The sequence below is a fragment of the Paraburkholderia sp. CNPSo 3274 genome, assembly GCF_024206475.1.
Classification (GTDB): domain Bacteria; phylum Pseudomonadota; class Gammaproteobacteria; order Burkholderiales; family Burkholderiaceae; genus Paraburkholderia.
In genome coordinates this window covers 169,595-226,398 of the sequence record NZ_JAMBPR010000012.1, presented here as the reverse complement: position 1 = coordinate 226,398, position 56,804 = coordinate 169,595, and the positions used below count along the sequence as shown (strand labels likewise).

Sequence of the window (56,804 nt, the reverse complement as noted above, 5' to 3'; positions counted from 1 at the left end):
GAGAATGTGCGTCTCGTGCTCGACCGCAGCGACGGCGAACCGTATGCGTACCGCGCGGCGCTCACCTATGCGCTCGACGGCGCGACGCTCGCGATGACGCTGGAGGTGGAGAATACGGGCCGCGAGGCACTGCCGTTCGGCCTTGGCGTGCATCCGTTTCTTGCGCGTGACACGAGCACCGAGCTTTCGGCGCCCGCGAGCGGCCTGTGGCTCTCGGGCCAGGACTGGCTGCCGGTGCGCCACGTGCCCGCGCCGCCCGCCTGGCAGTTCGGCGTGGCATATCCGCTGCCTGCGCAACTCGTCAATCATGCGTTCAGCGGCTGGAGCGGGCGCGCCGCCGTGGTGTGGGAGCGCCGCAGGCTCTCGCTCTCGATTTGCGCGAACACCGACTACTACGTGCTCTACACGCCTCCCGGCGCAGACTTCTTCTGCTTCGAACCCGTCGATCATCCGATCAACGCGGTGAACCTGCGCGGCGGCGGCGACGCGAACGGCATGACCGTGCTCGCGCACGGCGAGCGGCTCGTGCGGCGCTTTTCCTTCACCGTGGAGCGCATGGACATGCGCGCGTCAGCCAGCCCGCACCGCGCCGGCGCGCGCGGCGAGACGGGTGCGAGAGGTGGCAAGGGCGCGCGCGCACGGACGTAAGGTGGTCGTGAGTTGGGCGTAGCGCGCGTCGGCCACGCGCGCTCAGTTCTTCCGACGATTCATCTCGCGGGAGCGCCGGGCGTAGGGCGTTCCAGGCGCCGCGGCGCGGCCTCATCGTCCGGGGCGGGTAAAATACGCGCCGTTTTCCCTTATTGGCTCGCCGCGAGCAACCACCATGACTTCCTTCATCCAGACCCTCGGCGCCGCCTGGCAGCGCACCGGCTCGCTGTTGTGCGTGGGCCTCGACCCTGAGCCCACGAAGTTTCCCGCCGCGCTGGCCGGCCGCAGTGATGCGATCTTCGAGTTTTGCCGGGAGATCGTCGACGCCACCGCGGCGTACGCATGCTCGTTCAAGCCTCAGATCGCCTACTTCGCCGCGCACCGCGCCGAAGACCAGCTCGAAGCGCTGATCGCGCACATCCACGAGAAGCACCCGGGCCTGCCCGTGATCCTCGACGCCAAGCGCGGCGACATCGGCAGCACCGCCGAGCAGTACGCACGCGAAGCCTTCGAGCGCTTCAAAGCTGACGCGGTAACGGTCAATCCTTATATGGGCTTCGATTCGATCGAGCCGTGGCTGGCGCACGAGGGCAAGGGCGTGATCGTGCTGTGTCGCACGTCGAACCCCGGCGGCTCGGACCTGCAGTTCCTCGAAACCGGCGGCAAGCCGCTATATCAGGTGGTGGCGGACCTTGCTGCGAACAAATGGAACGCAAGCGGCGAACTCGGCCTCGTGGTGGGCGCGACGTTCCCGAAGGAAATCGAGACCGTGCGCGATATCGTGGGCGACATGCCGCTGCTGATTCCCGGCATCGGCGCGCAGGGCGGCGACGTCGAGGCAACCGTGAAGGCGGGCCGCACGGCGAACGGCACGGGCATGCTCATCAACTCGTCGCGCGCGATCATCTACGCGAGCAAGGGTGAGGACTACGCGCAGGCCGCTGCAACGGCCGCGCGAGAAACGCGCGACCGGATCAACGCGTATCGTTGAGATGGGTATCCTCCATGGCAGGTAGACGTTCCTGAATCGTCGCGCCACTACCCTCGCGGCCGTTGCCTGCGGGCGTCACGTTGACGACGCCTGCTGGCGGCGACGCGCTAGCCGCGCTCTACGCGCGCGCGGCTAGCCCCGATGCGAGCGCCGCGAAAGCGCGCGCAGTGCTTCGAGTTCCGCCGCCACGGCGGCCGCCAGATCGCTGACTTCGCCAGTCCATTGGCCCGCTTCGCGCATCGTCGCGCGCAGTTCGAGGCAGGCTTCATTGATCATCGAAGGACCCAGCACCGTCAGTCCGCCGGACACGCGATGCGCCCAGTCGCTCATTCGCGCGAAGTCGCGCTGCGAGGCGATCTGCGTGTATTCGACGATATCGTGTTCCGCCTGCGCGATGAAAATATCGGCGAGCGCGGGCGGCAACGGCGGGAAGCGGGGCAGCCCGGCTTGTGGATCTGATTCGGAATCCTCTGTGTATGCCCGGTATGATGCGGTTGCAGGTTCGCTCGGCGCGGCGCTGATCTGCGCCGACACGACGGCCAGCACACGGGCGAGTTCCGCGAGCGGGACCGGTTTGGTGAGATAGTCGGTAAAGCCCAACGCTCGCCCTTGAGCGATCTGCTCAGGCAGCGCGTCCGAACTCACCGCGTAAATCGGCAGATGAGGACGCTTTGCGCGCGCGGCGTCCAGCAGCGCGTAGCCGTTCATGCCTGGCATGTTCAGATCCGTGAGAATGAGGTCCACTGGCTGCTCGTCGAGTCGCGCTACCGCCTCCTCGCCGTCCTTCGCCTCGATAACGGTTGCGCCGAGCATGCGCAACTGGTCACGTAGCAGTGCGCGATTGAGCCGGTTGTCTTCGGCGATTAGCGCAGTTAGCGACGCGAAATTCTCATCCGTCGCGCTCTGGTCTGCTACGGGTTGCTGTGCATGCGCCGCCGCCGGGGGGCTGCGAACCAGCTTCTGCGTCGCGGCGCGTATGCCCGCGAGACTGTACAGGCTCACCACGACTGCGCCGTCGTCGAGTTCGAGCGGGACGAGTGGTCCGTCCTGGCGTAGCCATACGATTTTCGCGTTATCAGGCCAGAGCGAAACGATGTCGTCGCCAGCGAATTCGTCGGTCACGAGCAGGTAGTCGAACGTGCCGTCATTCGGCGGCTCGTCGAGGCTCAGGAAGGTCGGCGTGCTGCTGCCGCTGTCGAACAGGTTGGCCAGCCACTCGCAGTTCTCCGGCGCGCGGCACAGGATGGCGGGCTGCGCATCGGGCAGTGTCCATTCATCTCCCGCCGTGGCCTCGCCTTCGGGGCGCAGCGGCAGCGTGACGGCCGCGCGTGTCCCCACGCCAAGCGCGCTGTCGAGTTCGACGCGGCCGTGCATCAACTGGGCGAGCCGGGCGCAGATCGAAAGCCCGAGCCCGGTCCCGCGCGCTTGCGTGAACCGATGGGCGTCGCCTTGCGTGAAGGGCTGGAACAGGTGTGGCTTGAGGTCTTCGGGAATGCCGTCGCCGGAGTCGCACACGCTGATCTCCAGCGCTCCCTCGCTCCAGCGCGCGCGCAGGACGATCTTCCCGGAGCGGGTGAACTTGAAGGCATTGCTGAGCAGGTTGTTGGCGATCTGCGCGACGCGCACGGCGTCGAAGTGAACCTGCGCCGGAATGGCTCGATCCATCACGAGATAGAACGGCAGGCGCTGGCGCACGGCGAGCGGCGCATGGGCGAGTGCGATGCGGACAAGGAGTGCCGCAATCGAGCCAGGTTCTTCGATCAGTTTCATCTGACCCACGTCGATTTTCGAAAAATCGAGCACGTCGCTCACGATCTGCAGCAGTTCGGCTGAGGCGTTTTGCATGGCCTGCACGCGCGCGCCTTGTTCCGGCGCGAGCGGCCCGCGCGCGACGAGTTCGATATTGCCGACGAGCGAAGCGAGCGGCGTGCGGATCTCGTGGCTCATCGCCGCGAAGAAGCTCACCTTGGCGCGCGCGGCTTCGTCGCTCATACGCTTGGCTTCGCGCAGCAAGCGCTCCACTTCGTAACGCTCCGACATGTCGGCTATCGCGCAGAACAGGACGTCTTCGCGGTTCATCGTGGCCGGCGCATAGGTGATGGCGAGATGGAGCTCTTCTTTGCCGGGCCGCTCCAGCGAATACGGCAACTCATACACCGTAGTCTCGTCCTCGTGTTTCGCGGGTGCGGGCCACGGCCGGTGCTTCTCGAAGTCGACACACAGTGCGTTCGGCAAACGCGTGGCATGCTCGTCTATCCCGAGAACATTGCGCACGATCTGGTTCGCAACGACGATCTCGAAGTTGCTGCTCCTGACGATGCACAGGCCCACCGGTGTGGCGTGCACGAGCAGATGATTGAGCAACTCGCTTTCGAGCGCGCGCGTGGCTTCGTCGTAAGTACGCGTCAGCACCTGGCGATTCCAGTAGCGCGACAGCATGGTGAGCATGGCAATGAGGGCGGCCGTCAGGATCAGGACGATGATGACGGGCGTGCGCGCGATCGCGAAGAGATCGCCCCACGACAACGCCACCATATAGTGCCCAAAGCCATGCACGAGCGGCGCCTCGCGCAGCGCGAAGCCGAAGCGGGGGAGTAGGTGGAAGGTGCCGGGGGCAAGGTTCGCGAGGAGTCGGTCGATATACTGCGCGCCAGCAGGGGGCAACGCGCCGGCAAGCATGATGCCGTCAGCGCCGAACAGCGTGGGGGTGATCGACGGCACGCTGGCGTTCGGGGCGAGGAGGAGCGAGTCGAGATCGACGCTGGTGATCGTGAACGCATAGAGCGTACCGTTCCTGAGCACCGGCAACGCGCCGAGCACGAGATCTGGCGGGAAGCCCAGCGCTTCGGGTGGGCGGAACCAGGCGACCTTGATGCCTTTGGCTGCCGCGACCGGATCCGTGCCGCGGGCCGTGATGTGCAGGAGCGCGGCATCGGCCAGCGTGCGCGCGGCTTCGGCCGGCCGCAAGTGCGACCCCTTGGGGACGACACCGCGGCTATAGGCCGCGCTGCCGTCGGCGCGTAGCAACATGATGGGAACATCGGACGAGACGATGTTGATTATCCCCACGATGTGCTCGCACACCACCCTCAGATCGGGCGAACCGTCCATGCCTTCGAAGGTCGTCGCGCAGCGTGATGTTGGCTCGGCGTTCAACTGTGCCGTGGATGTCGAGGTGGTCTCGAGCACGAGGACGGCGCCCGCACTGCCGAGCAGGGTGTACAGCCGGTCGAGCCGCGCGTTGGCCTTCGCACTGAGCGTGTTTGCCTCCAGCGCCTGCGCGCGCAGCGAGCTGAACCCGATGCCGCCGAGCGCAGCGGCGGCCATGCACAGCGCTGCAAAGACCAGCAGGCCGGTCAGCATTGCGAAGACGTATCGTTCACGCCTGAGGTTGCGTTGGAGCGCCTCGAGCGCGGCGAACGGCGAAGTTGGTGGGGCGGAATTGCGGCGGCCGAAGCTGGGCATCATGCGAATCCACGTTCCTGGGTAAAGCGCACCCAGCCGGCATGCGGATCGGCGCATGGCTTGCCCATTGCCGCTCTGTCTCGCGTCGGTATTTCTGGGGCGTCGCGGGCCAAGCTGATCCACACGTTTCGCGTCTTATCCGTCATGGGCGCAATCGAGTTGCCGGAAGTTAGGAATCTTGAGGGGATGCCTGAACGATGCAACACGAGCCCATGCATTGCCGCAAAGCGTGCCAGTTCATTATAGGTCAATGCCTGACCGCTCCTGGCTGACGTGGTTTCCGTTCCGGCGTGTGCGAAACGGGCACTACTAATCGGGCGCCGGGAGGTGGGCAAGACGCTCCGAAGCGAATCACGATTCTTTGCCTCGTTGACGCTTAAATATCTTCTGGCAATGCTCTCTAGTTGTAAGAGCGATCTATGCTCGGCTAACAATCGGAGTTGTCCGATACTTTCCGCGTCCGTCCTTCCCTAATATCGGAGGCACGATGCTGAGGTGGCACTTCGTCTTTCACCTCGCGCGCCAAGCGTGCGAGCGTTTCGAATCACTCCTTTGCCGGCTCCGTGTCGAGCGTGCCGTATTCGGACCGCTATCCGCTTCTATCTCGCGGCCCAACAACGTAGTCGCTCACAGAACGAGCTTTGACGCGTATTTCCGAACAAATCGAATTCATTCGATTTGATGGTTGGGTTGCGAGGAGATACCGGTTCACAGGTAGCTGGCGGCCGAACGTATTGCCTGTGCAAAACAAGCATGAACGAAAACCAGACTTGAAGCCAGGCGAATAGATCCAGCGCGGCGCAATTCCAGGCGATTTGCAAACTCTGCAAAACCAGTTTTAATGTTTAAATGTAGTTAAGGATAACTAATGAATAAGGCATATCGTTCTGTATGGAATGAAGCGACGGGAACATGGGTTGCGGCTTCGGAACTTGCCAAAGGCAAGAAGAAGGGAGGCGCTGCGAAGGCGGTCGTGATTGTGGCAGCGGCGCTGGGCGCGGCCAGCCACGCACACGCGTATAGCGCCGGCGGGACTGGCAACACAGCTGCGAATGACAGCGGCTTTGACGCAAACATTGCGATTGGCACGAGCGCTTACGCGGCTAATACTTCAAATCAGTATTTGATTACAAAGGATGGTCGCACTCTCCAGGAGATCAACCTTGCGATAGGCGCCAGTGCCAGTGCGACAGGCTCAGGAACAATGGCAATCGGCCAATACACGCTTGCCAGTGGCCAGAATGCGGGCGTGGTTGGCTTCGGTGCCACCGCTACGGGCGCGTTTGGAACCGTGGTGGGTTCGCTCGGAACGGCAGCCGGCAATGCCAGCAGCGCTCTGGGCTACCAGACAGTAGCAAGTGGCGCTTACTCTGCCGCAATGGGCAGTTACAACGCGGCGTTGGGCTATGCGTCGGTGGCGATGGGCCTGAGGGCGACTTCGGCCGGCGACAACTCGGTCGCCATCGGCGGCGACTCGACGTCAGCCGGTACTGGCTCGGTAGCGCTAGGCACGAACGCTATCGCGACCAATGCAAACGACGTGGCGCTGGGGACGCGTACGACCACAGAAGCAGTGGTGAACACGCCGGGCGCGACGATCGGCGGCCAGAGCTACACCTTCGCAGGCACGAACGCGCAGAGCACGGTCTCGGTGGGCTCGGCGGGCAAGGAGCGCACGGTCACCAACGTTGCGGCAGGCCAACTGACGGCTTCGTCGACCGACGCGGTGAATGGCTCGGAACTGTTCGCGACCAACCAGCAGGTCACGCGTAACACAACCGACATCAGCAACCTGCAGGGCAACGTTACGACCATCAATGGCCAGATCACGAACATCACCGGCCAGCTTGCCGATGCCGTGATGTACGACTCGTCGGCACATGACTCGGTGACGCTGGGTGGTGTGGATTCGACCACGCCGGTGGCACTGCATAACGTGGCGGCGGGTGAAGTCTCGGCTACGAGCTTCGACGCGGTGAACGGCTCGCAGCTGTACAACCTGGCCGGATCGACGGCGGCTTCGTTCGGCGGCGGCTCGACGGTGAACGGCGACGGATCGATCTCGGCTCCGACGTACTTGATCGGTGGCGACACGTTCAACAACGTGGGCGGCGCGCTGACGAACCTCGATGGCCGCGTGACGCAGAACACGACGGACATCACGAACCTGACGAACAACATCAACCACGGCACGATCGGTCTGGTGCAGCAAGCCACGCCGACGAGCACGGTGACGGTGGCGAAGGACACAGGTGGCACTGTCGTGGACTTCACGGGCACGGCCGGTACGCGTGTCCTGACGGGGGTGTCGAACGGCGCAGTGAACGCATCGAGCGTGGATGCGGTGAACGGTTCGCAGCTGTACGCAGTGAACCAGAGCGTCACGAACATCACCGGCCAGCTCGCTGATGCCGTGATGTACGACTCGTCGGCGCACGACTCGATCACGTTGGGCGGCTCGGGTTCGACCACGGCAGTCTCGATCCACAACCTGGCTGACGGTGTGGCGGATTCGGATGCGGTGAACGTCGGCCAGATGAACGCGGCGATCGCGAACGTTGCCAACATTGCCGAAAACGCGACCGACCCGATGTTCTCGGCACAAGGCGATCGCAACACCGAAGCGGCCACCGCAAGCGGCACGCATGCCACGGCAGGCGGCGCGAATTCGGTGGCAAGCGGTGAGGCGTCGTCGGCGTATGGTGCGGGCTCGCAAGCAACCGCGAAGAATTCGACGGCGCTTGGCGCGGGTGCCTCGGCAACCGCGGGGAACTCGGTCGCGCTGGGTGCAGGTTCGGTGGCCGATCGTGCAAACACGGTGTCGGTGGGCTCGGCGGGCAGCGAACGCCAGATCACCAACGTCGCGGCGGGCACGGCGGGGACGGACGCGGTCAACGTCGACCAGTTGAACGACGCGGTCGGCAACGCGACGGGCAGCGCCGTGCAGCAGGCTACGCAGCAGTCCAATGCGTACACGAACCAGCAGATCGGCGTCGTCCGCAAGCAGATGAACGCGCTGGGCGCAACGGTGATGGCGGCTTCGTCGCTCATCCCGAACGCACGCGCGGAAGGCAACTTCCAGATGGCCGTCGCGGCCGGTACCTACGGCGGCGAAAGCGCCCTGGCTCTCGGCGCGAACTGGTACGTGAGCGATCGCCTGCTGCTGAACGCGCACGTTGCCCGCTCGACGGGTAGCGGTGGCAGCACCGGCGCTTCGGTTGGCGCGACGTTCGGGTTCTGATCACCCAGACGCAACTCGTGGCCCGCTATGGGAAACCGTGGCGGGCAGGGAGAACGCCGCGCGCCTAATCTTTCTTCGCGACTGCACTCGCAACGGACGCCGGTTTGCCGAACAACTCGATGATCGATCGATGCAGCGGGTATTTCTCGGCGAGCGCGTTCGCATCGGCGATCTCGAACTCGCTGAACTCGAACCCCGGCGCGACTGTGCAGCCCACGAGCGCATAGGTCGAAGGATCGCAGCAGCGCGCCGCGAACCAGTGTCCGGCCGGCACCACCGCCTGGAACACGGTGCCCGGATGGTCGAGCGCGTGGCCCAGCTTGCGCGTTGAGAGCACGCCAAGTTCGTCGATCGAATGAATCTCGATGGGCGAGCCCGCGTAGAAGTGCCAGAGCTCGTCGGAGCGGATGCGGTGCCATGCCGAATAGGCGCCTTCCGCCAGCAGGAAGTAGATGGCCGTCGAGGCTGCGCGCGTGCCCTCTGCCGCGGCCGCGCCGTCGCGCCGCACGAACTTGTCGGCTCGATAGGTTTCGCTGTAGTAGCCGCCTTCGGGGTGCGGTTCAAGCCCGAAACGGCGGATCAATTCTTCGACTGCGGTATTCGCGGCTGCCATGGCGTGCACCTCCTGGGTGGGCCCAGCCGGCGCCCCCAGCGAGGCGCGGGCCGGTTTTAGCGTTCCTGTTCGTCGATGAACGCGAGCAGTCCGCGCAAGGCGTGCGCGGCGGCCTGCACGCGGATCTGTTCGCGGTCGCCCTTGAAGACCAGCGTCTCGACGCTCGTATGCAGCCGGTTGCTCCAGCCGAACGACACCATGCCGACCGGCTTTTCTGGCGTGCCGCCGCCCGGGCCTGCTACGCCGGTGATGGCCAGCGAAACTTGTGCCCGGCTGTTGCTGAGCGCGCCTTCGGCCATCGCGCGCGCGACTGGCTCGCTCACCGCGCCGTGTTTTTCGATGAGTTCGGGCGGCACGCCGATCATCTCGGTTTTCGCCAGGTTCGAGTAGGTGACGAACCCGCGTTCGAACCAGACGCTGCTGCCGGAAATGTCGGTGACTGCGGTGGCGACCATGCCGCCCGTGCAGGACTCGGCGGTCGCGAGCATGAGCCGCCCGTCGCGCAGCTTGTTGCCGACGCGGATGGCGAGTTGGTGGACGACGGAATCGGTAGACATTGCAGCAATCCGTTGGGTTGGTGGCGGCGTGGCGGCGAGGTGGCTTACACCGACATGCGCCAGAGCGCGATGACAAGCAGCGTAAAGAATGCGGCGACGATGTCGTCGAGCATGATGCCGAGGCCGCCCTTGAAGCGCCGGTCGAAATAGCGGATGGGCGGCGGCTTCACCATGTCGAAAAACCGGAAGACGACGAAGGCCCACAGCCGCCCCTCGAAATCGACGGGCGTGATCATGAGCAGCACGAGCCAGAACGCAACGATCTCGTCCCAAACGATGGCCGAGGGATCATCCGTGTGCAGCTTCTGCGCCGTGAACCCCGTGATCCAGATGCCCGCAAAGAAGCCAAAGAAGATCAGCAGTCCCCATTCGGTCACCGTGAGATAGCGGTTGAGCACCTCGAAGGCCGCCCAGGCGAACAGCGTCCCGGCCGTGCCGGGCGCGAGGCGCGAGAGCCCCGAGCCGAAGCCCAGCGAAATGATGTGCAGAGGATGGGTGAGCATGAACGGCGCGTCGGCGCGGCGCGTGCCACCGGTCTGACCGCCGGTGCCGGGTGCGGCGGTGTTCCGTGCGGAGCCTGCCGGAGGAGCCGGCTGCCCGGCGGGCGAGGGCGTGGGGTCAGTCTGCATGGAAGTGATCGAAGCCTTGCAACGTCAGATTGAGCGGCGTGCCACCAGCGTCGCGCCAGGCGATCTCGGGGGCTGCTTGAGGCGAAGTGCGGGAAGTCATTGTACCGATGCGCGTGACGCGCACACCGGCCTGTTGCGCCGCAGCCTCGACCGCGTCGCGCCGTGCGGGAGCCGCCGTGAAACACAGTTCGTAATCGTCGCCCCCCGCAAGCGCGCATTGCAGCTGCACATCGCGCGGCAGGCGCGCAAGCGCAGGCGAGAGCGGCAGCGCGTCTACGTCGATCGTCGCGGTGAGGTTCGAACGTTCGAGAATGTGGCGCAGGTCGCCGGCCAGACCGTCCGATACGTCGAGCGCCGCGCGCGCCACGCCGCGCAGCGCGAGGCCCAGCGCCACACGCGGTTCAGGGTATTCGAGCGCCCGGCGCAAATGCGCGGCGTCCTGCTCGCTTACCTGCCATTCGCCGCGCATCATGCCGAGGCCCGCGCGCGCGTCGCCGGGCGTGCCGGAGACCCAGATGTCGTCGCCTGCCTGGGCAGCGTCGCGCCGAAGTGCGGCATCCTGACGCACTGAGCCGAACACTGTCAGACACAGGTTCAGCGGCCCTGCCGTGGTATCGCCGCCGATCAATTCGCAGTCGAAGCGGTCGGCCAGCTCGAAGAGGCCCGCGCTGAACGCGCCTAGCCAGTCCTCGTCCGCCTTGGGGAGCGCGAACGCAAGCGTGAAGCCGAGCGGCTGCGCACCCATCGCGGCGAGGTCGGAGAGATTCACGGCGAGCGCCTTGTGGCCGAGCGCGTGCGGATCGATGTCGGGGAAAAAGTGGCGGCCTTCGACCAGCATGTCGGTCGAGATGGCCAGCATTTCGCCCGCGGCGGGCGCGATGAGCGCGCAGTCGTCGCCAATGCCCAGCGCGGCGCGTTGCGTGTTCGTGCGCGCTCGCCGCGCAAAATATCGGTCGATCAGGGAGAACTCGGAAAGCATGACGAAAGGCTTATGACAGTTGGGGAATGGCCGTCGCCGCATAGGGTGCCCTGGCGTGGCTTTCCCCCCATCGCGGTCGCGGCACTTGCGCCCGAACTGAAAGGAATGCTGTCAGGGATTGGCGCTACAATCGGTCAACTTAGCGTTCGAGTTGTTATTCTAATCCGCACTAACGTCCTGCCTCCCATGTCGAATTCCGCTACGAACAAGCTTCGCGAAGCCGCCCTCGATTATCACGAGTTCCCCACGCCCGGGAAGATCGCGATCGCGCCGACCAAGCAGATGATCAATCAGCGTGATCTCTCGCTCGCGTACTCGCCGGGCGTCGCGTTCGCGTGCGAGGCGATTGTCGAAAATCCGCTCAACGCCGCGCGCTTCACGGCGCGCAGCAACCTCGTGGGCGTCGTGTCGAACGGCACGGCCGTGCTCGGCCTCGGCAACATCGGGCCGCTCGCCTCGAAGCCGGTGATGGAAGGCAAGGCGGTGCTCTTCAAGAAGTTCGCGGGCATCGACGTGTTCGACATCGAACTCAACGAGATGGACCCGCACAAGCTCGTCGACGTAATCGCCGCGCTCGAACCGACCTTCGGCGGCATCAATCTCGAAGACATCAAGGCGCCCGAGTGCTTTATCGTCGAGCGCGAAGCGCGCAAGCGCATGAAGATTCCGGTCTTCCATGACGACCAGCACGGCACGGCCATCGTGGTGGCGGCCGCCTTCACGAACGGCCTGAAGGTCGTGGGCAAGGACATCAAGGATGTGAAGCTGGTTGCCTCGGGCGCCGGCGCGGCCGCGCTGGCGTGCCTCGACCTGCTCGTCGACCTCGGCCTACCGCTCGAAAACATTGTCGTGACTGACCTGGCGGGCGTGGTCTACAAGGGCCGCATCGAGCTGATGGACCCGGACAAGGAGCGTTTCGCGCGCGAGACCCACGCGCGCACGCTCGCCGAAGTGATCGAAGGTGCGGACATTTTCCTCGGCCTCTCCGCGGGCGGCGTGCTCAAGCAGGACATGGTCAAGCAGATGGCGGCCAAGCCGCTCATTCTCGCGCTCGCCAATCCGACGCCGGAAATCCTGCCGGAGCTCGCGCTCGAAGTGCGTCCGGACGCCGTGCTCGCCACGGGCCGCACGGATTACCCGAACCAGGTGAACAACGTCCTGTGCTTCCCGTTCATCTTCCGCGGTGCGCTCGACGCGGGAGCGACCACCATCACGCGCGAAATGGAAATCGCCGCAGTGAACGCGATTGCGGAACTGGCGCGCCAGGAACAAAGCGATGTAGTGGCCACGGCTTACGGCATCCAGGATCTGCAGTTCGGGCCTGATTATCTGATTCCGAAGCCCTTCGACCCGCGCCTGATCGTCAAGATCGCGCCGGCTGTGGCCAAGGCGGCAATGGACTCGGGCGTCGCGACCCGTCCGATCGAGGACATGGACGCCTACGAGCAGCACCTCCAGCAGTTCGTCTACCACAGTGGCACGACCATGAAGCCGATTTTCCAGCTCGCGCGCGCCGTGGAGCCGGAGAAGAAGCGCATCGTGTTCGCCGAGGGCGAAGAGGAACGCATCCTGCGCGCGGTGCAGATCGTGGTCGACGAAAAGCTCGCCAAGCCCATCCTGATCGGCCGCCCCTCGGTGATCGAGCAGCGCATCGCGCGCTACGGCCTGCGCCTGCACGCCGGCCAGGACTATACGGTCGTCAACACGGATCATGACGAGCGCTACCGCGAGTTCTGGCAGAGCTATGCGAAGCTCATGGCGCGCAAGGGCATCACGCAGCAAATGGCGAAGCTCGAAATGCGCCGCCGCACCACGCTGATCGGTTCGATGCTCGTGGAAAGGGGCGAAGCCGACGGCATGATCTGCGGCACGGTCAGCACGACGCACCGCCACCTGCACTTCATCGATCAGGTGATCGGCAAGAAGGCGGGCTGCAATGTCTACGCGGCGATGAACGCGCTCGTGCTGCCGAACCGGCAGATTTTTATCGTCGACACGCACGTCAACGTCGACCCGACGCCGGAGCAGCTCGCGGAAATCACCATCATGGCGGCCGAGGAAGTGCGCCGCTTCGGCATTGAGCCGAAGGTCGCGCTGTGCTCGCACTCGAACTTCGGTTCGAGCAACGCGCCTAGCGCGCAGAAGATGCGCGACCTGCTCGAGATTCTCCAGGAGCGCGCGCCGGACCTGCACGTGGACGGCGAAATGCACGGCGACGTGGCGATCGACGCGAACCTGCGCAAGGAGATCCTGCCCGAGTCGACGCTCGAAGGCGAAGCGAATCTGCTCATCATGCCGAATATCGACGCGGCGAACATTTCCTACAACCTGCTCAAGACGGCAGCCGGCAACAACATCGCCATCGGGCCGATCCTGCTGGGCGCGGCCAAGCCGGTGCACGTGCTGACGGCTTCCGCCACGGTGCGCCGCATCGTCAACATGACGGCGCTGCTCGTCGCAGACGTGAACGCGGCACGTTAAGCTCACTCGCGAGCGTTGCCGGCGATGCGGTTCCGAAAATCGGCGTGCTCCTGCGAGTGCGCCGATTTTTTTTGAGCACGAGACCCAACCCGATGGCGCAAAATCGCGCAAAACGAGATTGTAAAATTTACCGAATTGACCCTTGTGGGGGGGCAGGCTCTAGTCGTCCTCGCCTGACTAACGTTGCTTCCAGGCATCATTAGCGATACCCTTACACCTTTCATGGTCGTCGAACGCGTAACCAGGGAAGCGGGAACCAGGTGATGGCGCCTCGTCTAACTCATTGTTTCGGCGGCAGTTTGTCTGGCTTGCGGCGCGCCGCGGCGGTGGCGCTGATCGCAACCGTAGCGCTCGCGGCAGGTGGCGCTCAGGCGCGCACGAGTCAGCCGGAAGATGAGGGTAATTCGGTCGGCAGCATTTCGGTCAACGAACTTCCGCGTGAGGCGGTCGGCACGTTGAGCCTGATTGCAGCGGGCGGCCCGTTCCCTTACGAGAAGGACGGCGTCGTATTCGGGAATTTTGAGCGGATATTGCCACCGCAACGGCGGGGCTACTATCACGAGTACACGGTCCCGACGCCGAGCGCGCACAACCGCGGTGCCAAGCGCATCGTTTGCGGCGGCCCACGCAAGCGGACCGACAACTGTTACTACTCCGACGACCACTACGCCAGTTTCAGGCGAATTATTGATTGACACCGGGATGAGCGGCATGAGCGATAACGTTTACGCGCACGACCCCCGGGTCGCGAGCGATCTGTTCGCGTCCGGGGAGGGCAACCTGTTCCAGCGCGTCATGCAGTTGAAGCAAGACAGCGAGGCGCGCCAGGATGAGGCGGGGCTTTCATCGAACGAGGGGGCCATGAGCCTGTTTTCGACCGTGCAGCCGAATATTGTCCAGTCGATCCGGGCGTTTCGCATTCAGGATCTCTCGGACGAAGCCCAGCGGCTGCAGGAGCATTTCCTCTATGCGTTCTGCGCGAATGCGCAAACCAAGCAGGAAGTGCTCGAGACGATTGCCACGTCGTTTCTGTTTCCGAAGCATTTCGGCAAGAACTACGATGGCTTGTACGACTGCCTGACCGATCTGGTACAGAAGGCCGGCGAGCAACCGGGTTTCGTAGTCGTGCTGGAAGGGCTGCCGATTGCCCAGAAGTTCGACAAGGACGGGCGGGAGACTCTGCTCGACGTATTTCGCGAGGCTTCGGAGTACTGGGCCGAGCGCAAGGTGCCGTTCCGCGTTTTTTATTCGTTCGCCTGACCTTCGACTAAGGTTCCGTCGCGCGCACGCGACAGAAAACCGCAAGCCCGCCTTCCGGCGGGCTTTGTCATTTTTACCCGCTGCGCTTACCAGCCACCCCAGCGCGCGGCGAGCGCCGCGAGCACGGCGATACCCGCCGTTTCGGTGCGCAGCACGCGCGGCCCGAGCCCCACGGCGATGAAGCCATGGTCGAGCGCCGCCTCTTCTTCCGGCGACGAGAATCCCCCCTCAGGCCCTACCAGTACCGTCACTTCGCCCGAAGGCGGGTCGACCGGCAAGGTCGAGAACGAGACGTTGGCGCGCGGCGAGAGCAGCAGGCGCAGTTCGCCCTCGCCGGGGCGCTTGGGCAGGGAGCCGAGCCACGTGGCGATTTCGCGCGTGGGCGCGACTTCGGGCATGCGGTTGCGCCCGCATTGTTCGCACGAGGCCTGCACGATGCGCTGCCAGTGCGCCTGGCGGCGCACGGCGCGCTCGCCCGAAAGCCGCACGACGCTGCGCGAGGCAGTGAGCGGCACGAAATTCGTCGCTCCCAGTTCGACGGCCTTTTCGATCAGCCAGTCCATCTTGTCGTTGCCGGCAATGCCTTGGGCGAGCGTGACACGGTAAGGCGGCTCGGTTTCGAAGTCGCGGTAAGGGCCAATGCGCACCTGCGTGTCGCGGCGCTCCATTCCGAGAATCTCGGCGCTGTATTCGCCGCCAAGACCGTTGAACAGCACGATGGTGTCGCCGGGCTGCAGGCGCAGCACCTGAACATGGCGCGTGACTTCGTCGGGAAGGGTGACAACCTCGTCGGATTGCAAGGCGCTGCCGACGAAAAAGCGGGGCATAGAACTATTTCTCATTGATTCAGGACAAGTGTCGAGCAAGCGCCCAGCGGTAACCATCGAGGTCTTCGACCTGCGCGAAACGGTCCCCCCAGAATTGGTCCTGTGGCTCGCTCAGCGATTTCGCGCCGGCTTCGAGCGCCCGCGCATAAACCGCGTCGACATCGTCGACATACAGATAAAAAGATTGCGGCGCGACGGTTTGTGCGCTTTTGGGCGTGCGCGCCGTCGAACCGAATGCACCCTCTGGCGCAAACATGACGATCAGCTGATCGTGGTAAGTCATTTCCACGTGCATGATCGCGCCGTCGTCCTCCACGCTATCGCGTACCGCAAAACCGAGCGCTGCCCGATAAAAGTCCATCGACGCGCGCGCGTCGAGCACGGTCAGATACGGGGTCAGCCACGGCACGCCGGCAGGGCGGGGTGCGGTCATCGAGTCTCTCCAGATTCGCGGTTCGGATGAAGCGCCGTGCCGCTCTGGGCGAGGGCGCGCATGATCAAGGTGCGTGGGACCCGCCATTGTCCACAGGCAGGACCACTAAAGCTGCAGGAATTCACCTAGTTTATCGCGGGCTGTGCAAGAACCTTTTAAGAGCGTCGCGTGCAGCCGCGGGTCGTAGTAGCGCAAGCCTTTGAGTTGCCGCGCGGTTGCACGCGCCTGCAACGTGGCCTCGTCGACGCAGGCGGGGTCGAGCGCGTCGCTCGCGATCGCCATGAGCCAGAGTGAGCCGTAGAGCGGCACGTAGGCGGCAAGCGGTCGCACGACGGCGAAGGCCTCGCGCAGTCCGCGGAGCAGCGCGCCTACGCGCTGCGCATGATGGAACGGCGAGCCCAGATGGAGCGAGACGAGCGCGTCGCCGTTCATCACACGCTTGAGCGCGGCGTAGAACGCCGGCGTGTAAAGCCCAGCGGCGGGCGAATCCGGTGGAGTCAGATCGAATACGACGATGTCGAAGCGTTCCTGTGCGGAGGCGACAAACGCGGCCGCGTCGCCGATCACGAGTTCCACGCGCGGATCCTCGAAGGCGTCGCCGCGCACCTCGGGCAGATAGTCGCCCGTCAGGCGCACCACGTCCGGGTCCAGTTCGGCCACGACGATGCGCTCGATGTCCGGGTGGCGCAGCAACTGACGCGCCGCGCCGCCGTCGCCGCCGCCCAGCACGAGCGCCGCGCGCGGCGCGGGATGTGTGAGCGCGGCCGGGTGCGTCATGCACTCGTGATAGATGAACTCGTCGCCGGCGGAGGTCATCGGACGGCCATCCAGCGTGAACAGGCAGCCCAGCTGCGGCGTGTCCCAGACCTCGATGCGCTGCCACGGCGTATCGGCCGCGGCGAGGCGGCGCGCGCCAGGAAAGCCGTAGAGCGCATCTGCCGCAGGATGGAAGAGGAGGGAGTCGGTCACAGAGGTCGAGAGGCGCTGCCGGTGCGCCGGAGTGCGCGAAAATCGCCCAGAAATAGGGCCAACAGAGACATTATAGGGGGTGTGAACCGCACCTCGAACGCGGCAAAGGCCAACGAGAGGACAACGGCGGGGTGACGGCGCGCACGGCGCATACCCCTCGCCCAATGGCCAGGGATAATCCCCACGATCTGCTAGAATATTCCGCTTTGCAGCCCTCTCCGTTTGCTCCGGCCGTTTCGCGTCTCCTGGCGCCGCATGTGCGCCTGAGCGGGCGATTTGCCGAGCTTCCGGACTCCCGCGCTGCTGTGTGTGCCGCAGTTTGCCCTCGCAATTTGCGCTGTTCGCGACCTGCGCCGCCCACGCCGCTTTTTGCACACTTCCGGACTCGACATGACGACCTCGTCCCCCGCCTCCCCCGCTACCACCCAGTTGATGGCCAACGCTATTCGTGCGCTGTCCATGGACGCCGTCCAGCAAGCGAACTCCGGTCACCCCGGCATGCCCATGGGCATGGCCGAGATCGCCGTTGCGCTGTGGTCGCGCCATCTGCGCCATAACCCGACGAACCCGCTCTGGAGCGACCGCGATCGCTTCGTGCTGTCGAACGGCCACGGTTCGATGCTGCTGTACTCGCTGCTGCACCTGACGGGCTACGACCTGCCGATCGCGGAACTGAAGAACTTCCGTCAACTGCACTCGAAGACGCCGGGTCACCCCGAGTTCGGCATCACGCCGGGTGTCGAGACGACCACGGGCCCGCTCGGCCAGGGTCTGGCGAACTCGGTCGGCATGGCGCTGGCCGAAGCGCTGCTCGCCGCGGAGTTCAACAAGGCCGACGCGAAGATCGTCGATCACCACACGTATGTGTTCCTCGGCGACGGCTGCCTGATGGAAGGCATCTCGCACGAAGCCTGCTCGCTCGCCGGCACGCTCAAGCTGAACAAGCTCATCGCGCTGTACGACGACAACGGCATCTCGATCGACGGCGACGTGGTCAACTGGTTCCACGACAACACGCCGGAACGCTTCGAAGCCTATGGCTGGAACGTGATCCCGCACGTGGACGGCCATGACGTGGACGCCGTCGACGCGGCCATCCAGAAGGCCAAAGCCTCGGACAAGCCCACGCTGATCTGCTGCAAGACCATCATCGGCAAGGGCGCGCCCACCAAGCAAGGCGGCCACGACGTGCATGGCGCGGCGCTCGGCGCGGAAGAAATCGCCAAGTGGCGCGAAGCCGCGGGCTGGAAGTGGGAGCCGTTCACGCTGCCGCAAGAAGTCTACGCAGACTGGGACGCGAAGGCTGCTGGAGCGAAGTTCGAAGCCGCATGGAACGAGCAGTTCGCCGCGTACAAGTCGAAGTACCCGACCGAAGCCGCCGAGTTCGAGCGCCGCATGGCCCACAAGCTGCCCGCCGACTGGGCGCAGAAGGCCACCGCGATCGTCGCCGGCGCGGATTCGCGCAAGGAAACGGTCGCCACGCGCAAGGCTTCGCAGCAGGCCATCGAAGGCCTCGCCGCGGCACTCCCCGAACTGCTGGGCGGTTCGGCCGACCTGACCGGCTCGAACCTCACCAACTGGAAGGCTTCGAAGCCCGTGCGCGCCGCCAAGGCAGGCGAGACCGGCATCCAGTGGGGCAACCACATCAACTACGGCGTGCGCGAGTTCGGCATGAGCGCGGCGCTCAACGGCCTTAACCTGCACGGCGGCTACAAGGCGTTCGGCGGCACGTTCCTCACGTTCTCGGACTACAGCCGCAACGCGCTGCGCGTGGCCGCGCTGATGAAATGCCCGTCGATCTTCGTGTTCACGCACGACTCGATCGGCCTGGGCGAAGACGGCCCGACGCACCAGTCGATCGAACAGGTCGCAAGCCTGCGCCTGATCCCGAACATGACGCTCTGGCGTCCGGCCGACACCGTGGAAACCGCGGTGGCCTGGACCGAGTCGATTTCGCATCACGGTCCGTCGAGCCTCATTTTCAGCCGCCAGAACCTGCAGTTCAACGAGCGCACGGATGCCCAGATCGCGAACATCGCCAAGGGCGGTTACGTCCTCAAGGACTGGAACGACGACATCCCGAGCCGCAAGATCATCCTGATCGCCACGGGCTCTGAAGTCGAACTGGCGATGAAGGCCGTCGAAGCGCTGCAGCGCGAAGGCATCGGCGCCCGCGTGGTGTCCATGCCGTCGACCAACGTGTTCGACAGGCAGGACGCCGAATACCGCGAGCGCGTGCTGCCCAAGGGCGTGCGCCGCGTCGCGATCGAAGCCGGTGTGACCGACTTCTGGCGCAAGTACGTGGGCCTCGAAGGCGCCGTGGTCGGCATCGACACGTTCGGCGAATCGGCCCCGGCTGGCGTGCTGTTCAAGCACTTCGGCTTCACGGTCGATCATGTCGTCGCGACGGCCAGGGCCGCGCTCGACAACTAAGCATGCGTAACGGGCCGCCTGATCGGCAAGATCTGGCGGGCCCGCTGCCTTGAGCGCCCCGCCAGGCCGCCCCAGCCGGGCGTCGGCGCCAGCGCAGCACTGGTTTCAGAATTTTTCAGCCCTTAGGAGATAAACCATGACGATTCGCGTCGCTATCAATGGCTACGGCCGCATCGGCCGTAACACGCTTCGCGCGTTCTACGAGAACGGCAAGAAGCACGACATCCAGATCGTTGCGATCAACGACCTGGGTGACGCGAAGACCAACGCGCATCTGACGCAATACGACACGGCACACGGCAAGTTCCCCGGTGAAGTGACGGTGGACGGCGACTACCTCGTCGTGAACGGCGACAAGATCCGCGTGCTGGCCAACCGCAATCCGGCCGAGCTGCCGTGGGGCGAGCTGGGCGTCGACGTCGTGATGGAGTGCACGGGCTTCTTCACGACCAAGGAAAAGGCAAGTGCGCACCTGAAGGGCGGCGCGAAGAAGGTCATCATCTCGGCGCCGGGCGGTAAGGACGTCGACGCGACCATCGTCTACGGCGTGAACCACAACGTGCTGAAGGCCGAACACACGGTCATCTCGAACGCATCGTGCACGACCAACTGCCTGGCACCGCTCGTCAAGCCGCTGAACGACAAGATCGGCCTCGAAACCGGCCTGATGACGACGATCCACGCGTACACGAACGACCAGGTTCTGACCGACGTGTACCACGAAGACCTGCGCCGCGCGCGCTCGGCCACGCACAGCCAGATCCCGACGAAGACGGGTGCGGCTTCCGCTGTGGGCCTCGTGCTGCCGGAACTGAACGGCAAGCTGGACGGCTACGCTATCCGCGTCCCGACCATCAACGTGTCGATCGTCGACCTGTCGTTCATCGCCAAGCGCGACACGACGGTCGAAGAAGTCAACGCCATCATGAAGGAAGCTTCGGAAGGCGCGCTCAAGGGCATCCTGGGCTACAACGACGCACCGCTGGTGTCGATCGACTTCAACCACAACCCGGCATCGTCGACCTTCGACGCCACGCTCACGAAGGTCTCGGGCCGTCTCGTGAAGGTGTCGAGCTGGTACGACAACGAGTGGGGCTTCTCGAACCGCATGCTGGACACGGCTGTGGCTTTCGCGAACGCGAAGTAAGCACGCTCTACGCTGCTTGAAAAAACCGCCCATCGGGCGGTTTTTTTTCGTCCTTATTTTTCGATGGCGCTTGGGGAGGCGGCGGCGAACGCGGGCGGCGTAGGGAAGTACACGCCCGCGCGCTGTGCCGCATTGGCGATGTGCGCCTCGATCGCCTCGCCGGCCGCCGCCGAGTCACGCGCCTTCAGCGCCACCACGATCAGGCCGTGCTCGCGATGCGTGGAGAGCACGCGCTCGCGCCGGTAGAACGGCATGCGCTGGCTCTCTTTCATGATGTCGGCGCTGCTGCGCAGGATCGATTCGATCGCCGCATTGCCCGCGAGATTCACGATACGCATGTGGAATTCGAAGTCGAGCTGCGCGGCCTCGTCGAGTTCGTCGCAGGCGAGGGCGCTGTGCAGCGCCTCGGTGTTCGCTTCGAGCCACGCGACGTCGGCGTCTCCGATGGCGAGCGCCGCCATGCGCGCGGCGAAGCCTTCGAGCGCGTAGCGCATCTGGTAGGTGTCGGGCAGCGACGACTGATCGGCGAAACGCCACGGGTGAGCGTTCGTGGCCTGCGCGCTCGTCACGTACACGCCCTTGCCGGCGCGGATCGACAGCATGCCGAGCGCTTCGAGCGTCGAGAGCGCTTCGCGCAGCGATGCGCGGCTGATCGCCAGTTCCTCGGAAAGCTGCCGCTGCGCGGGCAGCAGGCTGCCGACCGGATACAAGCCGCCCTCGATCCGTTCGCGGATCGTGGCGATGGCAGCGTCGGTGACGGTGTGCGGAACGTTTTTCATCGGATGGCGCGGGCAGCATTCGCGTGGTCTGACCGGTATTGTAGTCCCGCCCGGCGCACACGCATGGTGCATCGCGTCAACGCCCGCGCGCCGCGGGATAAGGCTTGGCGCTCCGGCCCGCAAACTGGTCAGACCACGCAAGGGTAAACACCGCGCTTCCCAACCTTGACTCCGGTATATCGGCTTTCTACTATCCGCCATAACAGTGCTGGTCAGACCAGTCAGAACAGTTGCTTGCTCCCCCTGCCTAGTAGGAGACAGTCGTGACGAAGTTCTTCAATTCGCTGTTTGGCCGCGTAGTGATCGCCCTCGTGCTGGGCATCGTGGTAGGCGCGGTGTTTCCGCATTTCGCCCAGTCGCTGCGCCCGCTCGGCGACGGCTTTCTCAAGCTCATCAAGATGGTGATCGGGCCTATCGTGTTCTGCGTGGTCGTGAGCGGCATGGCGCACGCGGGCGACCTGAAGAAGGTGGGCCGCGTCGGCCTGAAGTCGGTGGTGTACTTCGAGGCAATGACGACTGTCGCGCTCGTGATCGGCGCCGTGCTCGCGTATGTCACGCGACCGGGCGCCGGCATGAACGTGGATCTGCACTCGCTCGATGCTGCGTCGCTCGCGACCTACACCGAGCACGCCAAGAGCCTGAAGGACACCGCGGGCTTCCTGCTGAAGATCATTCCCGACACCGCCTTCGACGCCTTCGCGAAGGGCGACATCCTGCAGATCCTCGTGTTCTCGGTGTTGTTCGGCAGCGCGCTCTCGCTGCTCGGCCCGAAGGCGCAGCGCGTAAACAGCCTGATCGACGAACTCTCGCAGGTGTTCTTCCGGGTGATGGGCTTCATCATCAAGCTCGCGCCGCTCGGCGTGCTCGGCGCGATCGCGTTCACGACCGGTACATACGGCGTCGCTTCGCTCAAGCAACTCGGGCTGCTCGTGATCGTGTTCTACGCCAGTTGCATCGTGTTCGTTGCAGTCGTGCTCGGCATCGTCATGCGCCTGGCGGGCTTCAACGTGTTCAAGCTGATCCGCTACCTGCGCGAAGAACTCTCGATCGTGCTCGGCACCGCTTCGTCTGACGCCGTGCTGCCGCAGATCATGCGCAAGCTCGAATGGATGGGCGTGAAGGATTCCACGGTGGGTCTCGTGATTCCGACGGGCTACTCGTTCAACCTCGACGGCTTTTCGATCTACCTCACGCTCGCGGTGATCTTCATCGCCCAGGCAACCAACACGCCGCTCTCGATGCACGACCTCATCGTGGTCGTGCTGGTTTCGCTCATCACCTCGAAGGGCGCGCACGGCATTCCCGGCTCGGCGATCGTGATTCTCGCCGCCACGCTTTCCGCCATTCCCGCGATTCCCGTGTTGGGCCTCGTGCTGATCCTGCCGGTGGACTGGTTCGTCGGAATCGCCCGCGCGCTCACCAATCTGATCGGCAACTGTGTCGCGACGGTGGTGGTCGCGGTGTGGGAGCACGATATCGACAAGGCGCGCGCCAGGCGCGTGCTGAACCTCGACGAAGGCTTTCTCTACGTGCCGGCAGGCGACACCGATGCAGACACGGCGCATGGCGAAGACAGCGCGCTCGGCGGCAAGCACGCGCACGCCTGAACCCTCGCGGTGCGTACTGCACCGCTTTCCTTCGATTCACTGACGAACTCAAGCTTTCGACACCATCATGGCCATTCCGACTCTCGACCCCAACGCCCCCGCCTTCACGCGTCGCTACATGAATCTCGCTGATCCGCGTCTGGGCGCCCGCGCGCTCCACGCGAGCGACGAGTTCTTTGCGCCGAAGGAGCGCATGCTCGATCCGCAGCCCGCGGTCTTCATCCCCGGCAAGTACGACGACCACGGCAAGTGGATGGACGGCTGGGAAACGCGCCGCAAGCGCACGACGGGCCACGACTTCTGCATCGTGCGCCTCGCACGCCCCGGCGTGATTTACGGCCTGGATCTCGACACGAGCCATTTCACGGGCAACTTTCCGCCGGCGGCTTCGATCGAGGCGTGCTACGCGCAGTTCGGCGACGACGAAACGCCAGCTGACAACGCCGACTGGCAGACCATCGTCCCGGCGACGACATTGCAGGGCAACCAGCACCACTACGTCGAAGTGCGCGATACGCGCGCGTTCACGCATCTGCGCGTGAATCTCTATCCCGACGGGGGCCTCGCGCGTCTGCGCGTGTACGGTCAGCCCCGGCGCGACTGGAGCACGGTGGAGCGCGGCAGCCTCGTCGATCTCGCGGCGATCGAAAACGGCGCGCATCTCGTCGCGGCCAACAACCAGCACTTCGGACTCGCTTCCACGATCCTCATGCCGGGCCGCGGCGTGAACATGGGCGACGGCTGGGAAACGCGCCGCCGCCGGGAACCTGGCAACGACTGGGCGATCGTGGCGCTCGCGCGGCCCGGCATCATCCGCAAGATCGAAGTCGACACGGCGCACTTCAAGGGCAACTACCCGGACCGCTGCTCGCTGCAGGCGGCCAGCGTGACGGGCGGCACCGACGATTCGCTCGTCACCCAGGCGATGTTCTGGCCGGAACTGCTCGGCGAGCACAAGCTCGAAATGGACAAGCAGCACGTATTCGAGAGCGGGATCGCCGCGCTCGGCCCGGTCACGCACGTGCGTTTCAACATCTTCCCGGACGGCGGCGTCTCGCGCCTGCGCCTGTGGGGCGAACCTGTCTGAGTGAGGAGCCGCGATGCAGATCCTGCGCATGGAACCCTTGACGCGCGAGGCGTTCGCGCCGTTCGGCGACGTCATCGAACTCGAAGGCGCGCGCCATTTTCCGATCAACGGCGGCACGACCGAGCGCTTTCACGATCTCGCCGCCATCGACGTGAACGAGGCGGGCGGCCGGCCCATCGTCAGCGTGTTTCGCGCCCAGCCGCGTGCGTGGCCCGTCGAGATCGCGATGATGGAGCGGCATCCGCTAGGCAGCCAGGCGTTCGTGCCGCTTGGCGACGTGGGCTACGCGGTGGTGGTCGCGCCCGCAGGCGAGTTCGAGCCGGCCGGGCTGCGGGCGTTCTGGGCCGGGCGCGGGCAGGGCGTCAATTACGCCAAAGGCGTCTGGCATCACCCCTTGCTCGCTTTCGAGCGCGTGAGCGACTTCATGGTGATCGATCGCGGCGGCACACAGCCGAACTGCGACGAGATCGCGCTCGCACGGCCCTGGCGGCTCGCGCAAGCCGACACGTCGCTCGTGCTCGTCTGAGGTCCGGGCGGATTTTCCCGAAGACTGGCTCACCCAAGCGAAAACGCCACGGCAGATCTGCCGTGGCGTTTCCTTTTCTGCAGGCTACAGACCGCAAGCGGTCAGTGCTTGCGGTGCGGGCAGTTTTCCTTCGTGCAGGCGCCGTACAGGGCGAGTGCGTGCTCCTGGAGCTTGAAACCGCGCTCCGTGGCGATCATCTGCTGGCGCTTTTCGATTTCGGGGTCGAAAAATTCTTCAACGATGCCGCAGTCGAGGCACACGAGGTGGTCGTGGTGGCTACCCTCGTTCAGCTCGAACACCGCCTTGCCCGATTCGAAGTTGCTGCGCGTGAGCAACCCGGCCTGCTCGAACTGCGTGAGGACCCGGTAAACCGTGGCGAGGCCGATGTCGAGCTCCTCGTTCAGCAGGTTGCGGTAGACGTCTTCGGCGGTCAGGTGGCGCACCGCGCTATGCTGAAAAATCTCCAGGATCTTGAGGCGAGGCAGCGTCGCCTTGAGGCCGATGTTCTTGAGATCGGTTGGATTGGTCATGACGATAAGTCCCTGGAGTACAATGCTAGGTTGTTATGTTAATGCGTTTTTGCCGTTCCGGGCATTTTCGCCAGAACTTCGAACGATCTTCTACAGAATACGCGCGGCTTCGCGAAAAGCCCGCACGGTGAGGGAAATGATTCCAGAATTCACAACGATCGGCCGGCGCATGCACGGCGGCCGCCTGGCGTGCACCCTGCTGGCTGCGGCCGCGTTCGCCGCGCTCGCCGGCTGTAAAACTTACGACAGCGTGACGCAGCGCGTCGCCCAGAGCATCACGCCTTACCGCATTACTATCGTGCAAGGCAACTTCGTCTCGGCGGAAGCCGCGGCGCAGATGAAGGTGGGCATGTCGCGCGCCGAGGTCAGGCAGCTGCTCGGCACGCCGCTCCTCACGGACATGTTCCACGCGAACCGCTGGGACTACATCTTCTACTTCAAGCGCGGCTCGACCGCCGTGGTCCAGCAGCGTGACTTTGTCGTGCTGTTCGAAGGCGACCGCGTCGCGAGCTGGTCGGGCGGTGAAGACCTGCCGTCGAACCTCGAGCTGCTCGCCGAAATCGACGGCGACCGCTCCGGCAAGAAGCGGGCCGTCGCGGCTGCGCCGGCGTCGGGTGCTTCGGCGCCGGTGGCGGCTGCAGCGGGCGCGCCTGACCAGGCTTCGGGCGCGACCGGCCCGACGGTTGGCGACACGGCGCGCTCGCCGTCGTCCGAACTCGGCACCGCAACCAACGCGCTGCCGCAGGACGCCAACGCGCAGGCGGCCGCCGCCGCGAACCGCGCCACGGAAGCCGTGCAAACGCCAAACGGCCTCACGCCGTCGGTGCGCGCGGGCAATCCGCAGTCGTCGGCGCTGCCGCAGAACGTCGGCACGATGCCCTCGCAGGTTCAGCTGCATCGTCAGCCGCAGCCGCAAATCCAGGGCGTGCCGCCGAGCAACCCGGTTGGCCCGACCGCTGGCGCGCAAGGCACCGGCGACACCAACACGGCGCCGTCGGGCCCCGCACGGGATTCGGCGCTCGCCGCGCCGCCCACGGTGCCGGCCTCGGGGGCTGCTGCCGCTCCGAGCAACTGACCCGGCTGATCCAGCCGGTAAATCAAGCAGGGCGTGGCGCGCGAGGCGCGCTACGCCTCGATTCGGCGGCCGGGGTGTCACTACCGGCCGCCGCGTTTTTTTGGCGGCGGCGCTTCGTGGCGCTTGGCGGCACCCGGAACCGCGGCCAGCGACACATTGGCAGGAAGACTCATGAAAATCGCAATCGCCGGGGCATCGGGCCGCATGGGCCGCATGCTCATCGAAACTGTCCTGAATTCGCCCGACGTCACGCTCTCGGGCGCGCTTGTGCGCAAGGGGTCGGCTGCCATCGGCCAGGACGCTGGTGCGTTCCTCGGCAAGGACACCGGCGTGCGCATCACCGACGACATCGAGCAGGTCTTCGCGCAAAGCGACTGCCTGATCGACTTCACGCGCCCCGAAGGCACGCTCGTGCACCTCGAGGCGGCGCAGCGCCACGGCGTGAAAATGGTGATCGGCACGACCGGCTTCGACGCCCAGCAAAAGGCGCAGCTCGGCGCGGCCGCGCAACATGTCGGCGTTGTGTTCGCGGCCAACATGAGCGTGGGCGTGAACGTCACGCTCAAGCTGCTCGAATATGCGGCGCGCTTTTTCGAGACCGGTTACGACATCGAGATCATCGAGGCGCACCATCGCCACAAGGTTGACGCGCCCTCGGGCACCGCGCTTGCGATGGGCGAGGCTGTGGCTCACGCACTCGGCCGCAATCTCGACGAATGCGCCGTGTATGGCCGCGAAGGCGTGACGGGCGAGCGCGACCCCTCGACGATCGGGTTTTCGGCGATTCGCGGCGGCGATATCGTCGGCGATCATACGGTGCTGTTCGCGGGCATTGGCGAGCGCATCGAGATCACGCACAAGTCCTCGAGCCGCCTTTCCTATGCGCAGGGCAGCGTGCGCGCCGCGCGCTTTCTGCAGGACAAGGCCCGTGGCCTGTACGATATGCAGGATGTGCTCGGCCTGCGCTGAGCGTTTCCCCTACCGTCCGGCGCCTGCGCCGGACAGACAGTGAGCGAGGTCCGATGGCAGCGAGTTCCGGAGTCATTCACTATCTGCAGACGGGCGACGCGGTCACCCACGCGGTTGCGTGGGTATTGCTCGCCATGTCGGTCGCGAGCTGGTGTTTCCTCATCATCAAGAGCTGGATCCTCCTGCGCGCGAAGCGTCAGGGGCCGCGCGCCATTGCGCGCTTCTGGCAGGCGCGCACGCTCGCCGACGGCGTTGCCGCCATGCGTCCGCTCGACCGCGAGCGCGTGTTCCTGCCGCTGGCTCAGGCGGCGCTCGCCGCCGAGGAAGCCGACGCACCCGGCATGATGCTCGCGCGCGTGGATCGCGGCGAGCGCGTGCTGCGCGCGCTGCGCGGCGCGCTTCAAGCGTCGCAGCGGCGCCTCGAGTTCGGTCAGGTCCTGCTCGCCTCGGTGGGCAGCACGGCGCCGTTCGTCGGTCTGCTCGGCACCGTTTGGGGCATCTACCACGCGCTCGGCAGCATTGCCGCGAGCGGCCAGGCGATGATCGAGAACGTGGCCGGCCCGGTGGGCGAGGCGCTCATCATGACGGCCTTCGGTCTCGTCGTCGCGATTCCGGCGGTGCTCGCCTACAACGTGCTGGGTCGCCTCGTGCGCCAGCTTTGCGACGATCTCGACGGCTTCGCCCACGATCTGCACGCCTATGCCTGCGCGCCCGAAGGCGCGCCGCTGCGCCGCGAAGGTGCGCAGGGCGCGATGCGCGAAGGCGCGCGCGCCGAGTCGTAGGAGGCAAAGCCAATGGCATTCGGCGGACTCGAAAAGAAGCGCGATGCGGCACCGATGTCGGAGATCAACATGACGCCGCTCATCGACGTCATGCTCGTGCTGCTCGTCATTTTCATCATTACCGCGCCGCTCTTCACGCACGCGATCCGGCTCGATTTACCGAAAGTCGCTGCCGAGCCCGCGCAGCAAACGGCGCAGACCGTCACGCTCTCCATCGACGCCGCCGGCAAGCTCTACTGGAATGCCCGGCCCATCACGCTGGACGAACTGCGCGCGCGTTTTACGGCAGCGGGCAAACAGCCCGAGTCGCAACAGCCCGAGCTGCAGCTGCGCGCCGCACGCGAGACGCGCTACGACGTGATCGCCCAGGTGATGGGCGCCGCGCAGCAGGCCGGCCTCACGCGCCTCGGCTTCGTGACCGAGCCGCCCGCCGGCGCTCATTGAGCACGCCACTGAGCGCGCGCCAGTCAACGGTATAATCAACGTTTCCTTTAAAACGGGCCCAGCGAAACCGCCGCAATCTGCCGGTATCGTGAACGGCCGGCCCGGTGCATCCGGCACCGAAACCGCCCGTTTCCAGCGTTCACCACCCACACCATGCTCGAAAAATACGTTCCCTCCGACGTCGAATCCGCCGCGCAAGGCGAATGGCGCGCCACCGACGCTTACCGGACGGCCGAGAAGGCCGACAAGCCCAAGTTCTACTGCGTCTCGATGCTGCCGTATCCGTCGGGCAAGCTGCACATGGGCCACGTGCGGAACTACACGATCAACGACGTGATGTACCGTTACCTGCGCATGAACGGCTACAACACGTTGATGCCGATGGGCTGGGACGCGTTCGGCATGCCCGCCGAAAACGCCGCGATGGCCAACAGCGTGCCGCCGGCCAAGTGGACGTACGACAACATCGAGTACATGAAGGGCCAGATGCAGTCGATGGGTCTCGCCATCGACTGGTCGCGTGAAATCGCCACCTGCAAGCCCGACTACTACAAGTGGAACCAATGGTTCTTCCTGAAGATGCTCGAGAAGGGCATCGCCTACAAGAAGACGGGCACCGTGAATTGGGACCCGGTCGATCAGACCGTGCTCGCCAACGAGCAGGTGATCGACGGGCGTGGCTGGCGCTCGGGCGCGCTCGTGGAAAAGCGCGAAATCCCGATGTACTACCTGCGCATCACGCAGTACGCCGATGAACTGCTGAACGACCTCGACGGCCTCGGCTGGCCCGAGCGCGTGAAGATCATGCAGCAGAACTGGATCGGCAAGAGCTTCGGCGTGAACTTCGGCTTCCCGTACGAGCTGGACGGCGAGAAGAAGCTGTTGCGCGTGTTCACCACGCGCGCCGACACGATCATGGGCGTGACCTTTGCGGCAATCGCGGCCGAGCATCCGCTCGCCACGCGTCTCGCTCTGGCTAAGCCGGAGCTGCAGGCGTTCATCGACGAATGCAAGCGCGGCGGCGTGGCGGAAGCCGACATGGCGACGATGGAAAAGAAGGGCATGCCTACGGGCTTCTTCGTAACGCATCCGCTGACGCAAGAAAAGGTCGAGGTGTGGATCGGCAACTACGTGCTGATGAGCTATGGCGAAGGCGCCGTGATGGGCGTGCCGGGCCACGATGAGCGCGATTTCGCGTTCGCGCAGAAGTACAACCTGCCGATCAAGCAGGTCATCGCCGCAGAAGGCGAGACCTACTCGCTCGACGGCTGGCAGGAATGGTACGGCGACAAGGAACGCGCCGTTTGCGTGAACAGCGGCAAGTACGACGGCCTCGCCTACACGGCGGCCGTGGACGCCGTCGCAGCCGACCTCAAGGCGCTCGACCTCGGCGACAAGCAGGTCACATGGCGCCTGCGCGACTGGGGCATTTCGCGCCAGCGCTACTGGGGCACGCCCATCCCGATCATCCACTGCCCCCGATGCGGCGACGTGCCGGTGCCCGAAAAGGATCTGCCGGTCGTGCTGCCGGAAGACCTCGTGCCGGACGGCACGGGCAACCCGCTCGCGAAGTCGGAAGCCTTCCTGAACTGCAAGTGCCCGACGTGCGGGGCCGACGCGAAGCGTGAAACCGACACGATGGACACCTTCGTCGACTCGTCGTGGTACTTCTACCGCTACGCCGCGCCGGATGCCGTGAACATGGTCGACGAGCGCACCGACTACTGGATGCCGATGGACCAGTACATCGGCGGTATCGAGCACGCCATTCTTCACCTCTTGTACTCGCGCTTCTGGGCGAAGGTCTCGCGCGACCTCGGCCTCGTGAAGTTCGGCGAGCCGGCCAAGAACCTGCTCACGCAGGGCATGGTGCTCAACGAAACCTTCTATCGCGAAGACGCGTCGGGCAAGAAGACCTGGTACAACCCGGCCGACGTGACCGTCACGCACGACGACAAGGGCCGCCCGATTGGCGCGACGCTCAACAGCGACGGCCAGAGCGTGGTGCTGGGCGGTGTCGAGAAGATGTCGAAGTCGAAGAACAACGGCGTCGACCCGCAGGTGCTGATCGACCTGTACGGCGCGGACACGGCGCGTCTTTTCACGATGTTCGCGGCCCCCCCCGAGCAGCAGCTCGAATGGTCTGGCGCGGGCGTGGAAGGCGCGAGCCGGTTCCTGCGCCGCGTGTGGGCCTTCGGCCACGCGAACGCCGACGCGATCCAGTCGCGCGCCTCGTTCGACGCGGCGGCGCTCACGGACGTCGAAAAGGCGCTGCGCCGCGAAGTCTATAGCGTGCTCAAGCAGGCCGACTTCGACTATCAGCGCCTGCAGTACAACACCGTCGTTTCGGCGGCGATGAAGATGCTCAACGCCATCGACGGCGCCAAGGGTGCGGGTGCGGGCGTGCAGCGCGAAACGTTCGGCGTGCTGCTGCGCGTGCTGTACCCGGTCGTGCCGCACATCGCGTTCGAACTCTGGAAGGCGCTCGGTTACGGCGACGAATACGGCACGCTGCTCGACGCACCGTGGCCGAAGGTCGACGAAAAGGCGCTGGAGCAGGCCGAGATCGAACTCGTGCTGCAGGTGAACGGCAAGGTGCGCGGCGCCGTGACGGTGGCAAAGGACGCACCGAAGGACGCGATCGAAGCGGCCGCACTCGCGCACGAGATGTTCGTCAAGTTCGCGGAAGGCCGTGCACCGAAGAAGATCATCGTTGTGCCGGGCCGCCTCGTGAACGTCGTGGTCTAACGAGGCAAACCAAGGCCATGTTGAGCGGCGAAGTGCGCGAAGCACCGCGCGGCGCCGCTCAGCCGACACCGGCGACTCTGTCGCGAACCCAGGGAGTCCATGTGATTCGCAGATCGTTTCTCAGGTTGTTCCCGCTCGTGGCGGGCAGCGCGCTGGCCCTCTCGGCGTGCGGATTCCAGCTGCGCGGCGAGCAGGATTTCGCCTTCAAGCGCCTCGCCGTCGTCGGCGCGCCGCCGCCGCTCGTCGGGCGCCTCTCGCGTATGGTCGAAGGCGGCAGCGATTCGGTCGTGGTCGACTCGGTGGCCAATGCCGACGCTGTGCTGCGCGTATCCGAAGGGCGTAGCTTCAGCACGCTCACGCTCAATTCGCTCGGCGCAGTCGTGGAATATCAGGTCAATTACTCGCTGAACTATGTGCTGATGAGACCAGACGGTACCGTCCTGATCCAGCCGAGCATGATTTCGCTGAACCGCGCGTTGACCTACAGCGATCAGTTCGCGACCGCCAAGACGCAAGAAGCCGATCTGCTGTTCACCGACATGCAGAACGACGCCGTCGACCAGCTCATGCGGCGCCTTGCCGTGCTCAAAACGATCAACCCGACGCCCGATCAGGTCGTGCCGGGTGTCGCGCCGCGCGCACCGCTGCCGCCGCCGCCGCTGTAATGCGCGCTGTTTCTATCTACTGAGCGATCTTCGACCGAGCGCCATGCAACTGCGACCCGACGCACTCGAACCGCACCTCGCCAGAGGCCTCGCCAGCCTGTACGTCGTCTACGGCGACGAACACCTGCTTGCCCAGGAGGCGTGCGACCGCATCCGCGTGGCGGCGCGCGCGGCGGGCTTTACCGACCGCTCGGTGTTCACCGTCGAGCGCGGCTTCGACTGGAGTTCGCTGCTCGGCGCGAGCCAGTCGATGTCGCTGTTCGGCGATCGCCAACTGGTGGAGTTGCGGATTCCGTCGGGCAAGCCCGGCAAGGAAGGCGCGGACGCGCTCAAGACGCTCGCCGCTGCCTCGAATCCCGATGTGCTGATGCTCGTCACGCTGCCGCGCCTCGACGCCGCCACGCAGAAGTCTGCGTGGTTCACGGCGCTGGCTGAAAGCGGTGTCGCGTTGAAGGTCGATCCCGTCGAGCGCGCGGCGCTGCCGAACTGGATCGGCCAGCGTTTGGCGCTGCAAGGCCAGCGTGTTGCGTCCGGCGAGGACGGCCGGCGCGCGCTGCAATTCGTGGCGGAGCGTGTCGAAGGCAACCTGCTGGCGGCGCATCAGGAAATTCAGAAGCTTGGTTTGCTTTATCCGCAAGGCGTGCTGAGCTTCGAGCAGATTCACGACGCCGTGCTCAACGTCGCGCGCTACGACGTATTCAAGCTCAACGAAGCGATGCTCACAGGCGATGTTGGCCGCCTCGCGCGCATGCTCGACGGGCTGCAGGGCGAAGGCGAGGCTTCGGTGCTGGTGCTGTGGGCCGTGGTCGAGGAAATTCGCACGCTGTTGCGCATCAAGCGCGGCGTGGCGGCGGGCAAGCCGCTCGCCATGCTGCTGCGCGAGAACCGCGTGTGGGGGCCGCGCGAGCGGCTCATCGGGCCGGCGCTCTCGCGCCTGAGCGAAGCGACGCTTGAGCGCGGTCTCGCGCTCGCGGCGCGCCTCGACCGCCAGGTAAAGGGGCTTTCGGGGCAATCGCGCGCCGACTGGCGCAATGCGCTGCCGCCCGATGCCTGGGATGGCCTGTTCGAACTCGCCATGACCGTGGCCGCGCCTCGTGACGGTGCACCGCAGGCGCGCGCCGCCGCCGGTGCGCGTGGTGCTGCGGCGCCAGGGCGCGCGCAATCAGGCAGCCCATCTGCGGCGGCAGCCGCCGCAGCGGCCGCGGCCCGACCGCGCACTGCAGGGCCGTCGCGCCGACCGGGCTGAAGCGTTCCGCGCTTGCCTGAACCGGCACTTCGGCGCCTGCTTTACGCCCGCTGCGCGGCCGGTGCACATGCCGAGCCGCCCGGCCACGTTCAGCAAACCTTGGCGGCTGGCCTTAAAATCGGGCTGAACCGCTTTGAATCAAACCGCGCTTGGCGCTCATCTGACTGCGCCTCACGCGCCGCATGACGAAAGACACCATGGATATCGACCAGTACATGACCGACCTCGGCCGCCGCGCGCGCAAAGCTTCGCGCGCGATGGCACGGGCCTCGACGGCCGCGAAGAACGCGGCGCTCGAAGCGGTGGCGCAAGCCATCGAGCGCGACGCGCAGCAATTGAAGGATGCGAACGCACGCGACCTCGCGCGCGCGAAGGAGAAGGGTCACGACGCGGCGTTCATCGACCGCCTCACGCTTTCGGACAAGGCGCTCAAGACCATGGTCGAGGGCCTGCGCCAGGTCGCCGCGCTGGCGGACCCCATCGGCGAGATCAGCAACCTCAAGTTCCGGCCGAGCGGCATTCAGGTGGGGCAGATGCGAGTGCCGCTGGGCGTGATCGGCATCATCTACGAGTCGCGGCCGAACGTGACGATCGACGCGGCCGCGTTGTGCCTGAAGTCGGGCAACGCCACGATTCTGCGCGGCGGCTCCGAGGCGCTCGAATGCAATACGGCGCTCGCGAAGCTGATTGGCGAAGGGCTGGCCGCAGCGGGATTGCCGCAGGACGCGGTGCAAGTGGTCGAGACCGCCGACCGCGCGGCGGTGGGCAAGCTCATCACCATGACGGAATACGTGGACGTGATCGTGCCGCGCGGCGGCAAGAGCCTGATCGAGCGGCTGATAGCTGAAGCGCGCGTGCCGATGATCAAGCACCTGGACGGCATCTGCCATGTGTACGTGGACGACCGCGCCGATCTCGCCCGCGCGCTCACCGTTTGCGACAACGCCAAGACGCACCGCTACGGCACCTGCAACACGATGGAAACACTGCTCGTGGCGCGCGGCATTGCGCACGACGTGCTGCCGCCGCTTGGCCGCCTGTATCGCGAGAAGGAAGTGGAACTGCGCGTGGATGCTGTGGCGCGCTCGATTCTCGCCGACGCGGGCGTGGATCCGCTGGTGGATGCGACCGAAGAGGACTGGCGTACCGAGTACCTCGCGCCCGTGCTGGCGGTGAAGGTGGTCGACACGCTCGACGACGCGATCGAGCACATCAACGCCTACGGCTCGCACCACACCGATGCGATCGTCACCGAAGACCACGACCGCGCCATGCGCTTCCTGCGCGAAGTCGACTCGGCGAGCGTGATGGTGAACGCCTCGACGCGCTTCGCCGACGGCTTCGAGTTCGGTCTTGGTGCGGAGATCGGCATTTCGAACGACAAGCTGCATGCGCGCGGCCCGGTCGGCCTGGAAGGGCTGACCTCGCTGAAGTACGTGGTGCTTGGGCACGGCGAAGGCCGTCAATAGTCACGCATCGCACGAGGCGGAGCACGGCGTAGCGCGCCGCCTCGTTGCACAATCGCTCACGAAGAAGAAAAAATAATGTCGATGCTCTGGGTCAAGACGTTTCACATCGTACTGATCGCCTCATGGTTCGCGGGCTTGTTCTACCTGCCGCGCATCTTCGTGAATCTCGCGATGGAAACCGAACCCGCGGCCGTCAAGCGCCTGCTCATCATGGCGCGCAAGCTCTACCGCTTCATGACGATGATCGCCGTGCCCGCGCTGCTGTGCGGACTGTGGCTGTGGCTCGTGGTGGGGATCGGGCGCGGTCAAGGGTGGATCCACGCGAAAGTGGGCGTGGTGCTGCTGCTCATCGGCTATCACGCATACTGCGGACGTTTGCTCAAGACCTTCGAGCGCGGCGAAAACCGCCGCTCCGACAAGTGGTATCGCATGTTCAACGAGCTTCCCGTGCTCGGCATGCTGGCTGCGGTGGCGCTCGCCGTCATCAAGCCTTTCTGACGCGCGATATCCTTCGTCCTCTCCCATGCCTTTCCTGACGGGCGGCATTGGCGCCGCCCGACTTTACGCCTCGGGTGTCTGAGGCTCAACCGTTCTCGTCCAGTCTTCTTCGCGCGATGATCTCCTTCGCATCGGCGAGTTTCTCCGCAAGCTCCGGACCGCGCTGCAGCGCCACACCCACCGCGAGTATGTCGCCGATAGCGAGATGCGACGTCCGCGAAGTCATCGGAGAGAAGACGTCGGTGTCCTCATCGACGTTTGCGTGCAGGCCTACACTCGCCAGGCGCGCGAGCGGCGAAGTGCCATGCGTGATCGCGATTACCTTGGCGCCGCGATCGAGCGCCGTGCGCGCGGCGTCCACGATGTCGCGCGTGCGGCCCGTGTTCGAGATCGCCACCACGACATCGCCGGGGCCTAGCAGCGCCGCCGACATCAGAAACGTATGGGGATCCGAATACGCGACGCTCGGCATGCCGAGCCGAAAGAACTTGTGCTGCATATCCTGCGCAGCGATGCCCGAGCCACCCGCACCATAGAACTCGATACGCGCCGCATGCGCGAGCAGGCCGATCGCCGCGGCGAGCGAGTCCGTGGAGAGGTTGTTGCGCACCTGCACGAGCGCGCCAATGGTGCGCTCGAGCACCTTGGCCGCGACGCCCGGCACCGGCTCATCCGGTCTCACGTCGCGGTACACGGCCGGATGCTCGGTCGGCAGATCGGCGGCAACGGCCTGCGCGAGGCGAATCTTGAACTCCCGGAATCCCGAGAACCCCAGCGCATGGCAGAACCGCGCAATGGTCGGCTGGCTCACGCCCGCGCGCTCGGCGAACTCGGTCATCGAAAGATCGAGCACCTCGCGCGGCGCTTGAATCACGTAATCGGCGAGCTTGCGCTCCGAAGGGCGCAATTGCTCGCGCATGGCTTTCACCTGGGACAGCAGCATCTGGAAACTCGCACTATGCTGAAAGATCCGTGGACTATAACGGATCGGACGTTATGTACAAAAACTACAGAATCGCCGTTTGCTTCTTTTCAGTACTTGCGCGAATCATCGCGCAAGGCCTGTAAATAATGAGACTAGGCGTTCGTTTAACGTCGCGCTCCCAGGGTCTTACCGGGATTGTCGGCGTGTAGTTTTTCTACTAACATCGCGCCATCGCTGTCTAGTGCGCTCCAGGCGCGCCTAATCTGGCCCCGAGCGTCCCCGCCGTGACAAGAAGGAAGGAGATTCGATGGTTTCCCCGCATTCTCAGTTGATGAAGGTCACGCAACGCGTGATCGAGCGCAGCAAGCCCACGCGCGAGGCCTATCTGGCGCGCATCGCGGCGGCTCAGGACCGGTTCCCGGCGCGCGGCGCGCTCTCATGCGCGAATCTCGCCCACGGCTTCGCCGGCCTCGAAGGCCGCGACAAGATCTCGATCAAGTCGATTCGTGAGCCGAATATCGGCATCGTCTCGGCGTATAACGAGATGCTCTCGGCGCACGCGCCCTACAAGGATTTCCCCGACATCATCAAGAAGGCGGCCCGCGAAGGCGGGGGCGTCGCGCAGTTTGCGGGCGGCGTGCCGGCGATGTGCGACGGCGTTACGCAGGGCAACGCCGGCATGGAGCTGTCGCTCTTTTCGCGTGAAGTGATCGCGATGAGCACGGCCGTCGCGCTCACGCACAACATGTTCGATGCGGCGCTCTGCCTTGGCGTGTGCGACAAGATCGTGCCGGGCCTCGTGATCGGCGCGCTGCAATTCGGCCACCTGCCTACCATTTTCGTGCCCGCTGGCCCGATGACGAGCGGCATCACGAACGACGACAAGGCCAAGGTGCGCCAGCAGTTCGCCACGGGCCAGTGCGATCGCGCGGCGCTGCTCGAATCGGAGGCGGCCGCGTATCACGGCCACGGCACCTGCACGTTCTACGGCACGGCCAACAGCAACCAGATGCTCATGGAGATCATGGGCCTGCATCTGCCGGGTTCGGCCTTCATTCATCCGCATACGCCGTTGCGCGACGAACTCACCGCCGCTGCGGCGCGCCGCGTGCTCGAGCTCACCGTCGAGCGCGGCCACTACACGCCGATCGGCCATGTGGTCGACGAGAAGGCCGTGATCAACGGCATCGTCGCGCTGATGGCGACGGGCGGCTCGACCAACCATACGCTGCACCTCGTGGCGATGGCGCGGGCGGCGGGCATCATCATCGACTGGAACGACTTCGACGTGCTTTCGGACGCCGTGCCGCTGCTCGCGCGCGTCTATCCGAACGGCAAAGCCGACGTGAATCATTTCCACGCAGCGGGCGGCATCGCCTTCCTCGTGCGCGAGCTGCTCGACGGCGGGTTGCTGCATGAAGACGTGAATACCGTTGCGGGCCGTGGACTGCGTCATTACACCGAGGAGCCGAAGCTCATCGACGGCAAGCTCACCTGGGTGCCGGCGGTCGAGAAAAGCGCCGACGAGACCGTTCTGCGTCCGTTCCCGACGCCGTTCCAGCCGGACGGCGGCCTGCGCCTGATGCAGGGGCGTCTGGGCCGCGGCGTCATCAAGGTTTCCGCTGTCGCGCCGGAGCGCCGCAAGGTGCGTGCGCCCGCCATCGTGTTCGATTCGCAGGAAGCCGTGCAGGAAGCGTTCGACCGCGGCGAACTCGAGCGCGATTTCGTGGCCGTCGTGCGCTTCCAGGGCGCGCGCGCGAATGGCATGCCGGAGCTGCACCGCCTCACGCCGTTGCTCGGCGTGCTGCAGGACAAGGGCTTTCACGTGGCGCTCGTGACCGACGGGCGCATGTCGGGCGCGTCGGGCAAGGTGCCCGCGGTCATCCACGTTTCGCCGGAAACGCTGCTGCACGGCCCGATCGGCAAGGTGCGCGACGGCGATACGATCGCGATCGACGCGGTGGAAGGCGTGCTCGACGTCGAAGTGGACGCAGCCGAGTGGGACGCGCGCCCGGTCGCGCAGCCTGCGCATCAGGAGCTCAATGAAGTGGGCTTTGGCCGCGAGCTGTTCGGCGTGTTCCGTGCCACCGCCGCACCGGCGGAGCTGGGCGCCACGGTGTTCGGTCCGCTCGTGGGCGAGCAGGCCGCGCCCGCACCCGCCGCTGCGGCCGCCCATGCGCCGGCCCACGCCGCGAACTCAATTCATCATCAAGGAGCCTGAACATGGCAAATAGCACAGTCGCCGACATCGTTCGCCTGGGTCCCGTTATCCCGGTGCTCGCCTTCGACACGCCGGAGCAGGGCGAGCACGTTTCCCGCGCACTCCACGCGGGCGGCGTGAAGGTGCTCGAAATCACGCTGCGCACGAAGGCCGGCCTCGAAGCTATCGAGCGCGCCGCGAAGATCGCGCCGGACATTGTCGTGGGTGTGGGCACGATCACGAAGCCCGAGCACTGCGCGCTCGCGAAGAAGGCCGGCGCACAGTTCGGCGTTTCGCCGGGCCTCACGCGCGAGATCCATCAGGCTTCGCTCGACGCGGGCCTGCCGCTCCTGCCGGGCGTGATGACGCCGACCGACATCATCGTCGCGATGGAACTGGGCTACGAGATCGTCAAGTTCTTCCCGGCGGTTCCGGCCGGCGGGCTGAACATGCTGCAGGCCTTCCATGGCCCGTTCCCGACGCTCAAGTTCTGCCCGACGGGCGGGATCAGCGCCGAATCCGCGCCGACCTTCCTCGCGCTGCCCAACGTGGTATGCGTGGGCGGTTCGTGGCTCACGCCGAAGGCGGCCATCGCCGCGCAGAACTGGGACGAAGTCACGCGCCTGGCGCACGCCGCGAGCGAGTTGTCGCGCCCGGTGCGCTAATCGAGCGCTTGCGCTCGACGCGCGCGCCGCATGCTGCGGCGCAACGAAGACCGGAATGCCGCGCCCCGCATGTACGAAGGGCGTGCAACGAGCCGCGCAAACGGCGCCTTTCAGGCGCGCGCTTTGCGCGGCTCGCGTGTCTTTCAAGCACGCTGCACGAAAAGTCGTTATAAGCTCTACAATCCCCGGCCCGGCGACGGCCGACAACTTTTGTCCCGCGTGGGCCGCTGCTGCGCTCATCCGTCGCCGCACAGGGCAAAAGGACTTCGAACAACTACCTGGAGAGGAGCCTCATGGGAGTGGCCCACGGCAGCATGCTGCTGATTTACGCGCTCGTCGCGATCGCCGCGCTGATCTTGCTGATCACGCGCTTCAAGGTTTATCCGTTTCTCGTCCTGATCATCGTTTCGCTGCTGCTCGGCCTCGCCGTCGGCATGCCGATGGATCAGATCGTCAAGTCGTTCGAGACCGGCAACGGCAACACGCTCGGCCACATCGCCATCGTGGTGGGCCTCGGCACGATGCTCGGCAAGATGATGGCGGAGTCGGGTGGCGCCGAGCGCGTCGCCACGACGCTCATTCGCTGGTTCGGCGAGAAGAACATTCACTGGGCCATGATGGTCGTCGCGATCATCGTCGGCTTGCCGGTGTTCTTCGAAGTCGGCTTCGTGCTGCTCATACCGATCGCGTTCAACGTCGCCAAGCGCACGGGCAAGTCGCTGCTGCTGATCGGCCTGCCGATGGTGGCAGGCCTTTCGGTCGTGCACGGGCTCATTCCGCCGCACCCGGCCGCGCTCCTCGCCGTACAGGCGTATCACGCCGACATCGGCAAGACCATCGCTTACGGCCTGATCGTGGGCGTGCCCACGGCGATCATCGCCGGGCCGCTTTTCGCGCTCTTCATTCACCGCTACATCAAGCTGCCGGAGAGCAATCCGCTTTCCGAGCAGTTCGTGAGCAAGGCCGACCCCAAGCCCGATAGCGAGCTGCCGAGCTTCGGCGTCACGCTCTTCACGATCCTGCTGCCCGTGATCCTCATGCTGATCGGCAGCTGGGCCGATCTCGTGTTCGCACCCAAGACGTTGCCGAACAATCTGATGCACTTTATCGGCACCTCGGACGTCGCGCTGCTGATCGCCGTGCTGGTAAGCTTCTGGACCTTCGGCGCGCAACGCGGCTTTACACGCGAGCAGATCCAGAAGTTCTGCGGCGACTGTCTCGCGCCGATCGCGGGCATCACGCTGATCGTGGGCGCGGGCGGCGGCTTTGGCCGCGTGCTGATGGACAGCGGCGTGTCGAAGCAGATCGTCGAACTGGCGCAGAACGAACATCTGTCGCCGCTGTTGCTCGGCTGGCTCGTCGCCGCGCTGATCCGTCTCGCAACGGGCTCCGCCACGGTCGCCATGACTACGGCCTGCGGCATCGTCGCGCCGATCGCATCGGCCAGCGCCATGACCGTGAAGCCGGAGCTGCTCGTGCTCGCCACGGGCTCGGGCTCGCTGATCTTCTCGCACGTCAATGACGGCGGATTCTGGCTGATCAAGGAGTATTTCGGCATGAGCGTCGTTCAGACGTTCAAGACATGGTCATTGCTGGAGACCATTATTTCGCTGCTGGGCCTCGGGCTTACCTTCGCCCTCGCAGCGGTGGTGTAACGCGCAACTATGTTGCAATCATGTTGCATGGGACCGGAGTAAGCGCGAAAGCGCTAACTCCGTTCGACAGGAGCAGTCAATGATTTTGATAGCGATGGGCGTGTCGGGCGCAGGCAAGACACGCATCGGCGAATTGCTCGCCGAGCGCCTCGAGTGCACCTTCACCGACGGCGACGCCTTCCACAGCGAAGCCAACAAAAAGAAGATGCACGACGGCATTCCCCTCACCGACGACGACCGCTGGCCGTGGCTGCGTACGATTCGCGCGGCGATCGAGGAGAAGCAGCGCGCCCACGAAACGGCCGTGTTCACCTGCTCGTCGCTCAAGCGCTCGTATCGCGACATCTTGCGCGGCAACGATCGCGACGTGTGCTTCGTCTACCTGAAGGGCTCGCTCGAAGTGCTGCACGAGCGCCTCGCGTCGCGTACCGGCCACTTCTTCGACCCGTCGCTGCTGCAAAGCCAGCTCGACACGCTCGAAGAGCCGGGCGCCGATGAGGCGATCGAGGTGAGCATCGAGCTCACGCCCGAGCAGATCGTCGACGAGGTGATGAAGCAGATGGAAGCGCGCCGCAATCAGGCCTCCTGATTTCGCGGCCACGCACGATCACTCGATCGTGCGGCGGTAAACGAAAAAGCGCTCGATTCCATCGAGCGCTTTTTTTATGGCCTTGCGGCGTCGCGATTACGAAATGCGCTTCGCCAGTTCGACCGCCAGGCCGACGTACGACGCAGGCGTCATCTCCAGCAGACGCTTCTTCGCGTCTTCAGGAATCGCCAGACCGCTAACGAACGTCTGCAGCGCTTCGCGCGTAATGCCCTTGCCGCGCGTGAGTTCCTTCAGCTGCTCGTACGGGTTCTCGATGCCGTAGCGGCGCATGACCGTCTGCACCGGCTCGGCCAGCACTTCCCACGTGGCGTCAAGGTCGTCGTTCAGGCGCTGCGGGTTCACTTCGAGCTTGTCGATGCCGCGGATCAGCGCGTCATAGGCGAGCAGCGAATAGCCGAACGCCACACCGATGTTGCGCAGCACCGTCGAGTCGGTCAGGTCGCGCTGAAAACGCGAGACCGGCAGTTTGTCGGCGAGGTGGCGCAGCGTCGCGTTCGCGAGGCCGAGGTTGCCTTCCGAGTTCTCGAAGTCGATCGGGTTGACCTTGTGCGGCATGGTCGACGAACCGATTTCGCCGGCCTTGGTCTTCTGCTTGAAGTAGCCGAGCGAGATATAGCCCCAGACGTCGCGGTCGAGGTCGAGCAGGATCGTGTTCGCGCGCGCGACGGCGTCGAACAGTTCTGCCATGTAGTCGTGCGGCTCGATCTGGATCGTGTACGGGTTGAACGTGAGCTTCAGGCGCTGCTCGACGACTTCCTTCGAGAAGGCTTCCCAGTCGAACTCCGGGTACGCCGAGAGATGCGCGTTGAAGTTGCCGACCGCGCCATTCATCTTGCCGAGCAGTTCGACCTTCTCGATGCGCTGGATCGCACGCGCGAGACGCGCCGCGACGTTGGCGATTTCCTTGCCGAGCGTCGTGGGGCTCGCCGGCTGGCCGTGCGTGCGCGAGAGCATCGGCTGCCCGGCATGCGTGTGCGCGAGTGCGACGAGGCGTTGATGCACCGAGCGCAGCGCCGGCAGGATCACGTGCTCGCGTGCGCCCGCGAGCATCAGGCCGTGCGACGTGTTGTTGATGTCTTCCGAGGTGCAGGCGAAGTGGATGAACTCGCTTGCGCGCTCCAGTTCCGGCTGACCCTTCACCGACTCCTTGAGCCAGTACTCCACGGCCTTCACGTCGTGGTTCGTCACGCGCTCGATGTCCTTGATGCGCGCGGCGTCGTGCGCCGTGAAGTTCTCGGCGAGCTTGAGCAGGAATTGCTCCGAGGCTGCGGAGAAGCGCGGCACTTCCGCGAAACCGGCCTGCGACAGCGCGATGAGCCAGTGGATTTCCACGGTCACGCGGTTGCGCATGAACGCGGCTTCCGAGAGCCAGTCGCGCAGCGCTTCGGTTTTCGAGGCGTAGCGGCCGTCGAGCGGGGAGAGCGCGTTGAGCGCGAAGAGGGTATCGGGACGAGTGTCGGACATGATGGGGACGTAACGTAGGGCTTACGTTGAGTTGGGCTCAGTTGGCAGTCGGTTGCAGTCAGATTCGAGACGGCGGGAACCCCAGATTTTATCACCTTGCCGACAGAGGCCGAGGCCGGCGCTCTCCGCAACGGCTGAGCGGAGGCTCGTCACTCGCCCTGAGGCGTTCAGTCGCGCCAGCCTCTTACCGGGATCGGGCGTTTTGAGACGGATATAGAGTGCGATCACGTCAAAAGTTTGCGCTTAATCAAATATTTGCTGCCATGACTGTCGATGCTGCCATCCTCTCCACCGACCACGTCGCTGCCCTGATCGAAGCCGGTCTTGCTTGTCACCGCGCGGGCCGGATCGACGACGCCCACGCCCCCGACTTCGCGAACGCGCACAACAATCTCGGCAATGCGCTGATGGAACTCGGCGATCTCGCCGGCGCGGCGCAGCGCTATCGGCGTGCGCGTTCGCTGGAGCCGCAATCCGCACACTTCGTGTTCAATCTCGGGCGCGCACGGGAAGCCAACGGCGAACGAGACGCCGCACTTGCGGAGTTCCGCATTGCCGCCGCGCTCGATCCCCGTGATCTGAGGACGCTGATCCACATGGGCCGGCTGCTGCGCTCGATGGAGAAGCACGGCGAGGCGGCCGCCTGCTTCGAGGCCGTGGTCGCACGCGAGCCCGACAACGTGCTCGCGCTCTTTGAACTCGGCTATGCCTACGACGCGATGCACCGCTACGAAGAGGCGATTCCGCTCTATCGGCGTGCCGCGGAACTCAAGCCCGATGGGGCGGCCATCATCAACAATCTGGCATTCGCGCTGACCGCGCTCGCGCGCTACGACGAAGCGGAGATTGACTACCGCCGCGCGCTGGAGCTGAACCCCGACTTGCCGGAATCGCGCTTTCAACTCGGCATGCTGATGCTCAGGCGCGAAGGCTACACCGGCGGCTGGCCGCTCTTCGAGAACCGCAAGCTCACCACGACCGCCAGGGCCAACTACCGCAAGCTGCCGTGCGCTGAGTGGCGGGGCGAGCCGCTGGAAGGCAAGCCCTTCCTGATCTGCCGCGAGCAGGGCGTGGGCGATCAGATCCAGTTCGTGCGCTATGCGGGCCTGCTGGCGCAGATGGGCGCGCAGGTTCACGCGTGGGTCGCGCCGGAACTGGCGTCGCTCGCGGCGACGGTGCCGGGTGTCGCGCGCGTGCTCGACGCCGCGCCGAGCGACGAAGCCATCGCCTCGGAATACGACTACTGGTGCGACACGAAGAGCCTGCCGCTGAAGTTTCCCGGCCGGCCGATCGACTCCAGCACGCCGTATATGCGCGCCGATACTGTGCAGGTCGCGGCTTGGCGCGCACGTGTGAACGCGCTGTCGGGCGCCGCGCATCGCCGTATCGGGCTCGTCTGGGCGGGCAACCCGCGCCACCATTTCGACGCTTTCCGTTCCGTGCCCCTCAAGTCGCTTCTGCCGCTCTCCGCGCCCACCGGCAATGCCTGGTTCGCGATCCAGAAGGGCCCGGGGGCCGCACAGCTTGCGCCGATCGCGGGCCGCTGGCCGACGGACGCGCCCGGCGACTGGAAGCCGCGCTTTCCGATCCGTCCCGCTAAGGTATCCGGCCGGCGCGCCGCGCGAATTTCGCCGCACCGGCGCCCAGGCGTGCGCCCGCCGGCCTAGAATGCGGACTTCTCATCCGCTTGCTGGCCCGCATGGAACTCAAATGGCTCGAAGACTTCGTCTCGCTTGCAGAGACGCATAGTTTCAGTCGCTCGGCCGAACTGCGCCACGTGACGCAGCCGGCTTTCTCGCGCCGCATCCAGGCGCTCGAAGCGTGGCTCGGCACCGAGCTGATCGATCGTTCGGTTTATCCAACGCGCCTGACGGCGGCCGGCCAGGTGTTCTACGAGCAGGCGCTCGCGATGCTTTCGCAGTTTCACGAGGCGCGCACCCTGTTGCGCGGCCACACGGCCACGCCCGCTGCGACGATCGAGTTCGCGGTGCCGCACACCCTTTCGCTCACGTACTTTCCGCGCTGGCTGCAGCGCATCGAGGCGAAGCTCGGCCGCATCCACACGCGGCTGCGCGCGCTGAACGTGCACGACGCCGTGCTGTCGCTCGTGGAGGGCGGCTGCGACCTCGTGATGGGCTATCACCACCCAAGCCACCCCGTCACGCTCGACCCCGCGCGTTATGACACGCTTACGCTCGGCGTCGAGTCGATCAGCCCGTATTCGGCGCCGCAGCGCGCGGGTCGTGCGCGTTACACGCTGCCCGGCACGCCCGATGCGCCCGCACCCTATCTCTCCTATACACCGAACGCGTATCTCGGCCGCATGACCGAAGTGATCGTTGCCAACGCACCGGCGCGGCTCTATCTGGACCGCGTGTACGAAACGGACATGGCGGAAGGGCTCAAGGCGATGACGCTGGCCGGTCACGGCATCGCCTTTTTGCCGCACAGCGCGGTGGAAGACGCCGTGGCCCAGGGCGAGCTGATTCGCCTCGATCGCGGCACGCGCGGCGTGCCGGAGGGCCAGTTTACGCTCGACATGGAGATCCGCCTCTATCGCGACAAGCTCGCGACGCAGGGCGACGACGCGCGCCAGGCGCTCGTGCGCGAGCTGTGGGAGGCGGTCAGCGAGGAACTTGCGCAGGGCAAGCGCTGACGAAACGGCAACCTGAACTCACAACAGCCACGCAAACAGTCAGGCTATTTCAGTCTGTAAGGCCTGAAGCACGGAGCCTGCGACACGTTTTTTCGACTTCGGGGACGTTATGCACGAAAAGCATAACGGGATGATCAAACGGCATTGGATTTCACGTGGGCGTTTTCTGACAATGGCACCACTTGTTCGATCGGAGCGTTCATGTCATCCCAACTGCAGTCGGTTCCTTCCTATCTCCACGCCGATGATCTCGGCCCCTGGGGCAACTATCTTCGTCAGGTCGACCGCGTGGCGCCGTACCTCGGCTCGCTTTCGCGCTGGCTCGAAACGCTCAAGCGTCCGAAGCGTATCCTGATCGTCGACTGCCCCATCGAACTCGATAACGGCACCGTTGCGCACTTCGAAGGCTATCGTGTCCAGCACAACGTTTCGCGTGGTCCCGGCAAGGGTGGCGTGCGTTATCACCAGGACGTTACGCTCTCCGAAGTAATGGCGCTTTCCGCATGGATGTCGGTGAAGAACGCTGCAGTGAACGTGCCGTACGGCGGCGCGAAGGGCGGTATCCGCGTCGATCCGCGCACGCTTTCGCGTGGTGAACTCGAGCGCGTGACGCGTCGCTATACCAGCGAAATCGGCATCATCATCGGACCGAACACCGACATTCCCGCGCCGGACGTCAACACGAACGAGCAGATCATGGCGTGGATGATGGACACCTACTCGATGAACCAGGGCCAGACGGCGACGGGCGTCGTGACGGGCAAGCCCATCTCGCTCGGCGGCTCGCTCGGCCGCCGCGAAGCCACGGGCCGCGGCGTGTTCGTGGTCGGCTGCGAGGCCGCACGCCGCACGGGTCTTTCGATCGACGGCGCACGCATTGCGGTGCAGGGCTTCGGCAACGTGGGCGGCATTGCCGCGCGCCTGTTCCAGGAAGCCGGCTCGAAAATCGTCGCCGTGCAAGACCATACCGGCGCGCTCTACAACTCTAGCGGCATGAGCGCGGAAGCGCTGCTCGAGCACGTTGCGAAGACGGGCGGCGTGGCAGGCTTCCCGGGCGCCGAAGTCATGGCGAACGACGAATTCTGGACCGTCGAAACCGATATTCTCATTCCGGCCGCGCTGGAAAACCAGATTACCGAGAAGAACGCGGGCAAGATCCGCACGAAGATCATCGTGGAGGGCGCGAACGGCCCGACCACGACGGCAGCCGACGACATCCTGCACGACAAGGGCGTGCTCGTGATCCCCGACGTGGTGGCGAACGCGGGCGGCGTGACCGTTTCGTACTTCGAGTGGGTGCAGGACTTCTCGAGCTTCTTCTGGACCGAGCACGAAATTAACGAACGTCTCGAGCGCGTGATGCGCGAAGCCTTCACGGCGGTGTGGCAAGTGTCGAGCGAGCAGAAAGTCTCGATGCGTACCGCGGCGTTCATCGTTGCATGTAAACGCATCCTGATGGCGCGCGAAATGCGCGGTCTGTATCCCTGATCGCAGGTGTGAAGACGTTGCACGCCGTGCCAGGCAAGGCACGCCGTGAAATGACGAAACAATGACTGCGCAGTGACAAGTTTTTGCGCTGCACATCAAGGCGCATAGAAGGCGGCCGTTCTCCACAAGGGGGCGTCCGCCTTCGCACATTCTGGCGTTGCGCCAGGGTCACTCTTAATTCTTTCAAGAAAATTACTTTGATAAACTGGTGACGGTTCTTGTACCGGAGAAAACAATGCAAATCAAAAAGACCGCCACTCTGCTCGCACTCCTTGGCTTCGTCGCCACCAGCGCTTTCGCGCAGGACGCCGGCACACTCAAGAAGATCAAGGACACGGGCGTCATCTCGCTGGGGCACCGCGAGTCGTCCATTCCTTTTTCGTACTACGACGACAAGCAGAATGTGATCGGCTACTCGCAAGACTACGCGATGAAAATCGTCGAGGCAGTCAAGCAGAAGCTGAACATGCCTAACCTGAAGGTCAAGATGGTGCCCATCACGTCGCAGAACCGAATTCCGCTCGTGCAGAACGGCACGGTGGACATCGAATGCGGCTCGACCACGAACAATGCAGAACGTCAGCAGCAGGCCGCCTTCACGAACACGATCTTCGTGATCGGCACGCGTCTTATGACGAAGAAGGATTCGGGCATCAAGGACTTCGCCGACCTCAAGGGCAAGACCGTCGTGACGACGGCGGGCACGACGTCCGAGCGCCTCCTGCGCAAGATGAACCAGGATAAGAGCATGGGCATGAACATCATCAGCGCGAAGGACCATGGCGAGTCGTTCATGACGCTCTCCACGGGCCGTGCAGTGGCGTTCATGATGGACGACGCGCTGCTCGCGGGCGAGCGCGCCAAGTCGAACAATCCGGGCGACTTCGTGATCGTCGGCCAGCCGCAGTCGCGTGAGGCGTACGGCTGCATGATGCGCAAGAACGACCCCGAGTTCAAGAAGGTCGCCGACGACGCCATCGCCAAGGTCCAGACTTCGGGCGAAGGCGAAACGATCTACAAGAAGTGGTTCGAGTCGCCGATCCCGCCGAAGGGTCTCAACCTGAACTTCCCGATGAGCGAAGACATGAAAGCGCTGTTCAAGAATCCGAACGACAAGGCGATCGATTAACACGGCGCCGGCCGGTCGACCCGCATTTAGCGTTTAGCACGGAACGGAAGAAGCGCCGCTTCTTCCGTTCTTTTTCTTGGAGTCTCTTGATGTCCTATCACTGGAACTGGGGCATTCTGCTCAGCCCGGTCTCGACGGGCGAACCTACCACGTACCTCGGCTGGATCCTCTCCGGCCTCTGGGTGACGGTCTCGGTGTCGCTGTGCGCGTGGGTGATCGCGCTCATCGTCGGGTCGTTCTTCGGCGTGCTGCGCACGATGCCAAACAAGTTTCTCGCGGGCGTCGGCACAGTTTATGTGGCGATCTTCCGCAATATTCCGCTTATCGCGCAGTTCTTCATCTGGTACTTCGTGCTGCCGGAAATCGTGCCGCAAGCGCTCGGCAATGCGTTCAAGCAGTCGCCGCCGGGCGTGCAGTTCTTCACGGCGTCGGTCGTGTGTCTTGGGCTCTTTACCGCGGCGCGCGTGTGCGAACAGGTGCGCTCGGGCATCAACGCGCTGCCGCGCGGCCAGCGCGCAGCCGGCCTCGCAGTGGGCTTCACGCAGTGGCAGACCTACCGCTATGTGCTGCTGCCCGTGGCGTATCGCATCATCGTGCCGCCGCTCACCTCCGAGTTCCTGAACATCTTCAAGAATTCGGCGGTCGCTTCGACGATCGGCCTGCTCGATCTGTCGGCCCAGGCGCGTCAGCTCGTCGATTACACGGCGCAGACCTATGAGTCCTTCATCGCAGTCACGATCGCTTACGTGCTCATCAACCTCGTCGTCATGACGCTCATGCGCTGGGTCGAGGCGAAGTCGCGTCTGCCCGGCTACATCGGAGGCAAGTGATGCATCACTTCGACTGGAGCGGCATTCCGGGCGCGCTGCCCACGCTGTGGACGGGCGCGATCATCACGTTCAAGATCACGCTGTGTGCGATCGTGGTCGGCATTGTCTGGGGCACGCTGCTCGCGCTTATGCGGCTTTCCAGCGTCAAGCCGCTCGAATGGTTCGCCAAGGGCTACGTCACGATCTTCCGCTCGATCCCGCTCGTGATGGTCCTGCTGTGGTTCTTCCTGATCGTGCCGCAGGTGCTGCAAAACGTGCTGGGTCTGTCGCCCGACATCGACATTCGCCTCGCTTCCGCGATGATCGCGTTCTCACTGTTCGAGGCCGCGTATTATTCGGAGATCATTCGTGCGGGCATCCAGGCGGTGCCGCGAGGGCAGGTGAACGCTTCGTTCGCGCTCGGCATGCGCTACGGTCAGGCCATGCAATACGTGGTGCTGCCGCAGGCGTTCCGCGCGATGGTGCCGCTCTTGCTCACGCAGGCCATCGTGCTGTTTCAGGACACCTCGCTCGTGTACGTGATCAGCCTCGCGGACTTCTTCCGCACGGCCACCAATATCGGCGACCGTGACGGAACGATGGTCGAAATGGTACTGTTCGCGGGCGCGTGTTATTTCGTGATTTGCGTGATCGCGTCGAGCCTTGTGAAAGGTCTTCAGAAAAAGGTCGCAAGATGATTTCAATTAAGAACGTTTCGAAGTGGTACGGCCAGTTCCAGGTGCTGGCCGACTGCACGACGGAAGTGAAGAAGGGTGAGGTGGTGGTGGTGTGCGGGCCCTCGGGCTCGGGCAAGTCCACGCTCATCAAGACCGTCAACGGGCTCGAACCGTTCCAGCAGGGCGAGATTCTCGTGAACGGCGAGTCGGTGGGCGACAAGCGCACCAATCTCTCGAAGCTGCGCTCGAAGGTGGGCATGGTGTTTCAGCACTTCGAGCTGTTCCCGCATCTGTCGATTACCGAGAATCTCACGCTCGCGCAGATCAAGGTGCTCGGCCGCAGCAAGGACGAGGCCACGCAAAAGGGCCTGAAACTGCTCGACCGCGTGGGCCTGCGCGCGCATGCCGACAAATTCCCGGGTCAGCTCTCGGGCGGCCAGCAGCAGCGTGTGGCGATTGCGCGTGCGTTGTCGATGGACCCCATCGCCATGCTGTTCGACGAGCCGACCTCGGCGCTCGACCCCGAGATGATCAACGAGGTGCTCGACGTGATGGTGGAGCTTGCCCAGGAAGGCATGACCATGATGTGCGTGACGCACGAAATGGGCTTTGCGAAGAAGGTGGCGCACCGCGTGATCTTCATGGACCAGGGCGCCATCGTCGAGGACGACCAGAAGGAAGCCTTCTTCGCGAGCCCGAAGTCGGATCGCGCGAAGGACTTTCTCGCGAAGATTCTGCACTGAGGCTTTGCACGCTTCAAAAAGAAAAAAGCCGCGCTCTGATGTGCGGCTTTTCGTTTTGCGTGTCGCCCGGCTTACTCGCCCCAGGTCTGCAAGGCGGCCACGGCTTCCGGGTCGATCTCGCCCGGCTGCTCGGCGCACGGTGCGCTGGCCGAAGCGTCGAGCGAAGGGTTGGCGAGCTTGTCCAGCACCTTCTGCGGCACCGGCACGCTCGCCTGGGCAATCACGTCGCCGTGCTGGAACATCAGCAGGTCGCCGGGAGCGAAGCGCGTCCAGACCTCGTTGTCGGTGAGCGGCGCGGTGGCGATCACGGCCACGCGGTCCTCGGGCGTCGTGTACTTGGCGAAGTCGATGGAGACATCGGCGTCGACGAGATGGGCTGTCGAAAACGGCCAGCGTCGCACGAGATAGTAGAGGTGCGTCGAGCAATGTGCGAACAGCGCCTGGCCGTTCGACATCAGGAAGTTGAAGACGCCGAACTGCGTGACCTCGCGCGTGAGCGACTCCAGCGCGGCGAACAGCTCGTCGAGCGGCGGCTGCGCGCCGGGGAATGCCTTGCGCAAGCCTTGTAGCAGCAGGCAGAAGGCGAGCTCGCTATCGGTCGTGCCAACCGGCTGGTAGACGCCCGACATCACCGGATTGAAGTCCTGAAGGTCGCCGTTGTGCGCGAAGATCCAGTGACGGCCCCACAGCTCGCGCTGGAATGGATGACTGTTCTCGAGCGCGCAGTTGCCTTGCGTGGCCTTGCGGATGTGGGCAATGGTGTTGCGCGACTTGATGGGGTAGTGCTTGACCATCTCGGCGATCGGCGAACGCGCCGAGGCCTCGTTGTCGATGAAGAGGCGGCAGGCCTTGTCCTCGAAGAACGCGATACCCCAGCCGTCGGCGTGGTGATCGGTGGCGCCGCCGCGCGCCGCGAATCCTGTGAAGGAGAACGTGACGTCCGTCGGCGCGGCGCAATTCATTCCGAGAAGTTGGCACATGGTGCTGATGGTGCGTAATGCGGCTGAGGCGGCGGCTGCAGTGGTAGGCGGGACCCGCCGTCGACCCGTTACAATGATGATTTTCCAAGCATATCACCGGCCTGCAGGTCGCCAATACGAAATTTGTCAGATGCATTGCAGGCTTGCGTAGAAGGGCGCGTGCCGGCGTCGATGCACCGCGAATTGTCGTGTGCACGCGACGGTGCGGGCAACGCGTGGGTTGGACTGGCATCGATCGACGCCGCGCTTTTTCCAGTGATATGCCCGGAATTTCCGGCAGCCTGAGTGCGTTCCCGCGACCTTGCCGCCGTTCATTCATACTGCTGTTGGCTCACTATTGCGCCTGACCTTGCCATGAACGCCTCTTCCCTCACGACTCTCACGCTCGCCCGCCCCGACGACTGGCACCTGCACGTGCGCGACGGTGCGATGCTCGCGGCCGTGCTGCCGCACACGGCGCGCCAGTTCGGCCGCGCGATCATCATGCCGAACCTCAAGCCGCCGGTCACGACGACAGAGCAGGCCGCCGCCTACCGCGAGCGCATTCTCGCGGCGCGACCGGCGGGCTCGACGTTCGAGCCGCTAATGACGCTCTATCTCACCGACAACACGCCGCCCGAGGAAATCCGCCGCGCGAAGGCGAGCGGCTTCGTGCACGGCGTGAAGCTGTATCCGGCGGGCGCGACGACGAATTCGGACGCCGGCGTGACCGACATCCGCAAGTGCGCGAAGGCGCTCGAAGCCATGCAGGAAGTGGGCATGCCGCTACTCGTGCACGGTGAAGTGACGAGCGCCGACATCGACCTGTTCGACCGCGAGAAGGTCTTCATCGACCGCGTGATGACGCCGCTACGCCGCGATTTTCCGGCGCTCAAGGTGGTGTTCGAGCACATCACGACGAAGGACGCCGTCGACTACATCCGCGCCGATAACGCCGCGCCCGGCCTGCTCGGCGCGACGATCACCGCGCATCACCTGCTCTACAACCGCAACGCGATCTTCCAGGGCGGCATTCGTCCACACTACTACTGCCTGCCCGTACTCAAGCGCGAGACGCATCGCGTGGCGCTCGTGGAGGCGGCGACCTCGGGCGATCATCGCTTCTTCCTCGGCACCGACAGCGCGCCGCACCCGAAGGGCCTGAAGGAGCACGCGTGCGGCTGCGCGGGCTGCTACACGGCGCTGCATGCGCTCGAGCTCTATGCCGAAGCGTTCGACAATGCCGGCGCGCTCGACAAGCTCGAGGGCTTCGCGAGCTTTTACGGCGCGGACTTCTACGGCCTGCCGCGCGCGACCGAAACGGTCACGCTGCGTCGCGAGAGCTGGACGCTGCCCGCCGAAGTCGAGGCAGGAGACACGCCCGTCGTGCCGCTGCGCGGCGGCGAAACGATCGGCTGGAAACTCGCTTGAACGAAGCGGGGCAAGGTGTGGCTGCGGGCGCAACGGTCGGCTCGATCAGGGCAGTCGATGCGCACGCACCGGTGCCCGCGCGCGCACCGCGCCGGACCATGCCGCTGGGCAGTTTCACTGACATCGACTGGGGCCGCCCGTGGTTCGCGCAACACGAAGCGCGCGGTCGGCGTTGGCAGCAGGCCGCGCTGGCGGGATACGCGGCGTACCTGGATGAACTGAACGCCGATGCGCTGGCTGCCAGCCTAAGCACGGGCCGCGGCGCGCCGCTGCGCTTTATCGCCCAGGACGACCTGCCCGAGGGCTCGGCCTACGAGGCGCATATCGCGGCAACGGGCTGCGTGCCGACGCGCCACAACCTCCACGACTTCTTCAACGCGCTCGCCTGGTTCGCATTCCCGCGCATCAAGGCGACGCTGAACGCGCGCCAGGCCGCGGCGATCGACGTGCTGGGCGTGGGCTCCACACGCGGCGGCATACGGGACGCGCTCACGCTGTTCGACGAGAACGCGGTGCTCTATGCCTCATCGGACGCGTCGCTGGTAGCGGCGTTGCGCGGCTTCGACTGGCGCACGCTGTTCGTGGCGCAGCGTGCGGGCTGGGAAGCGGCTTTCGGGGAGACGATTGGCGTGGCGCGCTGCGAAGTCCGCGTGTTCGGCCATGCGCTGCTCGAAAAGATGATCTGGCCTTACGCGGCGTGCACGGCGCACGCATGGGTGGTCGAGGTGCCGCAAGCGTATTTCACGTGGCCGCGCGCGCAACGCGACGCGTATCTGGACGAGACAGTGAGCGTCACGCTCGCCGCCGCCGCCACGCTTGACGCGCTCAACGGGCGCAGCTTCGCGCCGCTGCCGGTGCTCGGCATTCCGGGCTGGTGGGCGCAAAACGAGGACCCGTCGTTCTACGACGACGCCACAGTCTTTCGCGCCGGCCGTCGAACTCGCTAAAAGCCAGGCGGGCGGCAATCGATCCGGCCCCCGGCGCGGCGCGCCCGCACGTGCTAAGATCGCGCCTCGCAAAGCAGGCCAGGCAGTCGCGGCTCGGAGGTTTCGGCCAAAGAGGCGAGGAAAGTCCGGACTCCACAGGGCAGGGTGATGGCTAACGGCCATCCGTGGCGACACGCGGAACAGGGCAACAGAGAACAGACCGCCGATGGCCCGATTTCGGTCGGGATCAGGTAAGGGTGAAACGGTGCGGTAAGAGCGCACCGCGTCTGCGGTGACGTAGACGGCACGGTAACCTCCACCCGGAGCAATTCCAAGTAGGCAGGCGCGCATCTTCGGGATGCAGGATGGGGCCCCCATTCCGTCTGCGGGTAGGAAGCTTGAGCGCGTCAGCAATGGCGCGCCTAGAGGAATGGCTGCCACGCGCGGCGCGTCTTCGGACGCGACGTGTGCACAGAATCCGGCTTATCGGCCTGCTTTGCAGCCTCATTCATGTAAAAAGCCGACGCGGTTCTTTGAAGAACCGCGCCGGCTTTTTCTTTTGCCGCAGGACTTAAGCTGCGACGATCTCGAACGTATGCGTGATCTCGGCCGTCTTGCCGATCATGATTGACGCCGAGCAGTACTTGTCGTGCGAGAGGTTGATCGCGCGCTCCACGGTGGCCGGGTTCAGGTTCTTGCCGGTCACGGTGAAGTGGAAGTGGATCTGCGTGAAGACCTTGGGGTCTTCGCTCGCGCGCTCGGCTTTGAGCGTCACGCTGCAACCGCTCACTTCCTGGCGGCTCTTCTTGAGGATCAGCACCACGTCGTAGGCCGTGCAGCCGCCGGTGCCGAGCAGCACCATTTCCATCGGCCGCGGCGCGAGGTTGTGGCCGCCGCCTTCCGGTGCGCCGTCCATGTTGACGAGATGGCCGCTGCCCGTTTCGGCCGCGAACGCCATGCCGTCCTGACCCATCCAGCTAACTTTGCATTCCATATGCGTATGCCCCTGCGCGGTTTCTTGATTCAGACGGCATTGTAGCCCGCGCCTTACTGGTATGTCCGGGGGGACACGGCGGCGCGTGCCTTATGTCGTGTGCTTGAATGTTGCGGCGCGACATCCTACCGTCAAGACAGATTTCCCTTGCGCAATTAGGGGTTTCGCTCTAGTTATCCTGCATGCTTTTCGCAAGGCGGATTTCCAATGCACTGATTTTTAAGAATTTTTCTGTCGACGCGCTGATTTTATGTGATTTCACATTGTGATGTTAAATTTCGCAATGCAAATGTCCTTGCGCCGCACAAGGCCCGTCCGTATAATCTGGGTCATTGGTTGTCGTGTTTCACGACACCTCAGCATGTCTCCTCCACCCTCCTCCAAAGAGTGGATTAAGCCCGGACAAACGCGTTCGGGCTTTTTTTCGTCTGTCGCCCTCGTTTTGCCCCGGCTCTGCCCCCACCGCAAGCAATTTTTTGACTCGCGGCCAAATTTCCCTTTATAATCGTAGGTTCTCCGCATCCATGCCCGCGCGGAGTCGGGGAAACTCGAACCAGGGAGAGCCTGCGCCGGCGCCAACGAGCGTCACCATACAAGCAGGACCAAAATAGGGCACAGCATTTTTTTTGGATCGATCATGAAGACTTTTTCCGCCAAGGCACATGAAGTGCAGCGCGAATGGTACGTGATTGACGCGACGGATAAGGTTCTCGGCCGTGTCGCCAGCGAAGTGGCACGCCGTCTTCGCGGCAAGCACAAGCCTGAGTTCACCCCGCACGTCGACACTGGTGATTTCATCATCATCATCAACGCCGGCAAGCTGAAGGTCACGGGCAACAAGACCACCGACAAGAAGTACTACCGTCACTCGGGTTACCCGGGCGGTATCTACGAAACGACGTTCGGCAAGATGCAGGAACGCTTCCCGGGCCGCGCGCTCGAGAAGGCCGTGAAGGGCATGCTGCCGAAGGGCCCGCTCGGTTACGCGATGATCAAGAAGCTGAAGGTCTACGCAGAAGCAACGCACCCGCACTCGGCGCAACAGCCGAAGGCGCTCGAGATCTAAGGGGAGCCCACATGATCGGTAACTGGAATTACGGGACGGGCCGCCGCAAGAGCGCCGTCGCTCGTGTCTTCATCAAGTCGGGCAAGGGCGAGATCGTCGTCAACGGCAAGCCCATCGCCGACTACTTCTCGCGCGAAACGTCGCTCATGATCGTGCGTCAGCCGCTGGAACTCACGAACCACGGCGCGACGTTCGACATCAAGGTGAACGTGACGGGCGGCGGCGAAACCGGCCAGGCCGGCGCAGTTCGCCACGGCATCACGCGCGCGCTGATGGACTACGACGCAACGCTCAAGCCGGCACTGTCGCAAGCTGGCTTCGTCACCCGTGACGCACGTGAAGTGGAACGTAAGAAGGTCGGTTTCCACAAGGCACGTCGCCGCAAGCAGTTCTCGAAGCGTTAATTTCAGATTGGCGCTTGGCGCTTGGCGCCTGCGCCCCTCGCAGGGTGCAGCGCTGCTGCAAAAGCCGTCCGCGCTTCGTGCGCCGGGCGGCTTTTTTGCGTTTTTGTCTGCGCGTCCCACGTGTGGCGCGCAAGCTGCGACGGTCTGGAGAAACCCTTGATTTCGTGGGCTTAAGCACGATATCGGGAAGAGCCCTACAATAGCGGCTAGAAGCTTTTTTGGAGAGTTCGAATGAGCGCTGTCACCGAAACTACCGCGACCGAAATGCCCGGTCCCTTCGTTTTCACCGAAGCAGCGGCTGACAAGGTCAAGCAACTGATCGACGAGGAAGGCAACCCGGAGCTGAAGCTGCGCGTATTCGTGCAGGGCGGCGGCTGCTCGGGCTTCCAGTACGGATTCACGTTTGACGAGACGGTCAACGAAGACGACACCGTGATGAACCGCAACGGCGTCCAGCTTCTGATCGACTCGATGAGCTATCAGTACCTCGTCGGCGCCGAGATCGACTACAAGGACGATCTGAACGGCGCGCAGTTCGTCATCAAGAACCCGAACGCGAGCACTACGTGCGGTTGCGGTTCGTCGTTCTCGGTTTGATCGATTCGCTGCAATAAGGAACGGGGCTTCGGCCCCGTTTTTTATTGGTGAGCGCTTGCTCAGCGCGGATAAATCGCGCCCAGCACGCGCTCGCCGGCCGCCCCGGTTACGGCCGCGAGATTGCCCGGCTCGCGTGCTACGCAGCGCATGGCAAGCCACGCGAAGGCTAGCGGCTCCACTTGATGCGGCGGGACGCCTAGCGCTTCGGTGGTCATGACCGGTACGCCCGCCACACCGCCCGTTTCGAGCGCCTTTTGCAGCGCCGCCATCAATGCCGCATTGCGCGCGCCGCCGCCGCAGACATACAC

51 protein-coding genes, 1 other RNA gene and 1 pseudogene (2 of these 53 running past the window's edge) are annotated in these 56,804 nt (G+C 64.7%); 38 read left to right on the top strand and 15 right to left on the bottom strand.

From position 1 onward, the window contains the following. Together M3I54_RS11080 and pyrF are read left to right on the top strand one after the other, a co-directional pair. On the top strand, positions 1–648 hold the 3' portion of the coding sequence (locus M3I54_RS11080; RefSeq protein ID WP_254335717.1) for an aldose 1-epimerase. Its footprint begins 546 nt before the window's first position; only the last 648 of its 1,194 coding nucleotides appear in the window; its start codon lies beyond the left edge, outside the window; the stop codon is at positions 646–648. A gap of 175 nt (positions 649–823) precedes the next feature. Then, a complete protein-coding gene (gene pyrF, locus M3I54_RS11075; RefSeq protein WP_254335716.1) occupies positions 824–1,639 on the top strand; it encodes an orotidine-5'-phosphate decarboxylase in 816 nt (271 codons plus the stop codon). Between the two features lie 132 nt (positions 1,640–1,771). Here pyrF and M3I54_RS11070 read toward each other — a convergent pair whose 3' ends face one another. Then, positions 1,772–5,107 carry an ATP-binding protein gene (locus M3I54_RS11070; protein WP_254335715.1) on the bottom strand — a complete coding sequence of 1,112 codons (3,336 nt, stop codon included), beginning with the start codon at positions 5,105–5,107 and terminating at the stop codon, positions 1,772–1,774. A gap of 865 nt (positions 5,108–5,972) precedes the next feature. Here M3I54_RS11070 and M3I54_RS45340 point away from each other — a divergent pair. Continuing rightward, positions 5,973–6,104, top strand: a pseudogene (locus M3I54_RS45340) (ESPR domain-containing protein); the annotation flags it as partial. A 204-nt stretch (positions 6,105–6,308) separates the two neighbouring features. Next, entirely contained in the window at positions 6,309–8,345 is a 2,037-nt protein-coding gene (locus M3I54_RS11065) for a YadA-like family protein (protein ID WP_254335714.1), read from the top strand. Between the two features lie 64 nt (positions 8,346–8,409). Here the strand turns inward: M3I54_RS11065 and M3I54_RS11060 are convergent, their stop codons facing one another. From M3I54_RS11060 to thiL, 4 genes are read right to left on the bottom strand one after another with little or no spacing between them, the layout of a single operon-like run. Then, positions 8,410–8,958: a cupin domain-containing protein gene (locus M3I54_RS11060; RefSeq protein ID WP_254335712.1), complete on the bottom strand. Its 549-nt coding sequence runs from the start codon at positions 8,956–8,958 to the stop codon at positions 8,410–8,412. A 56-nt stretch (positions 8,959–9,014) separates the two neighbouring features. Further along, entirely contained in the window at positions 9,015–9,515 is a 501-nt protein-coding gene (locus M3I54_RS11055; protein ID WP_254335710.1) for a CinA family protein, read from the bottom strand. A gap of 44 nt (positions 9,516–9,559) precedes the next feature. After that, positions 9,560–10,144, bottom strand: a complete 585-nt coding sequence (locus M3I54_RS11050; RefSeq protein WP_254335708.1) for a phosphatidylglycerophosphatase A — start codon at positions 10,142–10,144, stop codon at positions 9,560–9,562. Beyond that, positions 10,134–11,123, bottom strand: a complete 990-nt coding sequence (thiL, locus tag M3I54_RS11045; protein WP_254335706.1) for a thiamine-phosphate kinase — start codon at positions 11,121–11,123, stop codon at positions 10,134–10,136. The genes M3I54_RS11050 and thiL overlap by 11 nt, the downstream gene beginning before the upstream one ends. A 186-nt stretch (positions 11,124–11,309) precedes the next feature. Here thiL and M3I54_RS11040 point away from each other — a divergent pair, with 186 nt between their 5' ends. The 3 genes from M3I54_RS11040 (at position 11,310) to M3I54_RS11030 (ending at position 14,864) form a co-directional block, all read left to right on the top strand. After that, positions 11,310–13,604 carry an NADP-dependent malic enzyme gene (locus M3I54_RS11040; RefSeq protein ID WP_254335704.1) on the top strand — a complete coding sequence of 765 codons (2,295 nt, stop codon included), beginning with the start codon at positions 11,310–11,312 and terminating at the stop codon, positions 13,602–13,604. 263 nt (positions 13,605–13,867) lie between these two features. Next, entirely contained in the window at positions 13,868–14,299 is a 432-nt protein-coding gene (locus tag M3I54_RS11035) for a ribonuclease domain-containing protein (RefSeq protein ID WP_375542125.1), read from the top strand. Between the two features lie 7 nt (positions 14,300–14,306). Continuing rightward, entirely contained in the window at positions 14,307–14,864 is a 558-nt protein-coding gene (locus M3I54_RS11030; RefSeq protein ID WP_254335789.1) for a barstar family protein, read from the top strand. An 86-nt stretch (positions 14,865–14,950) separates the two neighbouring features. On the opposite strand, the gene M3I54_RS11025 is transcribed toward M3I54_RS11030, so the two are convergent. From M3I54_RS11025 to speE, 3 genes are all read right to left on the bottom strand, one after another. Then, a complete protein-coding gene (locus M3I54_RS11025) occupies positions 14,951–15,691 on the bottom strand; it encodes a 16S rRNA (uracil(1498)-N(3))-methyltransferase (protein WP_254335694.1) in 741 nt (246 codons plus the stop codon). Between the two features lie 19 nt (positions 15,692–15,710). After that, positions 15,711–16,124 carry a glyoxalase/bleomycin resistance/extradiol dioxygenase family protein gene (locus M3I54_RS11020; protein WP_254335691.1) on the bottom strand — a complete coding sequence of 138 codons (414 nt, stop codon included), beginning with the start codon at positions 16,122–16,124 and terminating at the stop codon, positions 15,711–15,713. 105 nt (positions 16,125–16,229) lie between these two features. After that, complete coding sequence (speE, locus tag M3I54_RS11015; RefSeq protein WP_254335690.1) at positions 16,230–17,093, bottom strand: polyamine aminopropyltransferase; 864 nt, start codon at positions 17,091–17,093, stop codon at positions 16,230–16,232. A gap of 390 nt (positions 17,094–17,483) precedes the next feature. Here speE and tkt point away from each other — a divergent pair, with 390 nt between their 5' ends. Together tkt and gap are read left to right on the top strand one after the other, a co-directional pair. Next, positions 17,484–19,526 carry a transketolase gene (gene tkt / locus M3I54_RS11010; RefSeq protein ID WP_254335688.1) on the top strand — a complete coding sequence of 681 codons (2,043 nt, stop codon included), beginning with the start codon at positions 17,484–17,486 and terminating at the stop codon, positions 19,524–19,526. A 136-nt stretch (positions 19,527–19,662) separates the two neighbouring features. Then, the gene (gap, locus tag M3I54_RS11005; protein WP_028201919.1) at positions 19,663–20,673 is read left to right on the top strand and encodes a type I glyceraldehyde-3-phosphate dehydrogenase; all 1,011 of its coding nucleotides are present in this window, start codon (positions 19,663–19,665) and stop codon (positions 20,671–20,673) included. A 53-nt stretch (positions 20,674–20,726) separates the two neighbouring features. Here the strand turns inward: gap and M3I54_RS11000 are convergent, their stop codons facing one another. Further along, a complete protein-coding gene (locus M3I54_RS11000; RefSeq protein ID WP_254335686.1) occupies positions 20,727–21,452 on the bottom strand; it encodes a FadR/GntR family transcriptional regulator in 726 nt (241 codons plus the stop codon). A gap of 263 nt (positions 21,453–21,715) precedes the next feature. Here M3I54_RS11000 and M3I54_RS10995 point away from each other — a divergent pair, with 263 nt between their 5' ends. The 3 genes from M3I54_RS10995 (at position 21,716) to M3I54_RS10985 (ending at position 24,672) form a co-directional block, all read left to right on the top strand. Continuing rightward, positions 21,716–23,059: a C4-dicarboxylate transporter DctA gene (locus M3I54_RS10995; RefSeq protein WP_254335684.1), complete on the top strand. Its 1,344-nt coding sequence runs from the start codon at positions 21,716–21,718 to the stop codon at positions 23,057–23,059. Positions 23,060–23,126: 67 nt separating this feature from the next. After that, on the top strand, positions 23,127–24,146 hold the full coding sequence (gene alc, locus M3I54_RS10990; RefSeq protein WP_254335679.1) for an allantoicase: 1,020 nt from the start codon (positions 23,127–23,129) through the stop codon (positions 24,144–24,146). A gap of 13 nt (positions 24,147–24,159) precedes the next feature. Further along, on the top strand, positions 24,160–24,672 hold the full coding sequence (locus tag M3I54_RS10985) for an ureidoglycolate lyase (RefSeq protein ID WP_254335677.1): 513 nt from the start codon (positions 24,160–24,162) through the stop codon (positions 24,670–24,672). Between the two features lie 101 nt (positions 24,673–24,773). Here M3I54_RS10985 and fur read toward each other — a convergent pair whose 3' ends face one another. Beyond that, positions 24,774–25,202, bottom strand: coding sequence for a ferric iron uptake transcriptional regulator (gene fur / locus M3I54_RS10980; RefSeq protein ID WP_254335675.1), 429 nt, complete (start codon positions 25,200–25,202; stop codon positions 24,774–24,776). A gap of 136 nt (positions 25,203–25,338) precedes the next feature. Here fur and M3I54_RS10975 point away from each other — a divergent pair, with 136 nt between their 5' ends. From M3I54_RS10975 to M3I54_RS10935, 9 genes are all read left to right on the top strand, one after another. Beyond that, positions 25,339–26,277, top strand: coding sequence for an outer membrane protein assembly factor BamE (locus M3I54_RS10975; protein ID WP_254335668.1), 939 nt, complete (start codon positions 25,339–25,341; stop codon positions 26,275–26,277). Between the two features lie 171 nt (positions 26,278–26,448). Then, positions 26,449–27,246, top strand: coding sequence for a 4-hydroxy-tetrahydrodipicolinate reductase (gene dapB / locus M3I54_RS10970; RefSeq protein ID WP_254335666.1), 798 nt, complete (start codon positions 26,449–26,451; stop codon positions 27,244–27,246). A gap of 53 nt (positions 27,247–27,299) precedes the next feature. Beyond that, on the top strand, positions 27,300–28,028 hold the full coding sequence (locus M3I54_RS10965; protein ID WP_254335656.1) for a MotA/TolQ/ExbB proton channel family protein: 729 nt from the start codon (positions 27,300–27,302) through the stop codon (positions 28,026–28,028). A 12-nt stretch (positions 28,029–28,040) separates the two neighbouring features. Beyond that, a complete protein-coding gene (locus tag M3I54_RS10960) occupies positions 28,041–28,472 on the top strand; it encodes a biopolymer transporter ExbD (protein ID WP_254335654.1) in 432 nt (143 codons plus the stop codon). A gap of 153 nt (positions 28,473–28,625) precedes the next feature. Continuing rightward, positions 28,626–31,220 carry a leucine--tRNA ligase gene (leuS, locus tag M3I54_RS10955; RefSeq protein WP_254335651.1) on the top strand — a complete coding sequence of 865 codons (2,595 nt, stop codon included), beginning with the start codon at positions 28,626–28,628 and terminating at the stop codon, positions 31,218–31,220. Positions 31,221–31,321: 101 nt separating this feature from the next. Then, complete coding sequence (gene lptE, locus M3I54_RS10950) at positions 31,322–31,885, top strand: LPS assembly lipoprotein LptE (protein ID WP_254335650.1); 564 nt, start codon at positions 31,322–31,324, stop codon at positions 31,883–31,885. 43 nt (positions 31,886–31,928) lie between these two features. Further along, entirely contained in the window at positions 31,929–33,131 is a 1,203-nt protein-coding gene (gene holA, locus M3I54_RS10945; protein ID WP_254335649.1) for a DNA polymerase III subunit delta, read from the top strand. Between the two features lie 197 nt (positions 33,132–33,328). Next, entirely contained in the window at positions 33,329–34,600 is a 1,272-nt protein-coding gene (locus M3I54_RS10940) for a glutamate-5-semialdehyde dehydrogenase (protein ID WP_254335787.1), read from the top strand. 75 nt (positions 34,601–34,675) lie between these two features. Then, the gene (locus M3I54_RS10935; protein ID WP_028201932.1) at positions 34,676–35,098 is read left to right on the top strand and encodes a CopD family protein; all 423 of its coding nucleotides are present in this window, start codon (positions 34,676–34,678) and stop codon (positions 35,096–35,098) included. 85 nt (positions 35,099–35,183) lie between these two features. Here the strand turns inward: M3I54_RS10935 and M3I54_RS10930 are convergent, their stop codons facing one another. Continuing rightward, positions 35,184–36,041, bottom strand: coding sequence for a MurR/RpiR family transcriptional regulator (locus tag M3I54_RS10930; RefSeq protein WP_254335642.1), 858 nt, complete (start codon positions 36,039–36,041; stop codon positions 35,184–35,186). A 289-nt stretch (positions 36,042–36,330) separates the two neighbouring features. On the opposite strand from M3I54_RS10930, the gene edd reads away from it, so the two are divergent. The 4 genes from edd to M3I54_RS10910 all read left to right on the top strand — a co-directional run bounded on the left by edd (position 36,331) and on the right by M3I54_RS10910 (position 41,132). Next, the gene (gene edd / locus M3I54_RS10925; RefSeq protein WP_254335640.1) at positions 36,331–38,244 is read left to right on the top strand and encodes a phosphogluconate dehydratase; all 1,914 of its coding nucleotides are present in this window, start codon (positions 36,331–36,333) and stop codon (positions 38,242–38,244) included. Between the two features lie 2 nt (positions 38,245–38,246). Next, entirely contained in the window at positions 38,247–38,888 is a 642-nt protein-coding gene (gene eda, locus M3I54_RS10920) for a bifunctional 4-hydroxy-2-oxoglutarate aldolase/2-dehydro-3-deoxy-phosphogluconate aldolase (protein ID WP_110385350.1), read from the top strand. A gap of 293 nt (positions 38,889–39,181) precedes the next feature. Beyond that, positions 39,182–40,543, top strand: a complete 1,362-nt coding sequence (locus tag M3I54_RS10915) for a GntP family permease (protein WP_254335638.1) — start codon at positions 39,182–39,184, stop codon at positions 40,541–40,543. 79 nt (positions 40,544–40,622) lie between these two features. Beyond that, a complete protein-coding gene (locus M3I54_RS10910; RefSeq protein ID WP_254335636.1) occupies positions 40,623–41,132 on the top strand; it encodes a gluconokinase in 510 nt (169 codons plus the stop codon). A 96-nt stretch (positions 41,133–41,228) separates the two neighbouring features. On the opposite strand, the gene purB is transcribed toward M3I54_RS10910, so the two are convergent. Beyond that, positions 41,229–42,617, bottom strand: coding sequence for an adenylosuccinate lyase (gene purB, locus M3I54_RS10905; protein WP_254335633.1), 1,389 nt, complete (start codon positions 42,615–42,617; stop codon positions 41,229–41,231). Between the two features lie 263 nt (positions 42,618–42,880). Between purB and M3I54_RS10900 the strand changes: the two genes are divergently transcribed. The 7 genes from M3I54_RS10900 to M3I54_RS10870 all read left to right on the top strand — a co-directional run bounded on the left by M3I54_RS10900 (position 42,881) and on the right by M3I54_RS10870 (position 50,119). Continuing rightward, positions 42,881–44,284: a tetratricopeptide repeat protein gene (locus M3I54_RS10900; RefSeq protein WP_254335632.1), complete on the top strand. Its 1,404-nt coding sequence runs from the start codon at positions 42,881–42,883 to the stop codon at positions 44,282–44,284. A 32-nt stretch (positions 44,285–44,316) separates the two neighbouring features. Then, the gene (locus M3I54_RS10895) at positions 44,317–45,273 is read left to right on the top strand and encodes a LysR family transcriptional regulator (RefSeq protein ID WP_254335630.1); all 957 of its coding nucleotides are present in this window, start codon (positions 44,317–44,319) and stop codon (positions 45,271–45,273) included. A 201-nt stretch (positions 45,274–45,474) separates the two neighbouring features. Continuing rightward, positions 45,475–46,761: a Glu/Leu/Phe/Val dehydrogenase gene (locus M3I54_RS10890; RefSeq protein WP_254335628.1), complete on the top strand. Its 1,287-nt coding sequence runs from the start codon at positions 45,475–45,477 to the stop codon at positions 46,759–46,761. A gap of 235 nt (positions 46,762–46,996) precedes the next feature. Next, positions 46,997–47,890 (top strand): glutamate/aspartate ABC transporter substrate-binding protein, encoded by an 894-nt coding sequence (locus tag M3I54_RS10885; protein ID WP_254335627.1) that lies wholly within the window; start codon positions 46,997–46,999, stop codon positions 47,888–47,890. Between the two features lie 89 nt (positions 47,891–47,979). Then, on the top strand, positions 47,980–48,720 hold the full coding sequence (locus tag M3I54_RS10880; RefSeq protein WP_254335626.1) for an amino acid ABC transporter permease: 741 nt from the start codon (positions 47,980–47,982) through the stop codon (positions 48,718–48,720). Beyond that, a complete protein-coding gene (gene gltK / locus M3I54_RS10875) occupies positions 48,720–49,397 on the top strand; it encodes a glutamate/aspartate ABC transporter permease GltK (RefSeq protein ID WP_254335625.1) in 678 nt (225 codons plus the stop codon). The genes M3I54_RS10880 and gltK overlap by 1 nt, the downstream gene beginning before the upstream one ends. Then, positions 49,394–50,119 (top strand): amino acid ABC transporter ATP-binding protein, encoded by a 726-nt coding sequence (locus M3I54_RS10870; RefSeq protein WP_254335624.1) that lies wholly within the window; start codon positions 49,394–49,396, stop codon positions 50,117–50,119. Before gltK ends, M3I54_RS10870 begins: the two co-directional genes overlap by 4 nt. Positions 50,120–50,190: 71 nt before the next feature. On the opposite strand, the gene M3I54_RS10865 is transcribed toward M3I54_RS10870, so the two are convergent. Beyond that, positions 50,191–51,099 (bottom strand): class II glutamine amidotransferase, encoded by a 909-nt coding sequence (locus M3I54_RS10865; protein WP_254335623.1) that lies wholly within the window; start codon positions 51,097–51,099, stop codon positions 50,191–50,193. Between the two features lie 354 nt (positions 51,100–51,453). Between M3I54_RS10865 and pyrC the strand changes: the two genes are divergently transcribed. The 3 genes from pyrC (at position 51,454) to rnpB (ending at position 53,937) form a co-directional block, all read left to right on the top strand. Continuing rightward, positions 51,454–52,509 (top strand): dihydroorotase, encoded by a 1,056-nt coding sequence (gene pyrC, locus M3I54_RS10860; protein WP_254335621.1) that lies wholly within the window; start codon positions 51,454–51,456, stop codon positions 52,507–52,509. Then, entirely contained in the window at positions 52,506–53,456 is a 951-nt protein-coding gene (locus M3I54_RS10855; protein WP_254335619.1) for a DUF3025 domain-containing protein, read from the top strand. The genes pyrC and M3I54_RS10855 overlap by 4 nt, the downstream gene beginning before the upstream one ends. A 70-nt stretch (positions 53,457–53,526) precedes the next feature. Beyond that, positions 53,527–53,937, top strand: an RNA gene (gene rnpB / locus M3I54_RS10850) — RNase P RNA component class A. Between the two features lie 69 nt (positions 53,938–54,006). On the opposite strand, the gene M3I54_RS10845 is transcribed toward rnpB, so the two are convergent. Further along, a complete protein-coding gene (locus M3I54_RS10845; RefSeq protein WP_254335617.1) occupies positions 54,007–54,429 on the bottom strand; it encodes an OsmC family protein in 423 nt (140 codons plus the stop codon). A 637-nt stretch (positions 54,430–55,066) separates the two neighbouring features. Here M3I54_RS10845 and rplM point away from each other — a divergent pair. From rplM to erpA, 3 genes are all read left to right on the top strand, one after another. Next, the gene (rplM, locus tag M3I54_RS10840) at positions 55,067–55,495 is read left to right on the top strand and encodes a 50S ribosomal protein L13 (protein ID WP_028201949.1); all 429 of its coding nucleotides are present in this window, start codon (positions 55,067–55,069) and stop codon (positions 55,493–55,495) included. A gap of 11 nt (positions 55,496–55,506) precedes the next feature. After that, positions 55,507–55,899 (top strand): 30S ribosomal protein S9, encoded by a 393-nt coding sequence (rpsI, locus tag M3I54_RS10835; RefSeq protein WP_028201950.1) that lies wholly within the window; start codon positions 55,507–55,509, stop codon positions 55,897–55,899. 231 nt (positions 55,900–56,130) lie between these two features. Further along, a complete protein-coding gene (erpA, locus tag M3I54_RS10830; RefSeq protein ID WP_028201951.1) occupies positions 56,131–56,496 on the top strand; it encodes an iron-sulfur cluster insertion protein ErpA in 366 nt (121 codons plus the stop codon). 59 nt (positions 56,497–56,555) lie between these two features. On the opposite strand, the gene M3I54_RS10825 is transcribed toward erpA, so the two are convergent. Further along, positions 56,556–56,804, bottom strand: the end of a protein-coding gene (locus M3I54_RS10825) for an anhydro-N-acetylmuramic acid kinase (protein ID WP_309249600.1). 906 nt of this gene lie beyond the right edge of the window; the window shows 249 of its 1,155 coding nt (coding positions 907–1,155); the start codon falls outside the window, past its right edge; the stop codon is at positions 56,556–56,558.

Coding starts and splice junctions, on each gene's coding strand:
- M3I54_RS11030 (WP_254335789.1), top strand. CDS start 14,307: ATGAGCGGCATGAGCGATAACGTTTACGCGCACGACCCCCGGGTCGCG.
- pyrC (WP_254335621.1), top strand. CDS start 51,454: ATGAACGCCTCTTCCCTCACGACTCTCACGCTCGCCCGCCCCGACGAC.
- holA (WP_254335649.1), top strand. CDS start 31,929: ATGCAACTGCGACCCGACGCACTCGAACCGCACCTCGCCAGAGGCCTC.
- M3I54_RS10910 (WP_254335636.1), top strand. CDS start 40,623: ATGATTTTGATAGCGATGGGCGTGTCGGGCGCAGGCAAGACACGCATC.
- gap (WP_028201919.1), top strand. CDS start 19,663: ATGACGATTCGCGTCGCTATCAATGGCTACGGCCGCATCGGCCGTAAC.
- M3I54_RS10965 (WP_254335656.1), top strand. CDS start 27,300: ATGGCAGCGAGTTCCGGAGTCATTCACTATCTGCAGACGGGCGACGCG.
- M3I54_RS11060 (WP_254335712.1), bottom strand. CDS start 8,958: ATGGCAGCCGCGAATACCGCAGTCGAAGAATTGATCCGCCGTTTCGGG.
- M3I54_RS10915 (WP_254335638.1), top strand. CDS start 39,182: ATGGGAGTGGCCCACGGCAGCATGCTGCTGATTTACGCGCTCGTCGCG.
- M3I54_RS10895 (WP_254335630.1), top strand. CDS start 44,317: ATGGAACTCAAATGGCTCGAAGACTTCGTCTCGCTTGCAGAGACGCAT.
- alc (WP_254335679.1), top strand. CDS start 23,127: ATGGCCATTCCGACTCTCGACCCCAACGCCCCCGCCTTCACGCGTCGC.
- M3I54_RS11000 (WP_254335686.1), bottom strand. CDS start 21,452: ATGAAAAACGTTCCGCACACCGTCACCGACGCTGCCATCGCCACGATC.
- M3I54_RS10890 (WP_254335628.1), top strand. CDS start 45,475: ATGTCATCCCAACTGCAGTCGGTTCCTTCCTATCTCCACGCCGATGAT.
- M3I54_RS10935 (WP_028201932.1), top strand. CDS start 34,676: ATGTCGATGCTCTGGGTCAAGACGTTTCACATCGTACTGATCGCCTCA.
- M3I54_RS11020 (WP_254335691.1), bottom strand. CDS start 16,124: ATGACCGCACCCCGCCCTGCCGGCGTGCCGTGGCTGACCCCGTATCTG.
- purB (WP_254335633.1), bottom strand. CDS start 42,617: ATGTCCGACACTCGTCCCGATACCCTCTTCGCGCTCAACGCGCTCTCC.
- gltK (WP_254335625.1), top strand. CDS start 48,720: ATGCATCACTTCGACTGGAGCGGCATTCCGGGCGCGCTGCCCACGCTG.
- M3I54_RS10940 (WP_254335787.1), top strand. CDS start 33,329: ATGGATATCGACCAGTACATGACCGACCTCGGCCGCCGCGCGCGCAAA.
- M3I54_RS11025 (WP_254335694.1), bottom strand. CDS start 15,691: ATGCCCCGCTTTTTCGTCGGCAGCGCCTTGCAATCCGACGAGGTTGTC.
- pyrF (WP_254335716.1), top strand. CDS start 824: ATGACTTCCTTCATCCAGACCCTCGGCGCCGCCTGGCAGCGCACCGGC.
- M3I54_RS10885 (WP_254335627.1), top strand. CDS start 46,997: ATGCAAATCAAAAAGACCGCCACTCTGCTCGCACTCCTTGGCTTCGTC.
- M3I54_RS11065 (WP_254335714.1), top strand. CDS start 6,309: ATGGCAATCGGCCAATACACGCTTGCCAGTGGCCAGAATGCGGGCGTG.
- M3I54_RS10870 (WP_254335624.1), top strand. CDS start 49,394: ATGATTTCAATTAAGAACGTTTCGAAGTGGTACGGCCAGTTCCAGGTG.
- rplM (WP_028201949.1), top strand. CDS start 55,067: ATGAAGACTTTTTCCGCCAAGGCACATGAAGTGCAGCGCGAATGGTAC.
- leuS (WP_254335651.1), top strand. CDS start 28,626: ATGCTCGAAAAATACGTTCCCTCCGACGTCGAATCCGCCGCGCAAGGC.
- M3I54_RS11040 (WP_254335704.1), top strand. CDS start 11,310: ATGTCGAATTCCGCTACGAACAAGCTTCGCGAAGCCGCCCTCGATTAT.
- M3I54_RS10960 (WP_254335654.1), top strand. CDS start 28,041: ATGGCATTCGGCGGACTCGAAAAGAAGCGCGATGCGGCACCGATGTCG.
- erpA (WP_028201951.1), top strand. CDS start 56,131: ATGAGCGCTGTCACCGAAACTACCGCGACCGAAATGCCCGGTCCCTTC.
- M3I54_RS10845 (WP_254335617.1), bottom strand. CDS start 54,429: ATGGAATGCAAAGTTAGCTGGATGGGTCAGGACGGCATGGCGTTCGCG.
- M3I54_RS11035 (WP_375542125.1), top strand. CDS start 13,868: ATGGCGCCTCGTCTAACTCATTGTTTCGGCGGCAGTTTGTCTGGCTTG.
- M3I54_RS10985 (WP_254335677.1), top strand. CDS start 24,160: ATGCAGATCCTGCGCATGGAACCCTTGACGCGCGAGGCGTTCGCGCCG.
- thiL (WP_254335706.1), bottom strand. CDS start 11,123: ATGCTTTCCGAGTTCTCCCTGATCGACCGATATTTTGCGCGGCGAGCG.
- rpsI (WP_028201950.1), top strand. CDS start 55,507: ATGATCGGTAACTGGAATTACGGGACGGGCCGCCGCAAGAGCGCCGTC.
- M3I54_RS11055 (WP_254335710.1), bottom strand. CDS start 9,515: ATGTCTACCGATTCCGTCGTCCACCAACTCGCCATCCGCGTCGGCAAC.
- edd (WP_254335640.1), top strand. CDS start 36,331: ATGGTTTCCCCGCATTCTCAGTTGATGAAGGTCACGCAACGCGTGATC.
- M3I54_RS10900 (WP_254335632.1), top strand. CDS start 42,881: ATGACTGTCGATGCTGCCATCCTCTCCACCGACCACGTCGCTGCCCTG.
- eda (WP_110385350.1), top strand. CDS start 38,247: ATGGCAAATAGCACAGTCGCCGACATCGTTCGCCTGGGTCCCGTTATC.
- M3I54_RS10975 (WP_254335668.1), top strand. CDS start 25,339: ATGATTCCAGAATTCACAACGATCGGCCGGCGCATGCACGGCGGCCGC.
- M3I54_RS10930 (WP_254335642.1), bottom strand. CDS start 36,041: ATGCTGCTGTCCCAGGTGAAAGCCATGCGCGAGCAATTGCGCCCTTCG.
- M3I54_RS11070 (WP_254335715.1), bottom strand. CDS start 5,107: ATGATGCCCAGCTTCGGCCGCCGCAATTCCGCCCCACCAACTTCGCCG.
- M3I54_RS11050 (WP_254335708.1), bottom strand. CDS start 10,144: ATGCAGACTGACCCCACGCCCTCGCCCGCCGGGCAGCCGGCTCCTCCG.
- tkt (WP_254335688.1), top strand. CDS start 17,484: ATGACGACCTCGTCCCCCGCCTCCCCCGCTACCACCCAGTTGATGGCC.
- dapB (WP_254335666.1), top strand. CDS start 26,449: ATGAAAATCGCAATCGCCGGGGCATCGGGCCGCATGGGCCGCATGCTC.
- M3I54_RS10880 (WP_254335626.1), top strand. CDS start 47,980: ATGTCCTATCACTGGAACTGGGGCATTCTGCTCAGCCCGGTCTCGACG.
- M3I54_RS10865 (WP_254335623.1), bottom strand. CDS start 51,099: ATGTGCCAACTTCTCGGAATGAATTGCGCCGCGCCGACGGACGTCACG.
- fur (WP_254335675.1), bottom strand. CDS start 25,202: ATGACCAATCCAACCGATCTCAAGAACATCGGCCTCAAGGCGACGCTG.